This window comes from Oceanicola granulosus HTCC2516 (assembly GCF_000153305.1).
Lineage (GTDB): Bacteria > Pseudomonadota > Alphaproteobacteria > Rhodobacterales > Rhodobacteraceae > Oceanicola > Oceanicola granulosus.
On sequence record NZ_CH724107.1, the window covers coordinates 2243777 to 2300464 of the forward strand.

The 56688-nt window shown below is 70.5% G+C and carries 51 protein-coding genes (2 of these 51 only partly in view); 24 read left to right on the top strand and 27 right to left on the bottom strand.

The window, feature by feature from the left end:
- On the bottom strand, positions 1–1981 hold the 5' portion of the coding sequence (locus OG2516_RS10845) for an ABC transporter substrate-binding protein (RefSeq protein WP_040615132.1). It extends 107 nt beyond the left edge of the window; the window shows 1981 of its 2088 coding nt (coding positions 1–1981); the start codon lies at positions 1979–1981; the stop codon falls past the left edge of the window.
- 176 nt (positions 1982–2157) lie between these two features.
- Here OG2516_RS10845 and OG2516_RS10850 point away from each other — a divergent pair, with 176 nt between their 5' ends.
- Complete coding sequence (locus OG2516_RS10850; RefSeq protein ID WP_007255713.1) at positions 2158–3078, top strand: helix-turn-helix domain-containing protein; 921 nt, start codon at positions 2158–2160, stop codon at positions 3076–3078.
- A 165-nt stretch (positions 3079–3243) separates the two neighbouring features.
- A complete protein-coding gene (locus tag OG2516_RS10855; RefSeq protein ID WP_007255714.1) occupies positions 3244–5319 on the top strand; it encodes an ATP-binding protein in 2076 nt (691 codons plus the stop codon).
- A gap of 12 nt (positions 5320–5331) precedes the next feature.
- Here OG2516_RS10855 and OG2516_RS10860 read toward each other — a convergent pair whose 3' ends face one another.
- From OG2516_RS10860 to OG2516_RS10890, 7 genes are all read right to left on the bottom strand, one after another.
- Entirely contained in the window at positions 5332–5796 is a 465-nt protein-coding gene (locus tag OG2516_RS10860; protein ID WP_007255715.1) for a PTS sugar transporter subunit IIA, read from the bottom strand.
- Between the two features lie 39 nt (positions 5797–5835).
- Positions 5836–6414, bottom strand: a complete 579-nt coding sequence (gene hpf, locus OG2516_RS10865) for a ribosome hibernation-promoting factor, HPF/YfiA family (protein ID WP_007255716.1) — start codon at positions 6412–6414, stop codon at positions 5836–5838.
- A gap of 222 nt (positions 6415–6636) precedes the next feature.
- Positions 6637–7395, bottom strand: a complete 759-nt coding sequence (gene lptB, locus OG2516_RS10870; protein ID WP_007255717.1) for an LPS export ABC transporter ATP-binding protein — start codon at positions 7393–7395, stop codon at positions 6637–6639.
- Positions 7395–7880, bottom strand: coding sequence for an LptA/OstA family protein (locus OG2516_RS10875; protein WP_007255718.1), 486 nt, complete (start codon positions 7878–7880; stop codon positions 7395–7397). Before OG2516_RS10875 ends, lptB begins: the two co-directional genes overlap by 1 nt.
- The gene (locus tag OG2516_RS10880) at positions 7877–8479 is read right to left on the bottom strand and encodes a hypothetical protein (protein WP_007255719.1); all 603 of its coding nucleotides are present in this window, start codon (positions 8477–8479) and stop codon (positions 7877–7879) included. Before OG2516_RS10880 ends, OG2516_RS10875 begins: the two co-directional genes overlap by 4 nt.
- A 1-nt stretch (position 8480) precedes the next feature.
- Positions 8481–9449: a KpsF/GutQ family sugar-phosphate isomerase gene (locus OG2516_RS10885; RefSeq protein ID WP_007255720.1), complete on the bottom strand. Its 969-nt coding sequence runs from the start codon at positions 9447–9449 to the stop codon at positions 8481–8483.
- On the bottom strand, positions 9449–10060 hold the full coding sequence (locus OG2516_RS10890) for a ribonuclease D (protein ID WP_007255721.1): 612 nt from the start codon (positions 10058–10060) through the stop codon (positions 9449–9451). The genes OG2516_RS10885 and OG2516_RS10890 overlap by 1 nt, the downstream gene beginning before the upstream one ends.
- 87 nt (positions 10061–10147) lie before the next feature.
- On the opposite strand from OG2516_RS10890, the gene OG2516_RS10895 reads away from it, so the two are divergent.
- On the top strand, positions 10148–10792 hold the full coding sequence (locus tag OG2516_RS10895) for a 5-formyltetrahydrofolate cyclo-ligase (protein ID WP_040615773.1): 645 nt from the start codon (positions 10148–10150) through the stop codon (positions 10790–10792).
- Here the strand turns inward: OG2516_RS10895 and OG2516_RS10900 are convergent.
- The gene (locus OG2516_RS10900) at positions 10786–11535 is read right to left on the bottom strand and encodes a sulfite exporter TauE/SafE family protein (RefSeq protein WP_007255723.1); all 750 of its coding nucleotides are present in this window, start codon (positions 11533–11535) and stop codon (positions 10786–10788) included. The genes OG2516_RS10895 and OG2516_RS10900 overlap by 7 nt on opposite strands.
- Before the next feature lie 186 nt (positions 11536–11721).
- On the opposite strand from OG2516_RS10900, the gene nadA reads away from it, so the two are divergent.
- The 3 genes from nadA to nadC are packed head-to-tail and all read left to right on the top strand — an operon-like array spanning position 11722 to position 15199.
- Complete coding sequence (gene nadA / locus OG2516_RS10905; protein WP_007255724.1) at positions 11722–12774, top strand: quinolinate synthase NadA; 1053 nt, start codon at positions 11722–11724, stop codon at positions 12772–12774.
- A gap of 5 nt (positions 12775–12779) precedes the next feature.
- Entirely contained in the window at positions 12780–14345 is a 1566-nt protein-coding gene (locus OG2516_RS10910) for an L-aspartate oxidase (RefSeq protein WP_007255725.1), read from the top strand.
- Positions 14342–15199: a carboxylating nicotinate-nucleotide diphosphorylase gene (nadC, locus tag OG2516_RS10915; protein ID WP_007255726.1), complete on the top strand. Its 858-nt coding sequence runs from the start codon at positions 14342–14344 to the stop codon at positions 15197–15199. The genes OG2516_RS10910 and nadC overlap by 4 nt, the downstream gene beginning before the upstream one ends.
- A 100-nt stretch (positions 15200–15299) precedes the next feature.
- On the opposite strand, the gene OG2516_RS10920 is transcribed toward nadC, so the two are convergent.
- The 9 genes from OG2516_RS10920 to cysQ all read right to left on the bottom strand — a co-directional run bounded on the left by OG2516_RS10920 (position 15300) and on the right by cysQ (position 25501).
- On the bottom strand, positions 15300–16715 hold the full coding sequence (locus OG2516_RS10920) for a nodulation protein NodH (RefSeq protein ID WP_040615774.1): 1416 nt from the start codon (positions 16713–16715) through the stop codon (positions 15300–15302).
- A 2-nt stretch (positions 16716–16717) separates the two neighbouring features.
- Positions 16718–18418: a DUF5927 domain-containing protein gene (locus OG2516_RS10925; RefSeq protein ID WP_007255728.1), complete on the bottom strand. Its 1701-nt coding sequence runs from the start codon at positions 18416–18418 to the stop codon at positions 16718–16720.
- Entirely contained in the window at positions 18415–19425 is a 1011-nt protein-coding gene (locus OG2516_RS10930) for a glycosyltransferase family 2 protein (RefSeq protein WP_040615135.1), read from the bottom strand. Before OG2516_RS10930 ends, OG2516_RS10925 begins: the two co-directional genes overlap by 4 nt.
- A 49-nt stretch (positions 19426–19474) precedes the next feature.
- Positions 19475–20605, bottom strand: coding sequence for a glycosyltransferase family 4 protein (locus tag OG2516_RS10935; protein ID WP_007255730.1), 1131 nt, complete (start codon positions 20603–20605; stop codon positions 19475–19477).
- Between the two features lie 34 nt (positions 20606–20639).
- Positions 20640–21629 carry a UDP-glucose 4-epimerase GalE gene (gene galE / locus OG2516_RS10940; protein ID WP_007255731.1) on the bottom strand — a complete coding sequence of 330 codons (990 nt, stop codon included), beginning with the start codon at positions 21627–21629 and terminating at the stop codon, positions 20640–20642.
- 9 nt (positions 21630–21638) lie between these two features.
- Positions 21639–22532 (bottom strand): UTP--glucose-1-phosphate uridylyltransferase GalU, encoded by an 894-nt coding sequence (galU, locus tag OG2516_RS10945; protein WP_007255732.1) that lies wholly within the window; start codon positions 22530–22532, stop codon positions 21639–21641.
- A 121-nt stretch (positions 22533–22653) separates the two neighbouring features.
- Positions 22654–23904: a glycosyltransferase family 2 protein gene (locus OG2516_RS10950; protein ID WP_007255733.1), complete on the bottom strand. Its 1251-nt coding sequence runs from the start codon at positions 23902–23904 to the stop codon at positions 22654–22656.
- Positions 23901–24701: a 3-deoxy-manno-octulosonate cytidylyltransferase gene (locus tag OG2516_RS10955; RefSeq protein WP_007255734.1), complete on the bottom strand. Its 801-nt coding sequence runs from the start codon at positions 24699–24701 to the stop codon at positions 23901–23903. Before OG2516_RS10955 ends, OG2516_RS10950 begins: the two co-directional genes overlap by 4 nt.
- 2 nt (positions 24702–24703) lie before the next feature.
- Positions 24704–25501 carry a 3'(2'),5'-bisphosphate nucleotidase CysQ gene (gene cysQ, locus OG2516_RS10960; protein ID WP_007255735.1) on the bottom strand — a complete coding sequence of 266 codons (798 nt, stop codon included), beginning with the start codon at positions 25499–25501 and terminating at the stop codon, positions 24704–24706.
- 118 nt (positions 25502–25619) lie between these two features.
- Here cysQ and OG2516_RS10965 point away from each other — a divergent pair, with 118 nt between their 5' ends.
- Together OG2516_RS10965 and OG2516_RS10970 are read left to right on the top strand one after the other, a co-directional pair.
- Positions 25620–26441, top strand: coding sequence for an ABC transporter permease (locus OG2516_RS10965; RefSeq protein WP_007255736.1), 822 nt, complete (start codon positions 25620–25622; stop codon positions 26439–26441).
- Complete coding sequence (locus OG2516_RS10970) at positions 26438–27040, top strand: hypothetical protein (protein ID WP_007255737.1); 603 nt, start codon at positions 26438–26440, stop codon at positions 27038–27040. The genes OG2516_RS10965 and OG2516_RS10970 overlap by 4 nt, the downstream gene beginning before the upstream one ends.
- Here the strand turns inward: OG2516_RS10970 and OG2516_RS10975 are convergent.
- Positions 27037–27627 (bottom strand): alpha-ketoglutarate-dependent dioxygenase AlkB family protein, encoded by a 591-nt coding sequence (locus OG2516_RS10975; protein ID WP_007255738.1) that lies wholly within the window; start codon positions 27625–27627, stop codon positions 27037–27039. The two genes, OG2516_RS10970 and OG2516_RS10975, sit on opposite strands and share 4 nt — an antisense overlap.
- 220 nt (positions 27628–27847) lie before the next feature.
- Here OG2516_RS10975 and dnaK point away from each other — a divergent pair, with 220 nt between their 5' ends.
- The 3 genes from dnaK to radC all read left to right on the top strand — a co-directional run bounded on the left by dnaK (position 27848) and on the right by radC (position 31815).
- A complete protein-coding gene (gene dnaK / locus OG2516_RS10980; RefSeq protein ID WP_007255740.1) occupies positions 27848–29770 on the top strand; it encodes a molecular chaperone DnaK in 1923 nt (640 codons plus the stop codon).
- A gap of 74 nt (positions 29771–29844) precedes the next feature.
- A complete protein-coding gene (gene dnaJ / locus OG2516_RS10985; RefSeq protein WP_007255741.1) occupies positions 29845–30999 on the top strand; it encodes a molecular chaperone DnaJ in 1155 nt (384 codons plus the stop codon).
- Positions 31000–31047: 48 nt separating this feature from the next.
- Positions 31048–31815 carry a RadC family protein gene (gene radC, locus OG2516_RS10990; protein ID WP_007255742.1) on the top strand — a complete coding sequence of 256 codons (768 nt, stop codon included), beginning with the start codon at positions 31048–31050 and terminating at the stop codon, positions 31813–31815.
- On the opposite strand, the gene OG2516_RS10995 is transcribed toward radC, so the two are convergent.
- From OG2516_RS10995 to secA, 3 genes are all read right to left on the bottom strand, one after another.
- Positions 31812–33269: a phosphate ABC transporter substrate-binding/OmpA family protein gene (locus tag OG2516_RS10995; RefSeq protein WP_007255743.1), complete on the bottom strand. Its 1458-nt coding sequence runs from the start codon at positions 33267–33269 to the stop codon at positions 31812–31814. The genes radC and OG2516_RS10995 overlap by 4 nt on opposite strands.
- 107 nt (positions 33270–33376) lie before the next feature.
- Positions 33377–34576 (bottom strand): hypothetical protein, encoded by a 1200-nt coding sequence (locus OG2516_RS19000; protein WP_007255744.1) that lies wholly within the window; start codon positions 34574–34576, stop codon positions 33377–33379.
- A 131-nt stretch (positions 34577–34707) separates the two neighbouring features.
- Positions 34708–37452, bottom strand: a complete 2745-nt coding sequence (gene secA / locus OG2516_RS11005) for a preprotein translocase subunit SecA (protein ID WP_007255745.1) — start codon at positions 37450–37452, stop codon at positions 34708–34710.
- A gap of 183 nt (positions 37453–37635) precedes the next feature.
- Here secA and OG2516_RS11010 point away from each other — a divergent pair, with 183 nt between their 5' ends.
- From OG2516_RS11010 to OG2516_RS20885, 4 genes are all read left to right on the top strand, one after another.
- The gene (locus OG2516_RS11010; protein WP_007255746.1) at positions 37636–38478 is read left to right on the top strand and encodes a foldase protein PrsA; all 843 of its coding nucleotides are present in this window, start codon (positions 37636–37638) and stop codon (positions 38476–38478) included.
- A gap of 5 nt (positions 38479–38483) precedes the next feature.
- Positions 38484–39701: a bifunctional glutamate N-acetyltransferase/amino-acid acetyltransferase ArgJ gene (gene argJ / locus OG2516_RS11015; protein WP_007255747.1), complete on the top strand. Its 1218-nt coding sequence runs from the start codon at positions 38484–38486 to the stop codon at positions 39699–39701.
- Between the two features lie 2 nt (positions 39702–39703).
- Entirely contained in the window at positions 39704–40102 is a 399-nt protein-coding gene (locus tag OG2516_RS11020) for a (deoxy)nucleoside triphosphate pyrophosphohydrolase (RefSeq protein WP_007255748.1), read from the top strand.
- Positions 40103–40214: 112 nt separating this feature from the next.
- Positions 40215–40346: a hypothetical protein gene (locus OG2516_RS20885; RefSeq protein WP_007255749.1), complete on the top strand. Its 132-nt coding sequence runs from the start codon at positions 40215–40217 to the stop codon at positions 40344–40346.
- Here the strand turns inward: OG2516_RS20885 and OG2516_RS11030 are convergent.
- Positions 40343–40894, bottom strand: coding sequence for an ActR/PrrA/RegA family redox response regulator transcription factor (locus OG2516_RS11030; protein ID WP_007255750.1), 552 nt, complete (start codon positions 40892–40894; stop codon positions 40343–40345). The two genes, OG2516_RS20885 and OG2516_RS11030, sit on opposite strands and share 4 nt — an antisense overlap.
- A gap of 61 nt (positions 40895–40955) precedes the next feature.
- Positions 40956–41576: an SCO family protein gene (locus tag OG2516_RS11035; protein WP_007255751.1), complete on the bottom strand. Its 621-nt coding sequence runs from the start codon at positions 41574–41576 to the stop codon at positions 40956–40958.
- A 71-nt stretch (positions 41577–41647) separates the two neighbouring features.
- On the opposite strand from OG2516_RS11035, the gene regB reads away from it, so the two are divergent.
- The 8 genes from regB to trxA are packed head-to-tail and all read left to right on the top strand — an operon-like array spanning position 41648 to position 53476.
- Positions 41648–43051: a sensor histidine kinase RegB gene (gene regB, locus OG2516_RS11040; RefSeq protein WP_007255752.1), complete on the top strand. Its 1404-nt coding sequence runs from the start codon at positions 41648–41650 to the stop codon at positions 43049–43051.
- A gap of 53 nt (positions 43052–43104) precedes the next feature.
- Positions 43105–44697 carry a PAS-domain containing protein gene (locus tag OG2516_RS11045; RefSeq protein WP_192808368.1) on the top strand — a complete coding sequence of 531 codons (1593 nt, stop codon included), beginning with the start codon at positions 43105–43107 and terminating at the stop codon, positions 44695–44697.
- Between the two features lie 40 nt (positions 44698–44737).
- Complete coding sequence (gene tsaE / locus OG2516_RS11050) at positions 44738–45205, top strand: tRNA (adenosine(37)-N6)-threonylcarbamoyltransferase complex ATPase subunit type 1 TsaE (RefSeq protein WP_007255754.1); 468 nt, start codon at positions 44738–44740, stop codon at positions 45203–45205.
- A complete protein-coding gene (locus OG2516_RS11055; RefSeq protein ID WP_007255755.1) occupies positions 45198–46139 on the top strand; it encodes an aminoglycoside phosphotransferase family protein in 942 nt (313 codons plus the stop codon). Before tsaE ends, OG2516_RS11055 begins: the two co-directional genes overlap by 8 nt.
- Positions 46133–46804, top strand: a complete 672-nt coding sequence (locus tag OG2516_RS11060; protein WP_007255756.1) for a nucleotidyltransferase family protein — start codon at positions 46133–46135, stop codon at positions 46802–46804. Before OG2516_RS11055 ends, OG2516_RS11060 begins: the two co-directional genes overlap by 7 nt.
- A 1-nt stretch (position 46805) precedes the next feature.
- Positions 46806–49739 (top strand): PD-(D/E)XK nuclease family protein, encoded by a 2934-nt coding sequence (locus OG2516_RS11065; RefSeq protein WP_007255757.1) that lies wholly within the window; start codon positions 46806–46808, stop codon positions 49737–49739.
- A complete protein-coding gene (gene addA / locus OG2516_RS11070) occupies positions 49736–53095 on the top strand; it encodes a double-strand break repair helicase AddA (protein WP_007255758.1) in 3360 nt (1119 codons plus the stop codon). The genes OG2516_RS11065 and addA overlap by 4 nt, the downstream gene beginning before the upstream one ends.
- 60 nt (positions 53096–53155) lie before the next feature.
- Positions 53156–53476 carry a thioredoxin gene (gene trxA, locus OG2516_RS11075; protein WP_007255759.1) on the top strand — a complete coding sequence of 107 codons (321 nt, stop codon included), beginning with the start codon at positions 53156–53158 and terminating at the stop codon, positions 53474–53476.
- Between the two features lie 36 nt (positions 53477–53512).
- Here trxA and OG2516_RS11080 read toward each other — a convergent pair whose 3' ends face one another.
- A complete protein-coding gene (locus OG2516_RS11080; RefSeq protein WP_007255760.1) occupies positions 53513–54421 on the bottom strand; it encodes a hypothetical protein in 909 nt (302 codons plus the stop codon).
- A gap of 80 nt (positions 54422–54501) precedes the next feature.
- Between OG2516_RS11080 and hslV the strand changes: the two genes are divergently transcribed.
- The gene (gene hslV / locus OG2516_RS11085; protein WP_007255761.1) at positions 54502–55062 is read left to right on the top strand and encodes an ATP-dependent protease subunit HslV; all 561 of its coding nucleotides are present in this window, start codon (positions 54502–54504) and stop codon (positions 55060–55062) included.
- Here hslV and OG2516_RS11090 read toward each other — a convergent pair.
- The gene (locus tag OG2516_RS11090) at positions 55059–55850 is read right to left on the bottom strand and encodes a metallophosphoesterase family protein (RefSeq protein ID WP_007255762.1); all 792 of its coding nucleotides are present in this window, start codon (positions 55848–55850) and stop codon (positions 55059–55061) included. The genes hslV and OG2516_RS11090 overlap by 4 nt on opposite strands.
- Positions 55847–56688, bottom strand: partial view of a diacylglycerol/lipid kinase family protein gene (locus OG2516_RS11095; RefSeq protein WP_007255763.1) — the 3' portion only. 97 nt of this gene lie beyond the right edge of the window; only the last 842 of its 939 coding nucleotides appear in the window; the start codon falls outside the window, past its right edge; the stop codon is at positions 55847–55849. Before OG2516_RS11095 ends, OG2516_RS11090 begins: the two co-directional genes overlap by 4 nt.

The window sequence follows — 56688 nt, forward strand, 5'->3', positions numbered from 1 at the left end:
TGATGTTGTCCTCGGCCCAGTTGAACATGAAGATCGGCGCCCCCGACGGGATGTTGGCGAACCGCTTGTTGATGATCAGCGCGCCCGGGTACTGGGTCAGGCCGATGCCGTAGAGGTTCTCCGTGTAGAGCTTCTGGTACTGCTTCATCAGCTCCGCCCGCTCTTCGGGGTCGTTGGTCTCCATGAACGCCGTGACGGTGTCGGCGAGCTCCTGCTCGAAGGGCAGCAGGTCAAGTTCGCCGGCGTCGTTGGCGTAGTGGACGGGGTTGGTGCGCGGCCCCGTCGAGGCGAGTTCCGACGTGTTCTGCACCACGGTGATCAGCTCCGAGGTGTTGCGCTCGACCCGCCAGTCGTAGCGGCCCGAGTCGCGGGTCGCGTCACGGTCGTTGCCGGCCATGAGGTTGAGCGACACCTTGATGCCGGCCTCTTCCATCATCGCCACCACGCCTTCCGCGAGGTTGCGGTCGGTCTGGTAGTCGGTGTTGGCGAGCAGCGTGATCTGCACGTTGCCGTCACCGGCCGGGCTGCCTTCGGGCCAGTTGTAGAACCCGTCGCCGTCGGTGTCCTCGAGCCCCGCGGCCTCGAAATGCGCCTTCGCGGCCTCGATGCTGTGGGGATAGAACACCGTGCTGTCCTTGTCGTAGTAGGACGTGCCGGCATAGAGGCCGCCGGGATATTGCGCGGTGAACGGGCCCTTCACGAGGCTCTCGCCGAGCCGCACCCGGTCGAGCGCGGTGGAGACGGCGATGCGGAAGTCGATGTCGCGGTTGAGCTCGCGCACCGCCTGCGCCCGCTCGTCGGGCTCGCCCCAGCCGTTGCCGGACAGGTTCATGTAGAGCGAGTAGCCGATGATCCGCGGGCCGAATTCGAGCCGCGCGGGGCTATCGTCCTCGGCGGCACGGCGCAGCGACTCGACGTAGTTCTCCGCCTGCTCGAGGTTGGAGAAGTCGCCGGTGCCCGCCACCGCCTGCACGTCACGGTCAGCCCAGGTGGACAGCCGGTAGTGCATCTCGTTGAGGTAGGGCAGCTGATTTCCCTCGGAATCGACCTTCCAGTAATAGGGGTTGCGGCGCAGCACGACGATGTCGTCGGCGCGGTACTCGACCGGCACCCAGGCGCCCATGACCGGGAAGTTCAGGAAATCCGGCGGGAAGGCGTTGCGGTAATCCTCGTAGGAGTTGTCCGGGTTGTTGGCGGGGTGCTCGGGCGCGAGGATGTGGCTCGGGCCGGGGCAGAAGGTGCCGTAGGCCATCGAGTAGAGCACCTGCTCGGGCCGCTCGGTGGTGAAGGTGAAGCGGACGGTGTAGTCGTCCACCATCTCGAGCGTCGTGCCCTGGCCGAAGGTCTCGGGATTGGCGCCGTTGAGCGGCGTGATCTCGGGGTCCATCACGTGGTGGTCCCAGTAGAACATCACGTCCTCGGCGTCGAACGGGTCGCCGTCGGACCACTTGGCGCCCTTGACGAGGTTCACCGTCAGCTGCATCCCGTCGTCGGACCACTCCCACGACTTGGCGAGGTTGGGCAGCGGCTCGAGATCCTCCGGATTCACCATGAACAGCGGGCCCGTGCGGGTCAGGCACTCGTACATGCCGATGTCGATGCCGCCCCAGCCCTGGCTCTGGCCGGCGATGTAGTTCCAGCCCTCGGGCCGGCCGCCGATCACGTGGCGCATGACGTCGCCGTAGGCACCGGCGCCATCGGGCATGTTGTCGGCGCTGTAGACCATCGGCTCTTCGGGGAGGCGCTCCTCGACGGGCGGCAGCATCCCGGCCTCGACGAAGGCGTCCATGAACTCGGGCTGGTCGTAGCTGTCGAGCGCGCGGAACTCGAAGATGTCGGCGCGGTTGACGAAGTTGGGCTCGCCCTGCGCCGCGAACGGCGGCGGGTCGGGCGGCGTCGTCGGCTCGGCCATCTGCGCCATCGCGGGCGCGGACAGGCCGATCAGGAGCGCCGCCGGAGCGGCACGGGTCATCAATGTCATCTGGTTCCTCCCTTCGGACCGGAGTCCGTTTGTCTTGTCGTCTCGCAGACGAGACGGGCCGACTCCTCCGTCGCCCGCGTCCGCCGCGCTCAATCCTGCGCCCGCGACGCTTGCGCCAGCAATGCGCGAATGCGAAATAGTATTCCGGGTTCTTAAGATCGTCGAAGGAGGCGCAGATGGCGGGACGGGGCGATCTCGACGACGCGCCGCTCAAGGGCGTGCCGAGCCACGAGCGGCACTTCTATGCCCTGAGCAGCGCCATCGGACGGTTTGGGATGCGGCTGTTCGTGCCGACGGTGATGGCCTCGCCGCACTGGCACGGCCACGTGGAGGGCAACTTCGTCACCGGCGCGCGGCTGGTCTACGATGTGGACGGCGACCGGGTCGACGTGCCGGAGAACCGACTGATCCTGTTCTGGGCCGGCCTGCCCCACCAGCTGCGCGAGGTCATTCCCACCGGCGACGCGCCGCCGCGGCTGGCCAACATCTACCTGCCCCTCGATTCGTTCCTCTACATGCCCCACATCGCCCGGCTGCAGGTGTCGCTGCTCGGCGGCGCGATGGCCGCTTTGCCCGAGGAGGCCTGCTCGGCCGAACGGATCGAGGGCTGGTACAAGGACTACCGGGCCAACGAGTACGAGCGGCTCGAGATCATGAAGATGGAGTTCAACGCCCTGCTGCGCCGCGCGCTGCTCGACGACGTGCCCTACCTGCGCGACGGTCTGGTCGAGATGGACGAGGGACGGATCCTGTCGTCGGTGCATATCCAGCACGTGGTGGCGATGGTGAAGCACATCCTCGAGCACCTGTCCGAGCCGCTCAGCAACGCCGACGTCGCCGCGGTGACGGGGTTTCACCAGAATTACGCGCTGTCGCTGTTCTCGCGGACGATGCGGATGCCGATGAAACGCTTCATCATCCGGATGCGCCTGCTGCGCGCCCGTGCGCTCTTGATGGGCAGCTCGATGGCCATCTCGCAGGTGGTCGAGCAGTCCGGCTTCACCTCGACGAGCCAGTTCTACCAGCACTTCAAGACCGCCTACGGCCTCAGCCCGCACCAGATGCGGGCCCGGTATACGCAGATGGAGCTGCGCTAGATTGATCCACCCGCGCGTGACGTTACGGAACTGCTTGAATCGTCAACCTGCCCAAAAAACGACAAACAAGAGATCCAAACGAGTCCTGTTTCCCGTGGCAGAACAATCCTGCCGCGGATCGAGCCGAGGCAGGTGCTAAACCACAGGTAGAAGGGCGGGGCAGTGATGAAGCAATCCGGCACCGAAGCGCGGAATGGCGGCTGGAGTCTCGTCTGGCTCTCGAACGCCAACCTCCCGCTCCTGATGTTCCTCGCCTCGCTGGTGGTCGGGCTGGTCGCCGTGCAGTTCTCGCAATTGCAACACAAGCAGAACCTCCAGCACCAGCGGCTGCAGACGACGCAGGCCATGCACGCGGTGCGCGAAGACATCGAAACAGACGTCAACCGCATGGTCCGCACGCTCGCCGAGATGACCGCCGCCCTGCGCGAGAGCCCCGACATGACCCAGGCGGAGTTCACCGCCCACGCCACCCGGCTGCGCCAGGGCGACCCGCGCATCGTCAACTTCGCCGCCGCGCCCGACCTGAAAGTCTCGATGATCCACCCGATCGAGGGCAACGAGGCGGTGCTGGGGCTCGACTACCGGGAGAAGCCGTCGCAGCTGCCCGGCGTGCTCGAGACGATCGCGCTCAACGACATCAACATCCTCGGCCCGATCGACCTCGTGCAGGGCAACGTCGCCTCGATCCTGCGCCAGCCGGTGATGCTCTACGGGCCCGACGGCAGCGGCGAGCTGTGGGGGATCGTGTCGCTGGTGCTCGACCACACGATCGCGTTCCAGCTGGCCGACTACGGCGAGCTGCTCGCCGAGTACGACGTCGCCGTCATCGGCGCCGCCAGCCAGGAGGGCGAGCGGCGACTGCTGTTCGGCAACGCGGCGCCCGAAGAGCTCCGGGACCCGGTGCTGCTGACCTTCGACTTCCCGAACGGCACCTGGGACCTGCTCGCCACGCCCCACGGCGGCTGGACGCCGAACGCCGTGTTCACGCCCGACAACATGCTCATCATCGCCATCTCGGCCGGCATCCTGGGCGCGCTGTGGTACATCCTCTACCTCGACCGGCAGCGCCAGGTCGCGCAGCGCCGCATGGTGAGCGCCATCGAGGCGCTCGACGGCGGCTTCGCCATGTACGACGCCGACGACCGGCTCATCGCCTGCAACAGCGGCTTTCTCGACATGTACGACCGCTGCCGCGACATCATCCGCCCCGGCGTGCGCTTCGAGGACATCGTCCGGTACGGCATCTCGCGGCAGCAATATCCCGACGCCATCGGCCGCGAGCAGGCGTTCCTGCGCGAACGGATGGAGCTGCACCGCACCGGCAATTGCGACCTGGAGCAGAAGCTGAGCAACGGGCGCTGCTACCACGTCTCGGAGCGGTCCTCCGACGACGGCCTGCTGGTCGGTCTGCGGGTCGACATCACCGAGCTGAAGGCCGCGCAGGAGGCCGCCGAAGCGGCGGACCAGGCCAAGACGAACTTCATGAACGTGCTCAGCCACGAGCTGCGCACCCCGCTGACGGTGATCCTCGGCCATTCCCGCCTCGGCGCCAGCTTCTCGAAGATGCCCAAGGCGCAGAAGGTGCTCGCCGCCATCCAGCGCACCGAGGTCGACGGGCTCGCCGAGGAGGTCGCCTCGCTCTATGACGACCTGGGCGAGCGGATGCGCAAGATCGATCAGTCGGGAACGTACCTGCTCAGCCTCATCAACGACATGCTCGACTTCTCCAAGCTCTCCTCCGGCTCGCTCTCCATCGATCCCGACGAGTTCGACGCGGCCAACCTCGTCGAGCTGGTGACGGCGCAGCTGGCGCCGATGGCCGAGCAGAAGGGGCTGGCGCTGACGGCCAGTACGGAGCCGGCCCGGGTGCTGGCCGACAGCCGCCGCTGCCAGCAGATCCTCATCAACCTGATCGGCAACGCGCTGAAGTTCTCCACCTGCGGCACCGTGTCCGTCACCGCCGAGATGCGCGGCCGGATGCTCGACATCGCGGTGAGCGACGAGGGGCCGGGCATCCCCGACGACGAGCTGTCGCGCATCTTCGAGCCGTTCCACCAGGTCGACAGCACTGCGACGCGCCGCGCCGGCGGCACGGGCCTCGGCCTCGCCATCGCGCGGCAGCTCGCGGAGATGCAGGGCGGCGCGCTGTCGGCGACGAGCGTCTACGGGCAAGGCAGCCGCTTCGTGCTGTCCCTGCCCCTCGCGGCGGAGAAGCCGGCGACGCTGCGGCTGGTCAGCTAGAGGCGGGGCCGCTCAGGCGGCCTGGGTCGCGGGGGCCTCGGTGAGGATCGCGTGCAGGGTGGCGGGCTCGGCGTTGGCCCGCAGCTTGGCGCAGATCGCCTGGTCGCGCAGGGTGCGCGAGACGGTCGCGAGCGCCTTCAGGTGCTCGACGCCGGCCGCCTCGGGCGCCAGCAGCGCGAAGACGAGATCGACCGGCTGGCGGTCTATCGCGTCGAAATCGAGAGGCTTCTCGAGCCGCAGGAACAGGCCGCGCACCCGGTCGATCCCGTCGAGCCGGGCGTGGGGGAGCGCGACCCCGTGGCCGACCGCCGTCGGCCCCAGGGCCTCGCGCTCGAGCAGCGCCTCGATGACCTTGCCGGGCTCGAGCCCGAAGGTGCTGTGGGCCATCTCGCCCAGGTCGTGGAACAGCCGCTTGCGGCTGCTGCACGAGGCGAGAACCTTCACGCCGTGAACGTCGAGAATGTCTGCAAGCTGCATGGGTGCTGCGGTTTTCCGTGTCCGGACCGCTTTTCGCGGTCAGTTGCTCGTATTGCGCGGATCGATCCAGCCGATGTTGCCATCCTCACGCCTGTACACGACGTTGATCCCGCTATGCCCCTCGTTGCGGAACACCAGGACGGGGGCGTGGGCGATCTCCATCTGCATGACCGCTTCGCCGACGGAGAGCGAGGGAATGCTCGTCTCCATCTCGGCAATGATCATGGACGAGAGATCCTGCTCCTGCGCGTCATCCTCCGATTCCGATGAGGCGAGGATATACGAAGGCGCCGTCGAGAGTTCAACCGGCTGGACCCGTTCGCGGTGATGATCCTTCAGCCTGCGCTTGTAGCGCCGCAGTTGCTTGTCCATCTTCTCGCTCGCGCTGTCGAACGCGGCGTAGATGTCGTGGGCATGACCCTTGGCCTGCGCGGTGAGGCCGGTGGACAGGTGGATCACCGCCTCGCAATGGAATTCCGGCCCGGACTTGGAGAAGATGACCGTCGCGTCGGTCGGGCGGCCGGCGTACTTGCCGACGGTTTCGTTCAGGTTGGATTCCACGTGGGCCGAAAGGGCCTCGCCAATGTCAATCTGCTTGCCGCTGATCTGGTACCGCATGGGATCTCCTCGCTAAGTCGCACCGCCGCGCGCTCCGCTCGTGCGGAGGGTGTCGCGGCCGGTCCGGGTGGGGGCTGACCTCGGCTCCTGATGGTCGGGAAGCCCGGGCCGCCGATTGGCCCGCATGCCGCCGCCGATGGGAACACGCATAGTCATCCCCGTCATTTGGCGACAGCGGACCGTTGTCTGTCAACGGTGCTGTCGATGGGACGATGCCGGGCATCAGTTCACCCGGAAGCTCTGTCCCAGGTACACGCGCCGCACGTTCTCATCCCTGACGACCTCCTCCGTGGTGCCGCTCATCAGAACCTTGCCATCATGTAAAATATATGCGCGATCAACGATTTCGAGGGTCTCCCGCACATTGTGATCGGTGATGAGCACGCCGATGCCGCGGGTCTTCAGTTCGCCCACGAGGTGGCGGATCTCGCCGACGGCGATCGGGTCGACGCCGGCGAAGGGTTCGTCAAGCAGCACGTATTTCGGCCCCGCCGCGAGGCAGCGCGCGATCTCGCACCGCCGCCGCTCGCCGCCCGACAGCGCCAGTGCGGGAGCGCGGCGCAGGTGGTCGATGGAGAACTCGGTGAGGAGCTGCTCGAGCTTCCGGCGCCGCTTGACGACGCTCGGCTCGGCAATCTCGAGGATGGCGAGGATGTTGTCCTCGACGGTGAGGCCGCGGAAGATCGACATCTCCTGCGGCAGGTAGCCGATGCCGAGCTTCGCGCGGCGGTACATCGGCAGCTGCGTGGCGTCGCGCCCGTCGATGGTGACGGTGCCCGCGTCGGGCTGGATCAGGCCCGCGATGGAGTAAAAGCAGGTGGTCTTGCCCGAGCCGTTGGGGCCGAGCAGCGCCACCGCCTCGCCGCGTCCGAGCGAAAGCGACACGTCGCGGATCACCGGGCGCTTGCGGTAGCTCTTGCGCAGGTGGGCGACATGCAGTCCGGCGTCGCCCTCGGTGACGGCGAGCGCGGGCGCGGGCATCAATTGCCGTCCTGCTGGAACACCGTGCGGACCCTTCCGTCCATCTGCGCCGCGCCGGTGTCGAGGTCGACGACCATGCGCCCCGCCGAGAGCGCGCTCGCGCCCTGGGTCAGAAGCACGTCGCCCTCCATGACGAGCTGGCCGGCGTCGATGTCGTAGTCGGCCGTCTGCGCCTCGGCCTGCTCGGTCTCGGTGACCATGGTGACGCCGCCGCTGGCGAGCAGGCGGGTGATGTCGCCGGTCTCCTCGGAATAGATCACCTGCACCTCGGCGGCGGAGATGCGCAGTTCGCCCTGCCCGATCAGCACGTTGCCGCTGAAGACGGCCGTGCCCTCCTCGCGGTTCACCGACAGCGAATCGGCCGTCACCTCGACGGGCGCGTCCGGGTCGGCGCTGATGCCGCCGAGGTCGACGTTGGACTGCGCCCAGCCGGCGGAGGCGGCGAGGGTGGCGGCGAGGAAGGTGGCGGCGATGGTGCGTGTCACGGTGTCGGATCCTGTTGCTGCCGGCGGTATACCAGCCGGACGCCGTCCTGGAAATTGAGCAGCTGGCTGCCGCCGTCCGGCGTTTCCACAACCAGCCGCCCGGCGGTCAGTTCCCCGTAGGGCGCGTGAGCCTCGAGCGCGCCGTCGGTCTCGATGCGGCCGGCGTCGAGGTCGGCGAAGACGCCGTTGGTCTCGACCTCGTAGCCGTCCGACGTCTCGATCCGGGTCAGCCCCGACAGCCGCGCGGTGCGCCCGGCGGTGTCGACCCGCCCCTCGCCGGCGCGCAGCAGGATCGTCGCGCCGCCGGGCGCATCGAGGGTGCCGCGGATGGCGGCGAGATCGACCACGTCGCCGTCGTCCACGGGGCGCGCGCTCTCGGCCATGAGCGAGAAGATCGAGCCGTCGTCGGTCACGCCCGAGAAGGACGGCGCGGAGATCTGCTGCTCGCGGGCCAGCTCCTCGATGTCGGCGTAGGGGATCTCGACGCTCTCGATGGTGGGGGCGCGGGCGAACAGGAACATCGTCGACAGCAGCGCGAGGGCGAGCAGCGGCAGGATGGTCTTGGCGAGGGCGACGTAGGTGGAGTGGTGGTCCGCCATGTCAGACGATGCCGGCGCGCAGGCAGTCGTGGATGTGGATCAGCCCGACGACGCGGCCGCTGCCGGGCGGATCGACCACGAACAGGCATGTGATCTGCTGCGCGTTCATCACTCGCACCGCCTCCTCCGCCAGCGCGCCGGGGCCGATGGTGCGCGGCTCCGGCGTCATCACGTCGCCGGCGCTGCGCTCGAGCAGCCCGTCCATGTGACGGCGCAGGTCGCCGTCGGTCACGATACCCGCCAGATGGCCATTCGCGCCGGTCACGCCAAGAACCCCGAAGCCCTTTTGCGAGATCGTCAGCAGCGCGTCGCTCATCGGCGTCGCCTGCCCCGCCAGCGGCAGCGCGTCGCCGCTGTGCATCAGGTCGGACACCTTCGACAGCCGCGCCCCGAGCCGGCCGCCCGGGTGGAAGTCGCGGAACATCTCGGGGGTGAAGCGGCGGTGCTCCATGAGCGCGACGGCGATGGCGTCGCCCAGCGCGAGCATCATCGTGGTCGAGGTGGTCGGCACGACCCCGGTGCCGCAGGCCTCGCGCGCCTCGGGCAGCACGAGCCGGACGTCGGCCTGCCGCATCAGCGTGCTCGCGGCTCGGGCGGCGACGCCGATCAGCGGGATGCCGAAGCGGCGGGTGTAGGCGATCAGGTCGGCGAGCTCGGTCGTCTCGCCGGAATTGGACAGGACCAGCACCACGTCGCCGCGCGTCAGCATCCCGAGGTCGCCGTGGCTGGCTTCGGCGGGATGGACGAACTGCGCCGGGGTGCCCGTCGAGGCCAGCGTCGCGGCGACCTTGCGCGCGATGTGGCCCGACTTGCCCATGCCGCTGACCACGACGCGTCCGCGCGCGGCGAGAACCAGCTCCAGCGCCTCCGCCAGCCCGGGCCCGAGGCTCTCGGCGAGGATCGACAGCGCCTCCGCCTCGGTCGCGACGACCCGCCGCGCGGCGGCGAGGAGGGCGTCGCGGTCGGCCATCAGTGCGAGAAGATGTCCTGGTCCGGCCAGCCCGCGAGATCGAGCTGGGCGCGCGTCGGCAGGAAGTCGAAGCAGGCCTGCGCGATCATCGTGCGGCCCTCGCGGGCGAGCATCTCGTCGAGCTTCTCGCGCAGGCGGTGGAGGTGGAGCACGTCGGAGGCGGCGTAGTCGAGCTGCGCGTCCGACAGGGTCTCCGCGCCCCAGTCGCTCTGCTGCTGGTGCTTGGAGACGTCGACGCCGACCAGATCCTGCAGCAGCACCTTGAGGCCGTGGCGGTCGGTGAAGGTGCGCACGAGCTTGGAGGCGATCTTGGTGCAGTAGACCGGCGCGGTGCGGGCGCCGAAGGCGTTCATCAGCGCGGCGATGTCGAAGCGGCCGAAGTGGAACAGCTTGAGCACGTCCGGGTTCTCGAGCATCGCGACGAGGTTGGGCGCGCTGGTCTGGCCCTTGGCGACCTGCACGAGGTGGGCATGCCCGTCGCCGCCCGACATCTGCACCACGCAGAGCCGGTCGCGGTGTGGGTTGAGCCCCATCGTCTCGCAATCGATGGCCACGACGGGGCCCAGATCGAGCCCGTCGGGGAGGTCGTTCTTGTAGAGGTGGTTGGCCATGCGCCCTCGCAGCAATCGTTCGCCCCGCCATAGACAAGCGGCGGGCAGCGCGCAACGATGGCGCGGCGCCGCACGGGGATCATGCCGATGACCGACGACAGCTCGCCCTGCCTTGCCCACCGCCTCGTCGACGGTCACCCCGTCGATCCCGAGACCGCCCGCGACGTCGCCCGCTTCCGCCGCGCCGAGCGGGCGCGCCTGATGGCGCTGCGCCGGGCGATGTCGGTGGCGGAACGGGCCGATGCGAGCGCCGCGCTGGTGGCGGGGCTGCGGCAGCTGGTGCCGCTCGAGCCGGGGCGGCGGGTGGCGCTCTACTGGCCAATCCGGGGCGAGCCGGACCTGCGGGCGTGGATGACCGACGCCGACGCGGCGGGGGTGGAGGTGCTGCTGCCGGTGGTGGTGGAGAAGGGTGCGCCCTTGATATTTCGCCGCTGGAACATGGGCTGCGATATGGTGCGCGGCATCTGGAACATCCCCGTCCCCGCCGAGGACGCCGCGGTGCGGCAGCCGGAGATCGTGATCGCACCGCTGCTCGGAGCCGATGACGCGGGCTACCGGCTCGGCAACGGCGGCGGCTACTACGACCGCACCCTCGCCCGGCTCGATCCGATGCCGCGCCGGATCGGCGTCGGGTTTTCCGACGCGGTGCTGCCGACGATCTACCCGATGCCGTGGGACATCCCGATGGACGAGATCCTGCTCGCCGACGGCAGCCACCGCACCCGTCAGTAGACGAAGAAGATCACCGTCATCACCGCCCCCACCGCGACGATGCCCAGCCGCAGCAGGTCGGTCCGCCTGATCCGCCGCGCCTGGCTCGCGCCGACATAGCCGCCCACCGTCGTCGCCACGGCGAGGACGAGCGCGCTGTCCCAGGCGATCAGGCCGGCGACGGTGTAGGTGGCAACGGAGACGATGGAGAGGATGGCGGAGAGCAGGTTCTTCAGCCCGTTCATGCCGTGCAGGTTGGTGAAGCCGATCAGCCCCAGCATCGCCAGCAGCATGATCCCGAGTCCGCCGTTGAAGTAGCCGCCGTAGACCGACACCGCGAACACCGCCACCGCCGACACGACCGGCCCGGCCACGCCGCTGCCGCGCGTCTTCACCGCCGCGAGCAGGTGCGGCCCGGCGGCGAACAGCACCGTCGCGGCGAGCAGCAGCCACGGCACGATCCCGACGAACGCCTCCCCCGGCGTGACCAGCAGCAGCCCCGCCCCCGCCAGCCCGCCGATGGCGGCGATGGCGATGATGCTCGCGAGCTTCAGGCTCCCCTCGGCGGCGACCTCCGAGCGATAGGCCCAGGCGCTCCCGATGTAGCCGGGCAGCGCCGTCAGGGTCGCCGTGGCGTTGGCCATGATCGGCGGCACCCCGAGCCAGACCAGCGCCGGGAAGCTGAGAAACGTCCCGCCGCCCGCGACGGCGTTGAGCCCCCCGGCGAGCAGCCCAGCGACGATGAGGACGACGTAGGTCAGCATGGGTGTCTCCTGTTGCTGCGCGCCAGTTGCCACCGAAGCGGCGGCAATGGCAAACGGCTTCCCGCCGCGCCGGCACTAGGGCCTTGTCCTTAAGGAAGCGGGCCAATAGATACGGGCCGCTTGCCGGGCGACCTCGCCGGGCCGCAATGGCTGGCTGCCGGTACCGCCAGCCGGAGGGGACAAGACATGCTCGATCAACCGCTCGGCCTGCGCGACCTCGCGCGCCACTACGACCTCGCGCCGTCCGTCGAGACCGCCGAGGCGCTGGGAGGCATCTACCAGCGCATGAGCCGCGTGGTGACGCCGATGGACTGGGCGATCCACGCCCCCTACGTCGCCGCGATCAACCAGCTCAAGAAAGAGCGCAATGCCGTCATCCTCGCGCACAATTACATGACGCCGCAGATCTACCTCGGCATCGCCGACTTCGTGGGCGACAGCCTGCAGCTCGCCGTGAAGGCGACCGAGGTCGAGGCCGACGTGATCGTGCAGTGCGGCGTGCACTTCATGGCCGAGACCTCGAAGATCCTGAACCCGGCCAAGACGGTGCTGATCCCCGACATGGACGCCGGCTGCTCGCTCGCCGAGAGCATCACGCCGGCAGGCGTCGCCGAGATGCGCCGCCGCTACCCCGGCGCGCCGGTGGTGACCTACGTCAACACCTCCGCCGACGTGAAGGCGGTCTCCGACATCTGCTGCACCTCCTCGAACGCCGCCCAGATCGTCGCCGCGCTCGAGGCGGACACGGTGATCATGACCCCCGACCAGTACCTGGCGCAGAACGTCGCCAAGCAGGTGCCGCACAAGCGCATCGTCTGGTGGGAAGGATCGTGCATCGTGCACGAGCAATACACCGCCCAGGATCTGCGCGAGTTCCGCGAGTGGAACCCGGGCACCCGGATCATCGCCCATCCCGAATGCCCGCCCGACGTGGTGGCCGAGGCCGACTTCTCGGGCTCCACCAAAGGCATCATCGACTACGTCCACGCCGAGAAGCCCGAGAAGGCGATGCTGGTGACGGAGTGCTCGATGGCCTCCAACATCGCCGGCGAGCTGCCGACGGTCGATTTCGTCGGGCCCTGCAACATGTGCCCCTACATGAAGAAGATCACCCTCGAGAAGGTGCTCCACTCGCTGCACAACATGACCGGCGCGGTCGAGGTCGATCCCGCCATCGCCGCCGACGCGCGGGTCGCGGTGCAGCGGATGATCGACATGTCGCGCCGCCTGGCGGCCTGACGCCGTTGCAACAGGTCCGCACGTCCCGGGTCATCATCGTCGGCGCCGGGCTCGGCGCGCTCTACGCCGCGCTCGCGCTGGCGCCGCGCCCGGTGCTGCTGATCTCCCCCGACCGGCTCGGCGAGGGCGCGTCGAGCGCCTGGGCGCAAGGCGGCGTGGCCGCGGCGATGGCCGAGGCCGACAGCGCCGAGGCCCACGCGGCCGACACCCTGCGCGCCGGGGCGGGCACCGTCGACCCGGCCGTCGCCGCCTCCGTCACCGCCGAGGCGCGGGCGCATATCCTCGACCTCACCGGCCTCGGCGCCCCCTTCGACCGCGCCGCCGACGGCAGCTACGTGCTGTCGCGCGAGGCGGCGCACAGCTTCGCCCGCGTGGTGCGCGTCAGCGGCGACAGGGCCGGCGCGGAGATCATGCGGGCGCTCATCGCGCGGGTGCGCGAGACGCCCTCGATCCAGGTGCTCGAGGGGCTGATGGCGAGCGGTCTGACGATCGCCGAGGGCCGCGTCGCCGGGATCGAGTGCACCCGCTCCGGCCCCGGCGGCTCGGCCCCCCTGCGCCTCACCGGCACCGCCTACCTGCTCGCCGGGGGCGGCTCGGGCGGGTTGTTCGCGCTGACGACGAACCCCGCGCGCATCTGCGGCCAGGTGATCGGCCTCGCCGCCCGCGCCGGGGCGGTCGTCGCCGATGCGGAGTTCGTCCAGTTCCACCCGACCGCGATCGACGTCGGCCTCGACCCGGCGCCGCTGGCGACGGAGGCGCTGCGCGGTGAGGGGGCGCTGCTGGTGAACCGGCTCGGCGCGCGCTTCATGGACGGCGTCCACCCAGACCGCGAGCTGGCCCCGCGCGACATCGTCGCCCGCGCCGTCTACGCCCAGAGCCAGGCCGGCCTGCGCCCGATGCTCGACGCCCGGCCCCTGGGCCCCCGGCTCGGGCGCGACTTCCCCGTCGTCGCCGGCGCCTGCCACGCCGCCGGGATCGACCCGGAGGTCACGCCCATCCCCGTCGCCGCCGCCGCGCACTACCACATGGGCGGCGTCGAGACCGACGCGGCGGGGCGCACCTCGCTGCCCGGCCTCTGGGCCTGCGGCGAGGTCACCTCGACCGGCCTGCACGGCGCCAACCGCCTCGCCTCCAACGGTCTGCTCGAGGCGCTCGTCTACGCCCGCCGCGCCGCCGCCGACATCGCCGCCGCCTGCGGCCCGGCCACCGCCGCCGATCCCGTCAGCCTGCCCGACCTCGCCCCCGGCGAGCCGCTCGCGCCGGCTCTGCTCGCCCGGCTGCGCGCCGCGATGACCGCCGGCGTCGGGGTGATCCGCACCCGCGACGGCCTCGTGAGCGCGCTGGCGGAGATCGCCGCGGTCGAGGCCGCCCGGCCCGACCACCCGCACCTCGCCAACATGACCGCCACCGCCACCCTGATCGCCGCCGCCGCCCTCGCCCGCGAGGAGAGCCGCGGCGCCCACTTCCGCGCCGACTGCCCCGAGCCGGCCGCCGCGGCGCGCCGCAGCCGACTGCGCCTGTCCGACGCGCTCGCCCTGCGCGCCAGCCAAGACCCGGAGCCCGCCCGATGAGCCACCCAAGCCACCCGCCGCTGCCCGACGTGATCCTCGAGCCGCTCGTGCGCCACGCGCTGATGGAAGACCTCGGCAGCCACGGCGACCTGACCACCCGCACCGTGATCCCCCCGGGCACCCGCTACGGCGCCAGCCTGCGCGCCCGCGAGGCCGGCACGGTCTCGGGGATGCAGATCGCCCGCCTCGCCTTCCGCCTCGTCGACCCGGCGCTCGACGTGCAGGTCCACCGCCCCGACGGCACCACGGTCTCGCCGGGCGACGTGCTGATGGAGATCGCCGGCGACGCCGCCGCGATCCTTTCCGCCGAGCGCGTCGCCCTCAACTTCGCCGGCCGCCTGTCGGGAATTGCCACACTCACCGCCGCCTTCGTCGCCGAAACCGCCGGCACCCGCGCCCGCATCACCTGCACCCGCAAGACGACGCCGGGCCTGCGCCTCGTCGAGAAGCAGGCGGTCCTGCACGGCGGCGGCCACAACCACCGCTTCTCGCTCTCCGACGCGATCCTCATCAAGGACAACCACATCGCCGCCGCCGGCGGCATCCCCGCCGTTCTCGCCGCGGTCCGCACGCAAGCCTCGCACATGGTGCGCGTCGAGATCGAAGTCGACCGGCTCGACCAGCTCGAGGAGGTGCTCGCCGAGGGCGGCGCCGACGTGGTGCTGCTCGACAACATGGACAGCGCCACCCTCGCCGAGGCCGTCGCGCTCAACGCCGGGCGGCTCGTGCTCGAAGCGTCGGGCAACATGGCCCTGCCCCGCGTCGCCGAGGTCGCCGCCACCGGGGTCGACTACATCTCCGTCGGCGCCCTCACCCACTCCGCGACCGTCCTCGACCTCGGCCTCGACTTCTAGCGCCGCCCCTCAGGTCTCTGTTCGAGAAATATCCCGGGGGGTGCGGGGGGCTGGCCCCCCGCCGGGTCGACGCGCCGCAAGGCGCGGCGAAACGAAAAGCCTAGCGCCAGTTCGCGAAGCCGAAGGTCATGTAGTCGCGCTGGTAGACGTCGCGCACCATCGCCTCGATCTCGCCGTCGTAGATGCTCGCCAGCCGCGCCGCCTCGCGGTCGCTGTCGCCCGGCTCCGGCGCCTCGCGGCCGATCTGGGCGGCGAGCTGGGCGAGGCCGGGGGCGAGGCTGTCCTCGCGCAGGATCATGTCGGGCAGGGCGAAGCCGGCCATGCCCTGCAGGATCTCGGCCTGGCTGGCCCAGTGCGCGTCGACGCGCACCGAGGTCTGGCCGCCGAGGTTGGCCTTCAGGAACGTCAGGAAGCCGGTGAACGCCGCGCGGTGGGCGGCGGCATCGTAGTCCGGGCCGGGGTTCTGGCCGGGGAGCGGCACCTTGAAGACCTGCCGCAGGGTCTTGCGGATCTCGGGGAAGCCCTTCGGCCCGGCGGGCAGGATGCGCGCGCAGAAGGCGGCGTGGGCGCGGGCGACGGGGTGGCGCAGGACCGTGAAAGTCCGGTGGCCCGGGTGCGCGCGCTTCCACTGGCGCAGGCTCTTCTGGGTGAAGCCGCCGCGCAGGGCCTGCGGCTCGGCCCCGTCGAGCGCGGCGAGCCAGTGCTTCACCGCCCGCTCGGGGCCGCCCTTGATCGGCAGGAACAGCAGCGGACTCTCGGGCGCGGCGGCGTAGCTCGGCACCGCGGCGCCGCGGCGGGGCTCGAAGTTCGGCGTGCGCGACAGGTCGAACCGGTCGAGCCGCGCGAGCGCGGCCTCCATCTCGTCGAAGTTCGTCACCTTCGCCGACAGCGGCTCCGGGTTCTGCTTCTTGAGCTTCCTGTCCAGCCCCTCGATCCGCGCCGGCACGCCGAGCCAGGCCGCCAGCCCGTTCATCACGTCGACATCCTGCAGGTCTTCGTAGGCGACGTAGAACGCCGTCTGCCCCGAGCGCTGCATCCGGTTGAGCAGCGTCACCTGGAAGCGCTGCAGCGCCTCGAGGTGCGTCTCGAACTCGGCGGCGTCGAAGGGGACCTTGCCGCTGCGGGCATGTTTCACGTTTGTCAGCTTCCACTGCCCCGTGGCCTGGGCGATCTTCCAGCTGACGTAGCTTTCCACGGGGTTCCGGATCAGCACGATCTTGGCGCAGCGCGGATCGGCGAGCACCATGTCAAGCGCGCGCGGGTCGTGGTCGTTGAAGAAGCGGAAGCCGTTCAGCCCCTTGGCGTCGCGGATCGCGGCGAGCAGGCGGGCCGGGTCGGCCTCGCGCTCGGCCTGGGTGATGCCGAGGATCTCGTCGCGGTTGGGGTAGCCGATGAAGTGCGGGTTGAACGCCTCGCCGTGGCAGGCGACGCCATCGAAGGCATTGAGGTTGGCTTCGAGGAAATTCGAGCCGGTGCGCATTTCTGCGAACACCACGAAGCTGTCGAAATCGGGCATGTTCACCTGACCAGGTAGGGCTTGCGGAGGGGCTTGTCCTCGCGGGCGGGCGCGCCGTCGACGGGGAAATCGCCCATGAGGTAGGGGTGCATCCCCTGGTTCTTGAGGTTCTGCAGGAACTGGCCGAAGCCGGTGAGGTCGACCATCTTCGGCGCCTCGGTCAGCCGCTTGAGGCGGCGCGCGCCGGCGATCTCGTCGATGATCGCCTGCAGCCCCTCCATCGGCGCTTCGAGGAACTCGGCCATCGTCCAGATCCGGATCCGCGCCTTGGCGTGGGGCGAGCGGAGGTGCTTCAGGTGCTCGCTTTCGATCTTCTGCAGCCGCGCGGCCTCGGTCCTCAGCGCGCCGAAGTCGCCCCCCGCCTGGAACAGCGGCACCGCCCAGGCGCCGCTGATGACGCTGATCTGGGCGTTGGCGTCCCTGGCGAGGTTCCAGCTGATCATCTGGCTGTCGCGCGGGCCGAATTGGAACATCTGCCGCTCGCCGCGGGTGTTCCAGATCAGGCTCGTGAGAAAGCGGTCGGCGTTGTAGTCGCGGATCGCCGGGTGGCTCGAGAGCGCTCCGGCGTAGGTGGGCTGGCGGCCGACGAACTCGGCGCCCTCGGGGCCGAACAGGTGGCCGTGGACGCGCCCGCCGGTGAGCCGCGCCAGCCAGCCCTCGAAGCCGACGAACAGCTCCTCGAAGCCCTCGAACACCGAGTAGGGCGCGGAGGTGAAGCCGTTGCCCCAGCCGTCGTGGGGGTGGCGCGATTGCATGTACAGGCCGGGGCGGCCGCGGGTGCGGCGTTCGACGGCCTTGGCGAAGATGCGGTCGATCTTGCCGGGGTTCGGCTCGGCCCCCTTCATCGCCTGCTCGGACGGATCGAGGAAGGCGGCATAGAGCCGGTCGGCGTGGGGCCAGATCTTGCGGGCGACGAAGCAGTCGGAGCGGCGCAGCAGCTGCAGGTGGTCGTCGTAGAAGATGTGCGGCTTGCCCTGGAAGTCGAACTTGGAGAGCGTCAGCGAGCGGCTCTCGATGCGGGTGGAGTGATGGCGCGCGAGGGTCTGGAAGTAGCTCTCGTCGGGGATCCAGACGCGGCGGAAGTAGGCGTCGTGCTCGGCGCGGTTCGGGTCGGTCAGGATCGCCTCGAGCGTGCGGCGCGTCAGGCACCACCATTGCGAGCCCATGTGCGGCACGATCCCCTCCGGGATCTTGCGCTTGAGCCGCAGCCGGCGCTGGATCTCGACCCAGCGGTCGAACAGGAACCGGTGCCGCCGCCACGAGAACGGGAAGCGCAGCACGAAGCGTTCGGCGTCGAGCCCGCCGACCGTCCAGGGCACGTCGGCGGTGGTGGCGCTCTCGATGAAGTCGGTCGCGCGCCGCGCGTCGAGATAGGCCGTCAGCTCGCGCACCGGGCGCAGCGGCAGGCAGGAGCCGGAGGCGAGGTAGACGTGGCCGAGGCCCGGGTGCCTCGCGAGCATCGTCTCGGCCGCCGACAGCGATGCCGCGACGATCCCCCAGGTGCCCCACTCGCAGCGGTGCCGCTTGCAGAAGTGGACGTCCGCGAGGTCGGACAGGGCGTCGACGAAACGGTCGTAGGTATCGCGCGCGACGTTGCGGTCGACATGGACGACGACGGGGCAGCCGCCGGCGTTCCAGTGCCGGATCACCTGCTCGGCGCGGTCGAGCGCGGTGTGGACCAGCATCAGGATGCCGACGCTCATGCCCAGTTGCCCTTGGACATCAGCCCGAGGATCTCGAGCTGGCGCCAGTTGATGTACTTCTCCGACCACTTGCACCAGAGGTCCGGGTTGTCGGTCAGGCCCTCGGCGTAGGCGCGGTATTCGCGGCTGGCAGCGTAGTGCTGGCCGCGCTCGATCTCCTCGCGGGCCTTGCTGCCGAAGGTGCTGAGGAACTTGGTGTGCAGCAGCAGCCCGCTCGCCTTTTCGCCGCCCCACTCGTCGTAGACCTGGTTGAGCCCGCGCGGCAGCAGCGTGTGGGTCGAGGAGACGTAGGCGTACTGGCGGTCCCACTTCACCAGCGGGATCTTGTTGAGGGCCGGCGCGCGCCAGGGCTCGTCGGCGAAGAAGGCGCGCATCCGCGGGCCGCCCTGGATCCAGAGGTTGCCGTAGCGGCTGTTGCGGTAGATCGAGTAGTTGCCCGCGTCGAACCAGCTGGCGATCTCGAGCGGGTCCTGGCCCGGCTCGTAGGGGACGTCGTTGATGCCGCCCTTTGGGTACATGTCGAGCAGCATCGCCGAGAACGAGCGGATCGAGGAGGCGTCGAGCCAGTCGGTCAGGGCGCGCACGGGCCGCGTGTCGCAGAACGGGTAGACGAAGAGCTCGTCGGGATCGACGGTGAGCGCCCAGTGGCCGTGGCCGTACTTCAGCAGCAGCCAGTTGAGCCAGTCGACGCCGAAGCGAGCGCGCTTATAGCTGGCACCGGTGGTCCAGAGCGAGACGTCGGGCTGGCTGGCGAGGTACTCGCGGCCGCCGTCGTCGCTGTCGTTGTCGACCATCAGGAAGTGGTCGACGCCGATCTCGCGGTAATAGCCGAGGAAGTGCGGCAGGCGCACGGCCTCGTTGCGGAAGGTGGAGAAGACGAGGATCGCGCCGGGGCGGATGGTATCGGTGCGGCGGGCGACGGGGCGCAGCTCGCGCCGCTTGCGGAACGCGCGGATGCGCCAGCGCTTGCGCTGCAACCTCAGCCGGTATGACTGCCAGGCGCCCAAAACTCGACCTCATCCGCGTGCCAGAGCGCGATGGCTCCGGGCCACGATATCACGTCACGCTTAACACGACCTTGAAATGATCGGCCCAGCTGGGCGGCGTGAAGGGGTCGCGGGGGCCCGGGCCGGGCGGCCCTGACGACAACTGCATTATTGTCTTTTCCCAGACATACGCATCGCCGACATCCAGGTAAATGCCATGCGGGCCGAGCACTTCGCGGCAGATGGCAAGATCGCCACAAACCACCGGCGTCCGCCGCGCCGCCGCCTCGACGAGCGGCAGGCCGAACCCTTCGGCGCGCGAGGGGAACAGCAGCGCCCGCGCGCCCGTCAGCAGAGCGGCGATGGCGGCGTCGGAGAGGCCGGGGCGCTCCTCGACGCCGTCGATGCCCCGGTCGAGCCGGGCGAAGGTGTCCTCGTTGCGCCAGCCGCGCGCGCCGCAAAGCAGCAGCCGGGGGCGCGGGCTCGGCAGGCGCTCCCAGACGTCGAGCAGCAGGGCGATGTTCTTGCGCGGCTCGATGGTGCCCAGCGCGACGAAGTAGGGCTCGTCGGGGCGCGGCGTGGTGGCCTCGGGCTCGGCGAGGTCGGTGCCCAGCGGCATCGCGGTGATCGGCGGCGGGGCGGCAACGTGGCGGCGGATGTCGGCGACGACGGACTGCGAGCTGGTCAGGAGCCGGTCCGCCCTCCCGGCCCGCCGCAGGAAGCCGGCGAAGCGCTCGGGCGCGCCATCGCGCTGCCACTCGGGGTGATCGAGCGGGATCGTATCGTGGACGAAGACGCTCACCCGCGCGCCGGGCAGCGCCCGGACCGCCGTGAGCACCCGGTCGGTGAGGTTGGTATGGCCGAGGTTGAGGTAAGCGGTGCCGCCCGGCAGCCGCCGCGCCAACATGCGCGCCAGCCCGCGCCGGCTGCAGCGCGCGATGGCGAGACGCCGGGTACGGGCCTCGGCGGCGCGCTGCGCGGGGGTCAGCCGCCGCGCGAGGCGGGAGAGGCCGGCGGGCCGGCCCCAATCGCCGCTGTCGACGTGACGGAGGAACGCCGCCGCGCCGGCGCGGTCGAGCAGAAGGTAGCCGAAGGTGCTGCGGGCGAGGGCGAAGAGCGGCTCGCCGCGCCCGATCAGCTCGGCGAGGTAGGCCCGCTCGACCCGGTCGACGCCCGTCAGTACCCGCCCCGCCCGGGACATCAGCCGCGTCACGTCGAGCAGACGCGCGGCGGGCCTATGCGCTGTAGTGGCCAGAGGTATTCTGATGCCAGCGCCAGGCGTCGGCGATCATCGTCTCGAGGGTGGAGCGGGTCGGCCGCCAGCCCAGCTCCGTCATCGCGCGCTGGCTGCCCGAGACCAGGGCCGTGGCGTCGCCCGGACGCCGCGCGCCCTCGAGGATCGGCACCTCGCGGTTGGTCACGCTGCCCGACTTGTCGACCACCTCGCGCACCGAGAAGCCGGTGCCCGTCCCGAGGTTGAACACCCGGCTGCCGCGCCCGTCCTCGAGCCACTTCACGCCAAGCACGTGGGCGTCGACGAGGTCCATCACGTGGACGTAGTCGCGGATGCAGGTGCCGTCGGGGGTGTCGTAGTCGGTGCCGAAGATGGTCAGCGCGTCGCGCTTGCCGTCGATGGCATCGAGCATGAGCGGCACGAGGTGGGTCTCGGGCTGGTGGAACTCGCCGATCTCGCCCTCGGGGTCGGCGCCGGCGACGTTGAAGTAGCGGAAGATCACCGAGCGCAGCCCGTGGCTGGCGCCGAAGTTGTCGAGCATGTCCTCGATGGCGCGCTTGGAGGCGGCGTAGGAGTTGAGCGGCTGCTGGGCGCTGTCCTCGTCGAGCACGACCCCGTCCTGCTCGCCGTAGGTGGCGCAGGTGGACGAGAAGACGACGTCGAGGCAGCCGGCGTGGATCGCCGCCTCGAACAGGCTGAGCGAGCCGCAGACGTTGTTGCGCCAGTACTTGCCCGGCTCGGTCATGCTCTCGCCGACCTGGCTGAGGGCGGCGAAGTGCATCACGGCGGCGGGGCGGTAGGCGGCGAACACCTGGTCGAGCCGGTCGCGGTCGAGCAGGTCGCCCTGCTCGAAGGGGCCGAACTTCACCGAGTCGCGCCAGCCGGTGTCGAGGTTGTCGTAGGTGACGGGCGTGTAGCCCGCCGCCGCGAGCACCTTGCAGGCGTGCGAGCCGATGTAGCCCGCACCGCCCGTGACGAGGATCGTGGTCATCGCCGGTCCTTACTGGGCGGCGGCGCGCGTCGAGGACAGCTCGTCGAGGTACTGGCTCAGCTCGTCGCGCAGGTCGGGACGGGCGAGGCCGAAGGCGACGGTGGCCTGCAGGAAGCCGGCCTTGCTGCCGCAGTCGAAGCGCTCGCCCTGGAAGCGGTAGCCGTAGACGTCGCGCGCGGAGTTGATCTCCATCGCGATGGCGTCGGTGAGCTGGATCTCCCCGCCCGCGCCCCGGTCGACCTCGTTGAGGTTCTTCATGATCTGCGGCGTCAGGATGTAGCGGCCGATCACCGCGAGGTTGGACGGCGCGTCCTCGGCCTTCGGCTTCTCGACCATGCCCTTGACCGACACGAGCGAGCCCATGTCGTCCTTGCAGTCGAGGATGCCGTAGGACGACGTCTTCTCGCGCGGCACTTCCATCGCGGCGACCATGCAGCCGCCGGTCTCCTCGTGCGCCTCGACCATCTGCTGCAGGCAGGGCTTGTCGGCGGCGATGACGTCGTCGGGCAGGATCACCGCGAAGGGCTCGTCGCCCACCAGCCGGCGCGCGCACCAGACGGCGTGGCCGAGGCCGAGCGCCTGGTGCTGGCGGATGTAGGCGATCTGGCCGCTTTCCATGTTGGTCGATTGCAGGACCTCGTAGAGGTCGTCCTTGCCCTTCTCCTTGAGCGCGGTCTCGAGCTCGGGGGCGCAGTCGAAGTAGTCCTCGAGCGCGGACTTGCCGCGCGAGGTGACGAAGATGAACTCGCTGATGCCCGCCGCGCGGGCTTCGTCGATGGCGTACTGGATCAGCGGACGGTCGACGAGGGTCATGATCTCCTTGGGCAGGGCCTTCGTCGCCGGCAGGAACCGGGTTCCGAGGCCCGCGACCGGGAAGACCGCCTTCGTGACACGCTGAGACATACTGAGGATCCTTTATCTGCGGCTCCCACAACACGGGAGCGCGGCTTTTGTTCAATTTAGAAATACTTCAACGAAATGGCCAGCCATCCGGGTCCATTCCCGCGATGCTTGCCACGAAAGTTCAGCGCCTGTCCATTGGCGCGCCGCGCACCGGCGCGACCCGGGCCGTCTCCTGTCCGATTCGGTCGCGGAAGCGCCAGCCGCGGACGCGGGGCTCGTCCGGCCCGGCGGGGCCGAAGAGGCCGCCGCGCTGCACCCAGTAGCCGGCGCCGTCGAAGCGGGCGCGGTGCGGGCGCGCGGTGGGCGACAGCAGCACCACCGTCACCGTCGCACCGCGCTCGACGAGCCGGCGCGCCGCCTCCAGCCGGCCGGCCGCCTGCCAGGCCCGGCCGCCGATCACCACGTGGCCGCTCCGCGCGACGCGGGGGCGGAAGGGCAGGAACGGCGCGCTGGGCGGGCCGATCGCCGCGGTCTCGGAATGGGCGCGCTCGTGGCCCTCGCTCCAGCCCGCGTCGAAGGTCTTGAGCGTGCGCCGCACGTCGCGCGGCTCGATGCGCCCGGCGACCATGTGCGCCACCAGCGCGCGCCAGCGCCGCTGCCGTTCGGCCCGGGCCGGGGTCGAGATATCGGGGTGGCTGCTGTGCTTGCGCAGGAACACCGCGAGGCTCGCGCCGACGTCGTGCAGGTCGGTCGCCACCCGGTCGTCGCGCCGGCGCGGGCTGGGGGCGACGCCGTGGTGGACCTGCGCCAGCGGCACCACCGCCGTGGCGTGGCCGGCATCGGAGAGGCGCAGGTTCACGTCGGCTTCCTCGAGGTAGAAGCGGTAGGCCGCGTCGAACCCGCCGAGCCCCGCCAGCACGTCGCGGCGGAAGGCCATGTTGGTGCCCTCCGTCTTGACGGCCTCGCCGGAGCCGAGCTGCAGCACCTTCGTCCGCAGCCCCTCCATCGGCAGGGCGTATTCCCGCGCCCGCTCGGTGACGGCGCGGATGCGGTGCTGGAAGGCGACGCCGCTCGGGCCGATCACGTAGCCCGTGGCCGCCGCGACGCGCGGATCGGCGAAGCCCGTGACGAGGTGGCGCAGCCAGAGCGGCTCGGGCACCGCGTCGTCGTCGATGTAGGCGACGATCTCGCCCGCCGCGGCGGCCAGCCCGGCATTGCGCGCCGCCGAGATGTTGGGCTCGTCGAAGGCGACGCTCTTCACCCGGCCGAAGAAGTCGGGCAGCGTGTCGACCACCCGCAGCCCGCGCCGGTCGGCGACGACGACGATCTCGAACGAGGGGTAGTCGAGCTGGCCCAGCCCCTTGAGGCAGAGCGCGAGACGGTCCGGGCGGTTCCGGCTGACGACGATGACGCTGACCGCCGGAGCGGTCACGCGAGGCCGGCCTCGGTGAGCATCGCCTCGATGCGGGGGACGTCCTCGGGGTTGTTCAGCTCCCAGAACGGCCGGCCCCGCGCCTCGACCTCGACGCAGGTGAGGTGGATGCCGCGCTCGAGGAAGCGCAGCTGCTCGAGCCCCTCGAGCCGCTCCAGCGGCCCCGGCTCCCAGCGCGGGTAGGCGGCGAGGGCGGAGGGGCGGTAGGCGTAGACGCCGACATGGTGGAACACCGGCGTCGGCTCGGCGGCCCCGTAGTCGCGGCTGGTGTAGGGGATCACTTCCTTGGAGAAGTAGAGCGCGTTGCGGTCGATCCCGAACACCGCCGTCGTGCCGCCGACGCGGCCGGCGCGGCGGTCCTCGAGGAAGCCGTTCAGCGCCCGCCCGTCGCAGCGCAGTACCGGCGTCGCCACTTCGGCGACGGGATGGGCGGAGAGATCGGCCACGAGCGCCTCGACGAACCAGGGCGGGGTCAGCGGCGCGTCGCCCTGCAGGTTGACGACGATGTCGTAGCCGCCGCCCAGCGCGTCGAGCGCCTCGGCGCAGCGCTCGGTCCCGTTGCGGCAGCGGTCGGAGGTCATCACCACCTCGGCGCCGAAGCCGGTGGCGGCGTCGGCGATGCGCCCGTCGTCCGTCGCCACCACGACGCGAGCGTCGCCGCCCACCTCGAGCGCCGCCCGCCACGACCGCTCGATCAGCGTGCGGCTCTCGCCGGTGGCGCCGGTGAGCGGCACCAGCGGCTTGCCGGGGTAGCGCTGCGAGGGGTAGCGCGCGGGGATGACGATCAGGGTGGCCAAGGTCAGGCTTTCTGCAGCTCCACCCCGGGAGCGTAGGCGATGAAGAACGGATTGGCGAAGCCGTCCTTGCCGTAGCGCAGCGGCGTGTGGTCGTCGAAGCGCACCACTTCGCCGCCCGCGCCGGCGAGCACCGCATGGCCGGCGGCGGTGTCCCATTCCATCGTGCGGCCGATCCGGGGGTAGAGGTCGGCCTCGCCGGTGGCGACGAGGCAGAACTTCAGAGAGGAGCCCGCCGAGGTCATGTCGCGGACCGCGTACTTGCCGATGTAGTCGTCCGTCGCCTGGTCGCGGTGCGACTTGGAGGCGACGACCATCAGCGCGTCGTTGTCGGGCTCGGAGACGCGGATCGGTTGCGTGGTGCCCACGCTCTCCTTGTCGAGCGCGCCGCCCTCCTCGACCGAGACGCCGTCGGCGCCGGTGTAGAACAGCCGGCCCCTGGCGGGCGCGTAGACGACGCCGCGGGTCGGCACGCCGTCCTCGACGAGCGCGATGTTGACGGTGAAGTCGCCGCGCCGATCGATGAACTCCTTGGTCCCGTCGAGCGGGTCGACGATCAGGAAGGTCATCGCGGTGACGTCGTGGCTATCGGCCTGCTCCTCGGTGACGAGCGCCATGTCGGGGAACGCGGCGCGCAGCCCGGCGGAGATGTGGGCGTCGGCGGCCTCGTCGGCGGCGGTGACGGGGCTGTCGTCGCTCTTGGTCATCACCTCGAACTCGGGGCCGTCGTAGATCTCCATGATCTTGTCGCCGGCCTCGAGCGCGAGGCGGCGCATCACCACGGTCAGCTTGTCGTAGTCCATAGGTCACCTCTGCCGCAGGGGCCGCAGCCCTTCATTGAATTGAAATGTCGGCCCCCTTATGCTGACGGCTCAGGCGAGGGGCAAGCCGCTCCCCGCGCCCCAGGCAGGACCGTCGCGCATGTTCCAGATCCGCCAGCAGAGGAACCGTGCCCAATCCGCGCTGGGGATGCTCGAGCTGATCTACCACTCGATCGTGCACGAGATCCGCAAGGGCCACCGGCACGCGCTGCTCGGCCTGATCCAGAACATGCTGCAGACGATGATACTGGTGGCGACGTTCTACTTCATGTTCGCCATCCTCGGCCTGCGCGGCAACGCGGTGCGCGGCGATTTCCTGCTCTACGTGATGTCGGGGATCTTCCTGTTCATCTGCCACACCAAGTCGATGGGGGCGGTGCTCGGCTCGGAGGGGCCGACGTCGGCGATGATGAAGCACGCGCCGATGAACACGGTAATCGCCGTGACCGCAGGCGCGCTGTCGGCGCTCTACATCCAGACGATCTCGCTGATCGTGGTGCTGTTCATCTACCACGCCGTCGTCACGCCGCTCTACATCGACCAGCCGATCGCCGCCTACGGGATGATGCTGCTGGCGTGGTTCACCGGCTGCGCCGTCGGCATGGTGTTCCTCGCGATCAAGCCGTGGGCGCCGGGCTTCGCCGCCACGGCGAGCCAGATCTACGCCCGCGCCAACATGATCGCGAGCGGCAAGATGTTCCTCGCCAACACCCTGCCCGCCTACATGGTCGCGATGTTCGACTGGAACCCGCTGTTCCACATCATCGACCAGGCGCGCGGCTTCGTCTTCCTGCACTACAATCCGCACTTCTCCAACATCGCCTACCCCGTCATCGTCGGGATCGTGCTGCTGATGCTGGGGATGATCGGCGAGAGCTACACGCGCAAACATGCCTCAGCCAGCTGGAGTGCCGGCAAATGATCCGACTTCTTCTCCTCCTCGCCCTTCTCCTGCCCGCCGCCGCCTCGGCGCAGCCCCACATGCTTCCCGCGCTCTACGACGTGCTCGGCGTCGCGCCCGACGACACGCTCAACGTCCGCGCCGGGCCGGGGATGGGCCACGAGGTCATCGCCGAGCTGCCCCACGACGCCACCGGCATCGAGGTGATGCGGGGCGATGCCAACGGCAACTGGGGGCTCGTCAACGCCGACGAGCGCGCCGGGTGGGTGTCGTTCAACTTCCTCGCCCGCCAGCCCGGCGAGCCGAAGGTGCGCTCCTGCTTCGGCACGGAGCCGTTCTGGTCGCTCGCCACGGGCAACGGGCAGCTGACAATGGAGCATTTCGGCGAGGAGCTGTTCAGCGCGCCCGTCGATCCGTTCGTGGGCACCGTCTCCGGCCCCGGCCGGGCCGTCGCCGTGGACCTGCCCGAGTACGGCTTCGCCACCCTCGTCGTCACCCCCGGGAGCTGCAACGACGGCATGTCCGACCGCGAGTACGGCCTGTCGGCGCACGTGGTGACGGTGCTGTCGGGGATGGGGACGCAGTACTGGTCGGGCTGCTGCTCCGTCTCGGCCGACTAGGGGTCGACGACTCGCAGCGTCAGGTTGATCCGCCCGCCCTCCGGCAGCAGCGTCGAGCTGTTCGGCTTCACCCGATCGATCCCGTGGTAGACGAGCCGCGCCTCGCCGCCGATCACCACCACGTCGCCCGATTCCAGCCAGACGCTCTCGGTCTTGCCGCCGCGCGTGAGGTTGCCGATGCGGAACAGCGCGCTGTCGCCGAGCGAGACCGAGACGACGGGCTGGCCGAAGTCGCCCTCGTCGCGGTCCTGGTGCATCCCCATCCGCGCGCCCTCGCCGTAGAAGTTGACGAGGCAGCATTGCGGCGCGGCGGCCTCGGACGCGACGGCGCGCCACACCGCCAGCACGCTGTCGGGGATCGGCGGCCACGGGCGGCCCGAGGGGTGGGTCTCGCTGTAGCGGTAGCCGCGCCGGTCGGAGAGCCAGCCGTAGCGGCCGGCCGAGGTCATGCGCACCGACATCGGCTTGCCGTAGGGCGTCATCGGCGAGAACAGCGGCGCGGCGCGCACCACCGCGCGCAGGTCGTCCACCAGCGCCTCCTGCGCCGGCCGCCCGAGCATCCCGGCAAACACCTGCACGCCGCGCACCGTGAGGGTCGGCTCAACAGTCACCCGAAATCCTCGCCCGCCGAATACATTGCATTTTTGCCACGCCCTGCCCCTTCGCGCCCGTTGCAGCCGGATTTTGCGCTCCCTATATAGCCCGTTGACTGGCAGGGGCGACCTGCCCCGCCCCAGCTCACTGCGCCGGGTGCCGAGGAGGGCCCGCGCGGTTCAAACCGCCTGAATGAAGAGGGATTTGAAAACTATGGCCAAAGTCATCGGTATCGACCTTGGGACCACCAACTCCTGCGTCGCCATCATGGATGGGTCGCAGCCGCGAGTGATCGAGAACTCCGAAGGCGCCCGGACGACCCCGTCCATCGTCGCCTTCACCGAGAACGAGCGTCTCGTGGGCCAGCCCGCCAAGCGGCAGGCCGTGACCAACCCCGACAACACCATTTTCGGCGTGAAGCGCCTGATCGGCCGTCGCCTGAACGACTCCGACCTCGCCAAGGACAAGAAGAACCTGCCGTACGACATCGTCGACGGCGGCCAGGGCGATGCCTGGGTCGAGGCCCGGGACGAGAAGTACAGCCCCGCCCAGATTTCCGCCTTCATCCTGCAGAAGATGAAGGAAACCGCAGAATCCTACCTCGGCGAAGACGTCAACCAGGCTGTCATCACCGTCCCGGCCTACTTCAACGACGCCCAGCGCCAGGCCACGAAGGACGCCGGCAAGATCGCCGGCCTCGAGGTGCTGCGCATCATCAACGAGCCCACCGCCGCCGCGCTGGCCTACGGTCTCGACAAGAAGGAAACCCGCACGATCGCGGTCTACGACCTCGGCGGCGGTACCTTCGACGTCACCATCCTCGAGATCGACGACGGCCTGTTCGAGGTGAAGTCGACGAACGGCGACACGTTCCTCGGCGGTGAAGACTTCGACATGCGCATCGTCAACTACCTCGCCGACGAGTTCAAAAAGGAACACGGCGTCGACCTGACGAAGGACAAGATGGCCCTGCAGCGGCTCAAGGAAGCCGCCGAGAAAGCCAAGATCGAGCTGTCGAGCTCCAGCCAGACCGAGATCAACCAGCCGTTCATCTCGATGGACGGGGCCACCGGCCAGCCGCTGCACATGGTCATGAAGCTGACCCGCGCCAAGCTCGAGAGCCTCGTGGGCGACCTGATCAAGGCGTCGATGAAGCCCTGCCAGGCGGCGCTCAAGGATGCCGGCCTGTCGACCACCGACATCGACGAAGTCGTCCTCGTCGGCGGCATGACCCGCATGCCCAAGGTCGTCGAGGAAGTGACCAAGTTCTTCGGCAAGGAGCCGCACAAGGGCGTCAACCCCGATGAGGTCGTCGCGCTCGGCGCCGCCATCCAGGCCGGTGTCCTGCAAGGCGACGTCAAGGACGTGGTCCTGCTCGACGTCACGCCGCTGTCGCTCGGCATCGAGACGCTGGGCGGTGTCTTCACCCGCCTGATCGACCGCAACACGACGATCCCGACGAAGAAGAGCCAGATCTTCTCCACCGCCGAGGACAACCAGAACGCGGTGACGATCCGGGTCTTCCAGGGCGAGCGCGAGATGGCGGCCGACAACAAGATGCTCGGTCAGTTCAACCTCGAGGACATTCCGCCCGCACCCCGCGGCATGCCCCAGATCGAGGTGACCTTCGACATCGACGCCAACGGCATCGTGTCGGTGTCCGCCAAGGACAAGGGCACCAACAAGGAGCAGAAGATCACGATCCAGGCGTCGGGCGGTCTGTCGGACGACGAGATCGAGCAGATGGTCAAGGACGCCGAGTCCAACGCCGAGGCCGACAAGGAGCGCCGCGAGCTGGTCGAGGCGAAGAACCAGGCCGAGAGCCTCATCCACTCGACCGAGAAGTCGATGGAAGAGCACGCCGACAAGGTCGACCCGACGACCATCGAGGCGATCGAGCTGGCCATCGCCGCGCTCAAGGACGATCTCGAGGGCGACAGCGCCGAAAAGATCCGCTCCGGCATCCAGAACGTCACCGAGTCGGCGATGAAGCTGGGCGAGGCGATCTACAAGTCGAGCCAGGCCGAAGGTGGCGACGAGCAGCCCGAGGCTGACGCCGAGCGCCAGTCCGGCGGCGACGACGACGACATCGTCGACGCCGACTTCGAAGACCTCGACGACAACAAGCGCGCCTGATGCGCCGCTAGAGCGACACGACCGGCCCGGCACGGCCCGGGCCGGTCTTTGCGTTCCAGGGGGAACCATACCGAATGTCGAAACGCGATTATTACGAAGTTCTCGGGGTCTCGAAAGGCGCGTCCGCCGACGAGATCAAGAAGGCCTTCCGCCGCAAGGCGAAGGAGCTGCACCCCGACAGCAACGCCGACAACCCCAACGCCGAGGCCCAGTTCAAGGAAGCGAACGAGGCCTACGATTGCCTGAAGGACCCCGAGAAGAAGGCGGCCTACGACCGCTTCGGCCACGCGGCCTTCGAGGGCATGGGCGCGGGCGGCGGCGGGCGGCGGCCCGGCGGTGCCGGCCAGCAGGACTTCGCATCGGCCTTCTCCGACGTCTTCGACGACCTGTTCGGAGACTTCATGGGCGGCCGTCCCGGTGCCGGCGGCGGGCGCCAGCGCGCCACCCGCGGCAGCGACCTGCGCTACAACCTTCGCGTCACGCTCGAAGAGGCCTACAACGGCCTGCAGAAGACGATCACCGTCCCCACCGCCGTCCAGTGCGGCACCTGCCACGGCACCGGCGCCGAGGGCGGCGTCGAGCCGCAGACCTGCCCGACCTGTTCGGGCATGGGCAAGGTGCGCGCGCAGCAGGGCTTCTTCACCGTCGAGCGCACCTGCCCGACGTGCAACGGCGCCGGCCAGACCGTCAAGAACCCGTGCCACACCTGCCACGGCGCGGGCCGCGTCGAGAAGGAGCGCTCGCTCTCGGTCAACATCCCCGCCGGGGTCGAGACCGGCACCCGGATCCGGCTCGCCGGCGAGGGCGAGGCGGGTCTGCGCGGCGGGCCCGCGGGCGATCTCTACATCTTCATCGAGGTCCGCGAGCACGAGCTGTTCCAGCGCGACGGCAGCCACCTGTTCTGCCGCGTCCCCGTCAGCCTCGCCAAGGCGGCGCTCGGCGGCGACATCGAGGTGCCCAGCATCGACGGCGGCCGCAGCCGGGTGAAGATCCCCGAGGGCTCTCAGACCGGGCGGCAGATGCGCCTGCGCGGCAAGGGCATGCCGGCCCTGCGCGGCGGCGGGCACGGCGACATGTTCATCGAGCTCGCGGTCGAGACGCCGGTCAACCTCACCGGGCGCCAGAAGGAGCTGCTGCGCGAGTTCGAGCGACTGTCGGAAGAGAACAACCCGCAGAGCTCGTCGTTCTTCTCCGCCGTGAAGAGCTTCTGGGACGGGATGAAGGGCTGACGCGGCCGCGTTAACCTTCTTTCAATCTTTTGCCGCCAAGGTGGTGGCATGACCGCGACACGGGATTTCCACGAGGCTCCCCACCTCTTCGAGCCCGACGAGGTCGTCACTCCAGCGCCCGCCGGCCCCGCCGGCGGGCGTCTTCCGTCCTACCTCAAGGATCACCGCAAGCGGCTGCGCGCGCGCTTCATGGCGGGCGGCGCGGCGGCGGTGCCGGATTACGAGCTGCTCGAGCTGGTGCTGTTCCGCGCGATCCCGCGGCGCGACGTCAAGCCGCTCGCCCGCGCGATGCTCGAGGAGCTGGGCGACTTCAACGCCGTCCTCTCCGCCCCACCCGCCCGGCTCGCGCGGATCGACGGGGTGAAGGACGCGGTGATCTGCGAGCTCAAGATCGTCGAGGCCGCCGCGCACCGGCTGGCCCGCTCGAGGGTGATCGACCGGAAGGTCGTATCGAGCTGGCAGGCGCTGCTCGACTATTGCCACACCACCATGGCGCACCGCGAGACGGAGCAGTTCCGCATCCTGTTCCTCGACCGCAAGAACGTCCTCGTCGCCGACGAGGAGCAGGCGCGCGGCACGGTCGACCACGTGCCCGTCTACCCCCGCGAGGTGGTGAAACGGGCGCTGGAGCTCAACGCCTCGGCCCTGATCCTCGTCCACAATCACCCCTCGGGCGATCCGACGCCGAGCCAGGCCGACATCGACATGACCGCGCAGATCGCCCGCGCCGCCGACGCGCTCGGCATCCTGCTGCACGACCACATCGTCATCGGCAGGTCGCGCGAGCTGAGCTTCCGCGCCGAGGGCCTGCTCTAGTCGACCCAGAGCTCCACGCGCCGGTTGATCTGCCGCCCCCACTCGGTGTCGTCACAGCCCATCGGGAGCGCCTCGCCGAAACCCTCGGTGCGCACCTCCACGCCCTCGGGCAGCGCCCCGCCCAGCGCGGCGAGCAGCGTCGCGAGCACCTCGTCGGCCCGTTCGGCGCCGAGGCGGCGGTTGGCGCTCGCGGGGCCGATGCCGTCGGTGAAACCGAGCAGCAGCAGGGTCTGGCCGTCGTGGGCGCCGTCGCGGATGTCGGCGGCGAGCTGGAACAGGTTCGTTCGCGACTGCGGATCGAGCTCCGTCGCGCCGCGGCCGAAGCGGAACGTCGTCGACAGACGCACCCGCGGCGCGAGCAGCCGGGTCATGCGCTGCAGCTCGGAGAGGCGGGTCTCGCGGCCGGCGTCGAGGATCGCGCGGGCGAAGCGCTGGCCCTGGTCGCGCACCGGGATGCGCTCGACGCCGAGGTCGACGAAGCCGGCGCGGCGCACGATGAACTGCGCCGGCCCGGTGCGCATCCAGCCGAGGAAGTCGGCCGCGAGCGGCGGCAGGCGGCGCATCGGGAAGTAGAGGAACAGCGGCATCGCCAGCGGGTAGTCCTCGGTCTTCAGCGTCGTCAGCTCGGGCAGGCTCACCAGCCCGCAGGCCCCCGCCAGCCCGAGCGGGTGGGCGTTGCCGTAGGAGAGGTATGGCACGATCCCCAGCGCCTGCGCGTCCACGGCCACCGCCTCGGCAACGCTGGCGGGGTCCGGGTGCCGCACGACCGTGGCGGCGAGCGTGCGGTCCGTCGCGGTCAGCACCCGCTCGACGAACCCCTGCGCCAGCCCCGTCCAGTCGTCGGTCAGGTGCAGCACCAGCGGCATGGCCTCGGCCTCGCCCAGCGCCGCCCAGTCGTCGATCTCGCCGCCGAAGGCGCGGGCGAGGTCGGTCAGCAGGATCGCCTCGCGGGCCTCGCGGGCCGCCGACACGATCGGCACCAGCGCGTCGATGGCGACGATCTGGCTGCGCCCCGTCGCGCCGAGATCGCCCAGCCCCACCTCGCGGCCGCGCTCGCGCTCGATGGGCAGCACCTCGCGCACCGAGAGCGCGATGTCGGCCTCGTTGGCGAGCAGGTCGGCGAAGCCCTCGTCGGAGGTCGACAGCCGGAAGCGGAAGCGCAGCACGCTCGCCTCGCCGGTGCCGAGCAGGTAGGCGAACTGGCTGTCGTCGATCTCGATCCGCTCGGCGATCAGGTCGTTCTCGGCGGCGAACCCGGCGATCAGCGCCGGCAGCAGCACCTCGCCCATGCGCCGCGCGCCCGACAGGCGCACCTCGGGCACGAAGCTCTCCGGATCGGGGCAGGCCGCGCCGGTGCAGGTGGCGGCCTCGTAGTCGAGCGTGACTTCCCCGGCCTCCGTCTCCATCCGCAGGTAGCGGCCGTCGTAGCCCAGGTAGCGGCCTTCGAGCGTCAACCCGCCGGAGGTGATCGAGATGTCCTGGGCGAGCGCGGGCGCGCAAAGAAAAAGTGCGGCGAAAATCGCCGCACTGGTCTGCCGAAAGGATCGGTGTCTGCCGCGCGTCATCTCGCGGCGAGTGTCAGATCCGCCAGCATGTTTTTCAACACCAGAAAGTCGCCGACCGCATCGCAGGCGGGCATCGTCAGCGTGAGGTCGAGCGCCTCGGCGGGCTTGCCCGCGCCGATCTGGATCGTCTGCGCCGAGACCTCGCGGCCGCAATTGGCCTGGGTGATCTCCGCCTCGACGCTGAGCTCGACCTCGCCGGCCCGCGCGGTGGTGGCGCTGGGGAAGGTGTAGACCTCGGCCATCAGCGGGTCGGTGCCGCGCGCGTCGCCGAGCCGGACGAGGAAGCCGCCCTCGCCGGCCACCCCGGCCTCGGGGGCGCGGGCGGCGGCCTGCCAGACGTGGCCGCTGTCGCCGTAGCCCGCGCCGAACTCGAGCGCGTGGATCTGCAGACCTGCCTCGCCCTGCCACTGCAGCACGGCGCGTTCGTAGTTCACGAGCGCCGGCACCTGGGCGGTGGCGACGGCGCCGCTGCCGGCCTCGAAGGAGGCGATGAAGACTGCGTTGTCGGACAGGGCGGGGACGACGGCGAAGGCCTCGCCCGCGCTGTCGGTGAGGACGGTGAAGATCATCCCCTGGTGATGGATGGTCGCCTGCGCGTCGGGCATGCAGGGGGCCGAGAGGCTGAGGCCGACGAGCGCGGCATGGCCGACCTGGGCGTCGATCGAGACACCGCAGTCGGCGGGCGGCGCCGCGATCGGCACGACCGGCGGCGCGGCCTCGGCGGCGGGCGCGCGGATCGCCGGCCTCGGCGGCGGGCGGTGGAAGACGGGCGCGGCAGGCATGGCGGCCGGATCGACGGCCTCCGCCTCGCCCTCGGCCGCCGCCATCTCGCCCTCGGCGTCGGCGGGCATCTCGTCCGGCATCGCGTCGGCGAGGGCGGGATCGTCCGTCAGCGGGTCCGGCACCTCCGCGGGCGGCGCTGCGGCGCTGGCGGTCGGCGGGACGGGCACCATCGGCATGTCGGGCATGGTGAGGTCGTCGGGGACCACGAGCTGCAGCTCGCCCGAGGGCGTGGGGCGCGAGGGCAGGATCGGCCCGCTCATCCCGGCGACGTCGGGCCCGGCGCCGTCGACCACTTCCGGCACGTCGGAGCCGAAGCGGGCGGCCATCGCGTCGCCGTTCTGCATCACGAAGCCAATGGAGAGCGCGACCCCGAAGGTGCCGGCGGCGACGGTGAATTTGCGAATCTTCGACACGAATCGAACCCTTTCCTTGCGGAACCGGGGTTCAACCTCGCGCTTCAGGGTGGCCTGAGCGGGACGCCTGTGCGGAAAGATCCGGACTCAAATGCGGCGGAACCGTGCAGGCTCCGCCGATCCGGAAACAATCAGGCCAGGCGGCCGTGACAGTGCTTGAACTTGTTGCCCGAGCCGCAGGGGCACGGGTCGTTGCGGCCCGGGTTGCCCCAGGTCGTCGGGTCATCTTCCACGAAGCCGGCGCGCCGGGTCCCGGCCTCCGCCTCGGCGACACCGGCGCCAGCACCGGCGGCGACAGGCTCGCGCGCGGCGGGCGCGGGCGAGGCGGCGGCGGGCTGCTGGAGGCGGCGCTGCTGGGCGAGCAGCTGCTCCATCATCTTCTTCTGCTCTTCCTCGGTCATCGGCCGGATCTGCGCGAGCTTCTGCGTCACCTCGGCGCGCAGCGAGTCGAGCAGGCTTTCGAAGAGCTGGAACGACTCCGTCTTGTACTCGTTCAGCGGGTCGCGCTGCGCATAGCCGCGGAAGCCGACGACGGAGCGCAGGTGTTCGAGCGTCAGCAGGTGCTCGCGCCACTTCGTGTCGATGGTCTGCAGAAGCACCTGCTTCTCGATGTTGCGCATCGTCTCGGGGCCGAACGACGCCGTCTTCTCTTCCATGTACTTGTCGGACTCGGACTCGAGCCACTCGCGCATGACCTCGTCGTCGACGCCGTCCTCGTCGGCCTTCGCCATCACCGGCAGGTCGACGCCGAGATACTTGATGACGTCGGCGTAGAGCGCCTCGGTCTCCCACTGGTCGGCGTAGGAGCGTTCGGGCATGTGCTCGGAGACGATGTCCTCGATGACCTGGTGGCGCATGTCGCGGACGATCTCGGAGAGGTCCTGGGCCTCCATGATCTCGCGACGCTGGGAGAAGATCACCTTGCGCTGATCGTTCATCACGTCGTCGAACTTGAGCAGCTGCTTGCGGATGTCGAAGTTGCGGCCCTCGACCTTCGCCTGCGCGCGCTCGAGGCTCTTGTTGACCCACGGGTGGACGATGGCCTCGCCCTCCTTCATGCCGAGGGTCGACAGCACCTTCTCCAGCCGCTCGGAGCCGAAGATGCGCATCAGGTCGTCCTCGAGGCTGAGGAAGAACGACGACCGGCCCGGATCGCCCTGCCGGCCGGAGCGGCCGCGGAGCTGGTTGTCGATGCGGCGGCTCTCGTGGCGCTCGGTGGCGAGGACGTAGAGCCCGCCGGCTTCAAGGACGCGCTGCTTCTCGTCGGCGTGCTCCGCCTCGATCCGCTTGCGGACCTCGTCTGGGTTGGCCTCGGGATCGGCGGCGAGCGCCTCGAGCACCTTCATCTCGACGTTGCCGCCGAGCTGGATGTCGGTGCCGCGGCCGGCCATGTTGGTGGCGATCGTGACGGCGCCCGGCTTGCCGGCGTCGGCGACGATCTGCGCCTCCTGCTCGTGCTGGCGGGCGTTGAGGACGTTGTGGGCGATGCCCTCCTTCTTGAGCAGTTCGGAGAGCAGCTCCGACTTCTCGATGGAGGTGGTGCCGACGAGGATCGGCTGGCCCTTCGCGTGCGCCTCCTGGATCGCCTCGACGATGCCGGCGTACTTCTCGCGCGCGGTGCGGTAGACCTTGTCGTCCTCGTCGGCCCGCGCAATCGGCTTGTTGGTCGGGACCTCGACGACGCCGAGCCCGTAGATCGACATGAACTCCTCCGCCTCGGTCTGGGCGGTGCCGGTCATGCCGGCGAGCTTCTCGTAGAGGCGGAAGTAGTTCTGGAAGGTGACCGAGGCGAGGGTCACGTTCTCGGGCTGGATCTTGGCGCCTTCCTTGGCCTCGATGGCCTGGTGCAGGCCGTCGGAGAGGCGGCGGCCGACCATCATGCGCCCGGTGAACTCGTCGATCAGCACCACGTCGCCGTCGCGGACGATGTAGTCCTTGTCCTTCTGGAACAGCTTGTGCGCGCGCAGGCCCTGGTTGACGTGGTGGACCAGCGTCGTGCTCTCGGGGTCGTAGAGCGTCTGGCCCTCGGGCAGCAGGCCGGCGGCGAGGAGGCGGCGCTCGAGAAACTCGTTGCCCTCGTCGGTGTAGGTGACGTTGCGGGTCTTCTCGTCGAGCTCGTAGTGCTCTTCCCTCAGCTCGGGAATGATCGCGTCGATCTTGACGTAGAGCTCGCTGCGATCCTGCGCGGGGCCGGAGATGATCAGCGGCGTGCGGGCCTCGTCGATCAGGATCGAGTCGACCTCGTCGACGATCGCGAAGTTGTGCCCGCGCTGCGCCATCTGGTCGAGCTCGGACTTCATGTTGTCGCGCAGGTAGTCGAAGCCGAGCTCGTTGTTGGTCGCGTAGGTGATGTCGGCGCGGTAGGCCTCTTTCTTCTCGGCGTCGGGCTGCTGGGGGTAGACCACGCCGGTGGTGAGGCCGAGCGCGCCGTAGACCTTGCTCATCCACTCCGCGTCGCGGCGGGCGAGGTAGTCGTTGACGGTGACGATGTGCACGCCCTTGCCCGTCAGCGCGTTGAGGTAGGCCGGGAAGGTGGCGACGAGGGTCTTGCCCTCGCCCGTCTTCATCTCGGAGATGTTGCCCTGGTGCAGGAAGATGCCGCCCATGAGCTGGACGTCGAACGCGCGCAGGCCGAGTGCCCGGCGGGCCGCCTCGCGGCAGTTGGCGAAGGCTTCGGGGAGCAGCTTGTCGAGGCTCTCGCCGCCCAGCGCGCGCGCCTTGAGCGCCTCGGTGCGCTCCTTGATCTGGGCGTCGGTCAGCTTCTCGAACTCGGGCTCGAGGCTGTTGATCTTCTCCACCAGAGGGCGCGTCGCCTTGACCTTGCGGTCGTTGGCGGTGCCAAAGACCGATTTCGCAATTCGTCCGATACCCAGCATTCTGTCTCCATGCGCGCGCCGTCGCCGCAGTGTCATTCTCGTGAGAGGAGGCTGGTTGCCCCTCGGGGGCGCGGCCCATATTACAAGGCCCAAGAACCGGCCCCTCGGAGCCTTCAGGCGATGTAAGGGGGCCATAACTCACTGTCAACGTCGCGCCCTGTCGCGGCAGATCAAGGATTCAGGATGTCCCGCACTCTCAGGCTGCTCGCTTCCGCCACCCTCGCCGCCGGCCTCTCCACGGCCGCCGTCGCGCAGGAGGCCTCGGACGTGGTGGCGACGGTGAACGGCACCGACATCACGCTCGGCGAGCTGATCATCGCCAAGGCGCAACTTCCGCAGCAATACCAGCAACTTCCCGACGACGTGCTGTTCGACGGCCTCGTCGATCAGCTGATCCAGCAGCAGCTCCTGTCGGACCAGCTCGACGCGAGCCCGGAGCGTGTGCAGCTCGCGCTGAAGAACGAGGAGCGCAGCCTGCGTGCCGGCGAGGCGATCACCCGCATCACCGAGGAAGCGGTGAGCGAGGAGGCGCTGCAGGCGGCATACGAGGCCCGCTTCGCCGACGCCGAGCCGCAGACCGAGTACAATGCCAGCCACATCCTCGTGGAGACCGAGGAAGAGGCCGTGGCGCTGACCGAGCAGGCCCGCGCCGAGGGCGCCGACTTCGCCGAGCTGGCGCGCGAGAACTCGACCGGCCCCTCCGGCCCCGCGGGCGGTGAGCTCGGCTGGTTCGGCGAGGGCATGATGGTGCAGGAATTCTACGACGCCGTCGTGGCGCTGGAGCCGGGCGACGTGTCGGAGCCGGTCCAGACGCAGTTCGGCTGGCACGTCATCAAGCTCAACGAGACCCGCCTGTCGGAAGTGCCGCCGCTCGAGAGCCTGCGCGGCGAGCTGACCTCGGAGCTGCAGCAGCAGGCCGTCGAGGACGCGCTGGCCGAGCTCGAAGCCGGTGCCGACGTCACCCGCCCCGAACAGGGTGCGTTCGATCCGGCGGCGCTGTCGGACTTCTCGATCCTCGAGAACTGATCGCGATGCCCCCGGTCTCGCCGCTGGCGCCCGCCTCGTTCCCGGACCTGCCCGAGATCGCGGGCGTCCGGTTCGCCACCGCGCAGGCGGGGGTGCGCTACAAGGGCCGCACCGACGTGATGCTGGCCGAGATCGCCGAGGGCGCGGCCATCGCCGGGGTGTTCACCACCTCGGCGACCCGCTCCGCCCCGGTGCTCGACTGCCAGGCGAAGCTCGCCGCCGGCGGTGACGGGCGCGCGGCACTCCTCGTCAATTCGGGCAATTCCAACGCCTTCACCGGCCGCGCCGGCGAGGGCTCGGTGGCCGCCCTGTCCACCGCCGTGGCCGAGCGGCTGGGGCTGGATGCGGGCCGCGTCTTCACCTCCTCCACCGGCGTGATCGGCGAGCCGCTGCCGCACGAGCGCATCGTCGCCAAGATCGACGAGCTCGCCGACGGCCTCGCCCCTGGCGGGCTGCCGGCCGCCGCCCGCGCAATCATGACCACCGACACCTTCCCCAAGGGCGCGAGCGCCGAGGTCGAGGTGGACGGCAAGATCGTCAGGATCGCCGGGATCGCCAAGGGTTCGGGCATGATCGCGCCCGACATGGCCACGATGCTGGTCTACCTGTTCACCGACGCCCGGATCGAGCAGCCCGCGCTGCAGGCCCTGCTGAAGGCACAGACCGACCTGACCTTCAACTGCATCACCGTCGACAGCGACACCTCCACCTCCGACACTCTGCTGATGGCCGCCACCGGTGCGTCGGACGCCGACGTCACCGACAGCGTCGCCTTTACCGAGGCGCTGCACAACGTGATGCTCGACCTCGCCCAGCAGGTGGTACGCGATGGCGAAGGCGCGACGAAGTTCGTCGAGGTCCGCGTCACCGGCGCGCGCAGCGATGCCGATGCCCGCAAGGTGGCGCTCGCCATCGCCAACTCGCCGCTGGTCAAGACCGCAATCGTCGGCGAAGACCCGAACTGGGGCCGTGTCGTCATGGCCGTCGGCAAGTCCGGCGCCGAGGCCGACCGCGACCGGCTGTCGATCCGCTTCGGCGACGTGCTGGTGGCGGAGAACGGCTGGCGCGCGCCGGGCTACACCGAGGCCGCCGGCGCGGACTACATGAAGCAGGCCGAGCTGGTCGTATCGGTCGATCTCGGCCTCGCGGGCGGCATGGCGACGGTCTGGACGTGCGATCTGACCCACGGCTACATCTCGATCAACGCCGACTACCGCTCCTGAGCATGGCGGTCGTCCTCGTCTCCGCCGTCGCGCTGATCGATCCGGACGGGCGCGTGCTGCTCGCCCAGCGCCCGGAGGGCAAGGCAATGGCTGGGCTCTGGGAATTCCCCGGCGGCAAGGTCGAGCCTGACGAGACGCCGGAGGCGGCGCTGATCCGCGAGCTGCACGAGGAGCTCGGGATCGACACGTGGCAGAGCTGCCTCGCCCCGCTGACCTTCGCCAGCCACGCCTACGACGGCTTCCACCTGCTGATGCCGCTGTTCGCCTGCCGCAAGTGGCAGGGGACGCCGCATCCGCGCGAGGGGCAGGCGCTGAAGTGGGTCCGCGCGCGGGAGCTGCGCGACTACCCGATGCCGCCCGCCGACCTGCCGCTGATCCCCATCCTGCGCGACTGGCTGTAGCTCACGGCCACCTCACATCTCGCCGAGACCCATGCAACATGACGGTCCGGACAGTGATCCTTAACCTCTTGGTGCTTAAGTATGAGCCATGGTCCTCAGAAGGAGGTGACCCATGCTCAGAACGATCCTCATCGGCACCTGCGTCTCGATCCAGGGTATCCTGGTGCGCACGCTGGCCAACGGCATGCTCGTCGTCCGCGTGGGCGACAGGATCTACACCGGCCGCCCGGTCAGTCCCGCCTAGCGCGGGCTGCGCTTGGCGAGGATACGCTGGAGGGTGCGGCGGTGCATGTTCAGCCGGCGCGCCGTCTCGCTGACATTGCGGTCGCACAGCTCGTAGACCCGCTGGATATGCTCCCAGCGCACCCGGTCGGCGCTCATCGGGTTTTCCGGCGGCGGCGGCAGGGTGTCGGAGCGGGCGAGCAGCGCGTTGGTGACGTCGGTGGCGTCCGCGGGCTTCGACAGGTAGTCCGTCGCCCCCATCTTGACCGCCGCGACGGCGGTGGCGATGGCGCCGTAGCCGGTGAGCACCACGATCCGGCTTTCGGGCCGCCGCGCGCGCAGCAGCTCCACCACGTCGAGCCCGTTGCCGTCCTCGAGCCGCAGGTCGATCACCGCGTAGGCGGGTGGGCGCGTCGTGACGATGGTCTTGCCCTCGGCCACCGAGCCCGCCGTCTCGACGGTGAAGCCGCGCTTCTCCATCGCCTTCGCGAGCCGCTTGAGGAAGGGTTCGTCGTCGTCAACGAGCAGGAGCGACGGATCGCTGCCTAGATCCAGCTTGTCCGCATCCACCTGGCGCCACTCCTCATGCTTCCGGTCTGGGCAGTTTACCTAGTCCGGCCCTCCCGGTGCGTCAATTGACGGCGTCCACCACGCAGGCCGTCCGCTCCGCGACCGCATCGGGCGAGGCATCGGCGCGGAAGAAGTCGACGAAGCCGCGCTCGGGCAGGACGAGGTAGGTGAAGTTGGAGTGGTCGACGAGGTAGTAGTCCGGGTCCTCATCGTCGTGGAGCTGGTAGTAGACCTTGTAGGCCTTCGCCGCCGCGTCGACCTGCTCGGTCGTGCCGGAGAGGCCGCGGATGTCCGGGTGGAAGCTGTCGGTGAAGTCCGCCAGCACCTCGGGCGTGTCGCGCGTCGGATCGACCGTCACGAACACGCCCTGCGCCTCGATCCCCCGCTCGGCGAGCAGGTCGAGCGCGGTGGCGTTGCGCGCGGTGTCGAGCGGGCAGACGTCGGGGCAGAAGGTGTAGCCGAAATAGAGTAGCGTCGGCTCCGTCAGCACCTCCTCGGAGGTCACCGTCGCGCCGGCCTCGTCGACCAGCTCGAACGGCCCGCCGATCGCGCCCCCGGCCACCTGGCCGCCGAGGCAGTCGGCGAGGTCGCCGCCCGAGCGCGCGACAGTCCAGGCGAAGGTGCCGCCGACCAGCGCGAGCACCGCCGCGGCCGATCCGATCGCGAATGTCCTGGCCTTCATGTCGTCACCCTCGCGTTGATCCGTTCGATTGCGAGCCATATCAAGGGGGCCAGCCACCGCAAGCGGAGCAGATGACGCACGCCGACGCCCTTCAAGCGACTCCGAGCCCGGAGAGCGAGCTCGAGATGTTCCGCGAGAGCCACCGGGCCAACTGGGTCCGGCTGCGCACGCTCGTCATCCTGCGCTGGATCGCCATCGCCGGCCAGATCACCGCCATCCTCGCCGCCGTCTACATCTACCGCCTCGAGATCGAGGTCGGCTTCTCCGCCATGACCATCGGCGCCGCCGTCATCGCCAACCTGTTCTCCCACGTGCTCAACCCCGAGACCAAGCGGCTCTCGGAGCGGCAGGCGACGCTGACGATGGTGTTCGACGTGCTCCAACTCGGGCTGCTGCTCTACCTGACGGGGGGGCTGCACAACCCGTTCGCCCTGCTCATGCTCGCCCCGGTGACGATTTCGGCCACCGTCCTGCGCCTGCGCACCACCCTCGGCGTCGGGCTGCTCGCGATCGCCATCGTCAGCCTGCTCGGCATCTACTACCTGCCCCTGCGCGGCCCGACGGAAGAGCCGCTGGTGCTGCCCGATCTGTTTCGCTTCGGCTTCTGGCTGGCGCTGGTGATCGGGGTGATCTTCCTGTCGGTCTACGCCCGGCTCGTCACCGAGGAAATGCACACGATGAGCGAGGCGCTGGTGGCGACGCAGCTGGCCCTCGCGCGCGAGCAGAAGCTGACCGACCTCGGCGGCGTCGTCGCCGCGGCGGCACACGAGCTCGGGACGCCGCTGGCGACAATCAAGCTGGTCTCGGCGGAGCTGATGGAAGACCTCGACGACCGCCCCGACCTGCGCGACGATGCGGCTCTGATCCGCCAGCAGGCGGACCGGTGCCGCGATATCCTGCACTCGATGGGCCGCGCCGGGAAGGACGATCTCCACCTCAAGCGCGCGCCGCTCGAGACGGTGGTGCGCGAGGCCGCCGAGCCGCACGTGGAGCGCGGCAAGCCGATCCACTTCGACGCGCGCGCCGAGGACGGCGACGAGGCGCAGCCGACGATCTTCCGCCGCCCCGAGGTGATCCACGGCCTGCGAAACCTCGTGCAGAACGCCGTCGATTTCGCCGCCGGGGAGGTCCGCGTCGACATCCTCTGGTCGCCGGCCAGCATCACCGTGCGCATCGCCGACGACGGGCCGGGCTTTCCGCCCCACGTGATCGGGCGCATCGGCGATCCGTTCGTTCGCCGCCGCCAGCGCAGCGACGTCCGGCCGGGCTACGAGGGGATGGGGCTCGGGCTGTTCATCGCCAAAACCCTGCTGGAGCGCTCCGGTGCGAGCCTGTCCTTCGCCAACGACACCCGCGGCGGCGGTGCGCGGCCGCGTGGCGCGGTGGTGCAGGTGGTCTGGCCGCGCGCGCGCATCGCGGTGGGTGAAGGAGAGCAGGGGGCGCTCGGGGAGAACCGGCCGTTCCAGCCCGTTTAACGCGCAATTAACTTCTCTGCGCGATGGTGCCCTTGATTTCGAGCGAGGGCACCATGCCGATTCCGGACGTCGCAGAGCTTCTGATCCCCGTGGCGTTGTGCCTCCTGGCGCTGGCGCTCGTGCTGCGCCGCCCGGGCCCGAAGCGCGGCGTCGCCCGCCAGCTCCTGCGCGAGGCCGAGGCGTCGGTGGTGTTCCTGTTCGACGGCGACATGCTGGTTGACGCCACCCCCCGCGCCCGCGACCTGCTGCGCGGGCACGACCGCCGCGCGAACGAGCGAGAGGTCCTGCTCAAGACCCTCGCCCAGCGCTTCCCGACCCTGCGCCAGCGTCTCCAAACCCTGCCCGAGGCGGGCCTTGTCCATCTCTCCGGCGAGGTCGGCGAGGAATGGATCGAGGCGGAGTACTGGGAAGGGCTGGTGCGGCTGTCGCTCCACGGCGCGGCCGGCGGCGCGGCCGGGTTCGCGCCGCTGACCCTCGCGGCGATGGAGGAAGAGCTCGAAACGTTGCGCAGCCTCGGCGAGGATGCGCCGCAGCTGATCTGGCGGCAGGACGCCGACGGCACCGTATCCTGGGCCAACCGTGCCTACCTCGACACCGCGGCCAGGGCCGCCGGCGCGCCAGCGGGCGCCGCCCCCTCCTGGCCGCCGCCCGCGATCTTCGGCGAAATCGATCCGCCGGAGGCGGACGGCGCCGGCGACCAGCAGCGCCGCGCCGTCCGCACCCAGTCGGGCGAGGAGCTCTGGTTCGAGGTCACGAGCGTGCGGCGCGGCGACTCCTTCGTTCATTTCGCGCTCGATGCCGCCCCGGCGGTGCGCGCGGAAATCGCCCAGCGCAACTTCGTCCAGACCCTCTCCAAGACCTTCGCCGACCTCGCCATCGGCCTCGCCATCTTCGACCGCGACCGGCGGCTGGTGATGTTCAACCCGTCGCTGATGGACCTCACCCGCCTGCCGATCGACTTCCTCGCCACCAAGCCGCCGATCCAGTCGTTCCTCGACCGCCTGCGCGAGCTGCGGATGCTGCCCGAGCCGCGCAACTACCGCTCGTGGCGCGAGGAGCTCGCCGCGCTCGTCGCCGAAGCCAGCGAGGGCACCTATTGCGAGACATGGATGCTCCCCGCCGGCCAGACCTTCCGCGTCACCGGCCGCCCGCACCCGGACGGGGCCATCGCCTTCCTGATCGAGGACATCACCGCCGAGATGTCGCTCACCCGCCGCTTCCGCACCCAGATCGACACCGCCAACGCCGTCTTCGACACGCTCGACGAGGCCATCGCCGTCTTCGGCCCCACCGGCACGCTGACCATGGCCAACGCCGCCTACGACGGGCTCTGGGCGCGCCCCGCCCCGCCGCCCGGCGACGGCGAACTGCCGCTGCGCGAGCCGCGCCTCGGCGACGAGATCGACACCTGGCGCGGGGCCTGCGCGCCGACCGACCTCTGGGCCGACATCCGCGACAGCGCCGCCGGCGTCGGCGAGCGCCGCCCCTGGTCCGGCCGCGCCCGCCGCGACGACGGCCGGGTCATGCGCTGCCGCGTCGCGCCGCTCCCCGGCGGGGCGACGCTGGTGGGCTTCTCGCTCACCATGGAAGAGGCCGGCCTGCGCCCCTTGCTTCCGTCGCCGCAACCACGGGCGGAGAACGGCTGATTGGGCTTGCGGCGGAGTCGCCGATGCCTAGTGTGCGGCCATGCCCACGCTCGCCGGCCCGATCCAGCTCGCCGCGCCTCACGAGACCGAGGCGCTGGCCGCGCGGTTCGCCTCCCGTCTCGGGGCCGGCGACTGCCTGCTGCTGTCCGGCCCCATCGGCGCGGGCAAGTCCGCCTTCGCCCGCGCCCTGATCCGCGCCCGCCTCGGCGATCCCGCCGCCGAAGTGCCCTCGCCGACCTTCACCCTCGTGCAGGTCTACGAGACCGACGACACCGAGATCTGGCACACCGATCTCTACCGCCTCACCGGCCCGTCGGAGGCGCTCGAGCTCGGCCTCGCGGAGGCCTTCGAGACGGCGATCTGCCTTGTCGAGTGGCCCGACCGCCTCGCCGACCTCGCCCCGGAAGGTGCCCTCACCCTCGCCCTCGCCGACGCGCCGCCGGGCCGCAGCCTGACGATCAGCGGCCCAGAAAGCTGGCGGCCCCGGCTGGAGACGATCCTTGCCTGACCGCGCCGGCCTCATCTCCCGTTTCCTCGCCGAGACGGACCACGCCGGCTGGACGCGCACCCCCATCGCCGGCGACGCCTCGCGCCGCCGCTACGAGCGGCTGCAGAACGGCGACCGCTCGCGCATCCTCATGGACGCCGCGCCCGAGACCGGCGAAGACACCCGTCCCTTCCTCGCCATCGCCCGGCACCTGCGCGGCCGCGGTCTCGCCGCGCCGGACATCGTTCATGCCGATCCCGAGGCCGGCCTGCTGCTCCTCGAAGACCTCGGCCCGTCCCACTTCGCCGACCACCTGCGCACCCGGCCCGACGACGAGATCAGGCTCTACACCGCGGCAACGGACGTTCTCGCGGAGCTCCAGCGCCACGCGCCGCCGCCCGGTCTCCAGCGGCTCGACCCGACGACGGGCGCCGAGATGCTCGCGCCGCTCTTCGAGTGGCGCGCCGCCGAGGCCGACGCCCCGGCCATCCGCGCCGCGACGGCCGCCGCCCTCGCCCGCTGCCGCGCGCCCGAGGCGCTGTCGCTGCGCGATTTCCACGCGGAGAACCTGGTCTGGCGGCCCGAGCGCGACGGCACCGACCGCGTCGGCCTGCTCGACTTCCAGGACGCGTTCCTCGCGCCCCCCGCCTACGACCTCGCCTCTCTGCTCGACGACGCCCGCCGCGACATCGCCGAGGCGACGCGCGAGGCCGCCACCCGCCGCTTCGCCGAGCTCACCGGCACCGCCCACGCCGAGCTCACCGCCGAGCTCGCCACGCTCTCGGTGCAGCGCAACCTGCGCATCCTCGGCATTTTCGCCCGCCTGATCGCGCGCGACGGCAAGGACCGCTACGCCGCCTTCGTGCCGCGCGTCGAGGCCCGGCTCGCCGCCCGCCTCGTGCACCCGGCGCTGGCCGACCTGCGGCGCCTCGTCGGCCCGTGGCTGCCATGCTGAACGCCGGTCTCTTCTTCGCCGCCGGGCTCGGCACCCGCATGGCGCCGCTGACCGACAATCGCCCCAAGCCGCTCATCGAAGTCGGCGGGACGACCCTGCTCGACCACGCGCTCGACCTCGGCGACGCCGCCGGCATCGCTCCGCAGGTGGTCAACATCCACTACCTCCCCGACATGATCGCCACCCATGTCGCCCACCGCCCCGTGCGCCTCTCCGACGAGCGCGACGCACTGCTCGAGACGGGCGGCGGGCTGCGCAAGGCGCGGCCGCTGCTCGGGCCGGGGCCGGTGTTCACCATGAACACCGACGCGGTCTGGGACGGCCCGAACCCGTTCGACATGCTGCGAGCCGGCTGGGACGGCGGGCGGATGGAGGCGCTGCTGCTCTGCGTGCCGCTCGAGCGCGCGCTCGGGCATCCCGGCCGCGGCGACTTCACCTTCGCCGCCGACGGCCGCATCGACTACGGCCCCGGCCCCATCTACACCGGCGCGCAGATCATCGACCCGGCGGTGCTCGACGAGATCGACGATGACGCCTTCTCCATGCGCCTCGCCTGGGACCGGCTGATCGCGCGCGGGACGTGCTACGGCTTGACCTATGCCGGGCGCTGGTGTGACGTCGGGCGTCCCGAGTGCCTCGACCTCGCCGAGAGCCTGTTGCGTTAACATGTTTGCCCCCGCCAGCCGCCCCCGCGTCTTTGCCCTCCCGCCCGGCGTCGATTTCGGCGCCGAGCTGGTGCGCGGGCTGCGACAGCGCAGCGCCGACCTCGCTCCCGACGCGCTCGCGCGGGTCGAGCTGTTCGTCAACACCCGCCGGATGCAGCGCCGCCTGCGCGAGGTCTACGACGGCGGCCCGCCGACGCTGCTGCCCCGGCTGCGCCTCGTCACCGACCTCGCGCTCGACCCGAAAGCCGGGCTGCCGCCGCCGGTGCCGCCGCTCGAGCGGCGCTTCGAGATCCTCCGCCTCGTGGGCGCGCTGCTGGAGAGCGATCCGTCGCTCGCCCCCCGCGCCGCGCTGTTCGACCTCTCCGACAGCCTCGCCGGGCTGCTCGACGAGATGCAGGGCGAGGGCGTGGACCCGGAGGCGCTGCACGCGCTCGAGGGCACGGACCAGTCGGAGCACTGGCAGCGGACGCTCGCCTTCGTGCGCGTCGTCGAGCGCTATTTCGACGCCGCCGGCGGCACGCCCGACCGCGAGGCCCGGCAGCGCCGCGTCGCCGAGGGGCTGGCCGAGCGCTGGGGCGCGCAGCCGCCCGCGCACCCGCTCATCGTCGCCGGCTCGACGGGCTCGCGGGGCGCGACGGGCCTGTTCATGGAAGCGGTGGCGCGGCTGCCGCAGGGGGCGCTGGTGCTGCCGGGCTTCGACTTCGACATGCCCGCCGCCGTCTGGCGCGGCATGGGCGACGGGCTGACGGCGGAGGACCACCCGCAGTTCCGCTTCAAGCGCCTGCTGGACCGGCTCGAGATCCTGCCCCGCGACGTCGAACCCTGGACCGACACCGGCCCCGCCAGTCCGGCGCGCAACCGGCTCGTGTCGCTGTCGCTGCGGCCCGCGCCGGTGACGGACGCGTGGCTGACGGAGGGCCCCGCGCTTGGCGACATGCGCGCGGCGACGGCGGGGCTGACGCTGGTCGAGGCACCGACGCCGCGCGCCGAGGCGGAGACGATCGCGCTGGCGATGCGGCAGGCGGTGGAGGACGGCCGCACCGTCGCGCTCATCACGCCCGACCGGATGCTGACCCGGCAGGTCTCGGCCGCGCTCGACCGCTGGGACATTACCCCCGACGACAGCGCCGGCCAGCCGCTGCCGCAATCGCCGCCGGGCCGCTTCCTGCGCCACGTGGCGGCGCTGATCAGCGAGCGGGTGACGGGCGAGACGCTGCTGAGCCTGCTCAAGCACCCGCTCTGCCACTCCGGCGGCGACCGCGGCCCGCACCTGCTCGCGACGCGCGAGCTCGAGCTGCACCTGCGCCGGCACGGCCCGCCCTTCCCCACCGCCGAGAGCCTGCGCGGCTGGGGCGGGGGCCACAGGAACCCGGAGCGCACGCCGTGGGCGGAATGGCTTGCGGGCGTGTTGGAGACGATCCCGCAACCCGCCGAGCGCCCGCTGGCCGATCATCTCGGGGCGCACATGGCCATCGCCGAAGCGCTGGCCGCCGGGCCCGATGGCGGCGCGGGCGAGCTGTGGGACGAGGCGGCGGGGCGCAAGGCGCTCGAGATCCGCGCCGCGCTCGAGGCCAGCGCCGGTGCGGCGGGCGTGCTGACGACGCGGAACTACGTCGACTTGTTCACCGGCGTGCTCAACGGCGCCGAGGTGCGCAACCCGACGGCCGGGCATCCGCTCGTGCAGATCCGGGGCACGCTGGAATCGCGCGTGCAGGGGGCCGATATCGTGATCCTCGGCGGCCTCAACGAGGGGACGTGGCCAGAGGTGCCCGCGCCCGATCCGTGGCTCAACCGGACGATGCGGCACCGGGTCGGGCTGCTGCTGCCCGAGCGGCGGATCGGGCTGTCGGCACACGATTACCAGCAGGCGATCGCCGGCCCGGAAGTGTGGCTCACCCGGGCGCGGCGCTCCGACGAGGCGGGCACCGTGCCGTCGCGCTGGCTCAATCGGCTGACCAACCTGCTCGAGGGGCTGACGACGACACACGGGCCGGAGGCGCTCGCCGCGATGCGGGCGCGCGGCGCGGCGGTGGTCGCGCAGGCCGCCGCCATCGTGCGCGCCCCCGACCGGATCGAACCTGCGCCACGCCCGTCGCCTGCGCCCCCCGTCGCGGCGCGGCCGCGCCAGCTGTCGGTCACTCAGATACAGAGACTGATCCGCAACCCGTTCCACATCTACGCGCGCAAGGTGCTGCGGCTGCAGGCGCTCGATCCGCTGGTGCCGGGGCCGGACGCGCTGATGCGCGGCAACATCCTGCACGCGGCGCTCGAGGCGTTCGTCGAGGCCGACGTCGACCCGTCCCTGCCGTGGGCGCGCCGGACGTTGCTGGCCAAGACGGAGGAAGCGCTCGCCGACGCATGCCCGTGGCCGGCGCATCGCAGGCTCTGGTTTGCGCGGATGGAGCGGGTGGCCGACTGGTTTCTCGAGACCGAAGCCGAGCGGCGGCGGCGCGGGCGGCCGGCGCACCTGGAGGTGTCGGGGGAGATCACGCTGCACGACCTCGAGCTGACCCTGCGCGGCAAGGCCGACCGGATCGACCTCACACCCGAGGGCCGCGCGATCCTCTACGATTACAAGACCGGCACGCCGCCGAGCCAGCCGCAGCAGGAGAAGTTCGACAAGCAGCTCCTGCTCGAGGCGGCGATGATCGCGCGCGGCGCGTTCGAAGGGCTCGGGCGGCTGGTCGCGGCGGACGCGCAATTCATCGGGCTGGGCGCCAAGCCCGCCATCGTGTCGGCCCCGCTCGACGCCGCGCCGCCGGACGTGGTCTGGGAGGAGTTCCGCGAGCTGATCCGGGCGTGGCGCACGCCGACGAAGGGCTATTCCTCGTGGGCATTTCCGTTTTCGGAGCGGGATAGAGACGATTACGACCACCTCGCCCGCCGCGGCGAGTGGGATCCGTCGACGCCGTTCACGAAGGAGGTCCTGTCGTGAGGGCCTGGAACGAGGCGACGCGCGCGCAGGTCGAGGCGGCCGATCCGGCCAATTCGACGTGGCTGTCGGCCAATGCCGGCTCGGGCAAGACGCGGGTGTTGACCGAGCGCGTGGCGCGGCTGCTGCTCGGGGGGGTCGATCCGCAGAACATCCTCTGCCTGACCTTCACCAAGGCCGCCGCCGCCGAGATGCAGAACCGGCTGTTCCACCGGCTCGGCAGCTGGGCGATGATGGAGGCCGGCAAGCTGCGCGAGGAGCTGTCGGAGCTCGGCGCGGCGCAGCCCGAGGAGCTCGACGAGGCGCGGCGGCTGTTCGCGCGTGCCATCGAGACGCCGGGCGGGCTGAAGATCCAGACCATCCACGCCTTCTGCGCCGGCGTCCTGCGCCGCTTTCCGCTCGAGGCCGGGATCTCGCCGCGCTTCACCGAGATGGAGGACCGCGCGGCCGCGCTGCTGCGGGCCGAGATCCTCGACGAGCTGGCCGAGGCCGACCCGGCCGCCGTCGATGGCATCGCGCGGCTCTATACCGGCGCCGACATCGCGGATCTCACCGGCGAGATCACCGCCAACCGCGCCGCCTTTCTCGACCCGCCCAACGACGACACCCTCGCCGCCGGCTTCGGCGCGGCCACCGGGCTCACCGCCGCCGGCATTGTACGCAGCCACCTCGGGGCGGATGTGATCACGCTGCTGGGCGAGGTGCACCGGGTCTGTCTCGGCGGCGGCAAGAACGACACCAAGGCCGCCGACAAGCTCGCGCCGCTGCTCGGCAAGCGCGAGATGGACATCCCCGCGTTCCACGTCCTGTGCGATGTCTTCCTCACCGGCGGCAAGGCCAAGGCCCCCTACAGCGCCAAGCTGACCGGCTTTCCCACCAAGGCCGTGCGCGGCAGCTGCGCCGAGCTCATGGGCCGGCTCGACCCGGTTATGCAGACGGTGGAAGACATCCGCCCGGCCGTCATCGCGCAGCTCGCCTACGAGCGCACCCGCGCGCTCTACGCCTTCGCAACGCCGTTTTGCCGTGCGTTCGAGACGAAGAAGCTGTCGCGGGGCCTGCTCGACTTCGACGACCTGATCCTCAAGACCCGCGCCCTGCTCGAGGACCGGGCGCTGGCGCAGTGGGTGCTGTTTCGGCTCGACGGCGGCATCGACCACATCCTCGTCGACGAGGCGCAGGACACCAGCCCCGACCAGTGGCGCGTGATAGAGCGGCTGACCGACGAGCTCGCCGCGGGGCGCGGGGCGGGTGAGGACCGGGAGCGGACGCTGTTCGTGGTGGGCGACAAGAAGCAGTCGATCTACTCGTTCCAGGGCGCCGACGCCGAGATGTTCGAGGCCAAGCGCGAGCTGTTCACCGACCGGCTCGCCACGGGGGGCGGGAAGCTGCACAGCCAGCCGCTGCAATTTTCGTTCCGCTCCGCCGCCGCGATCCTGCAGCTCGTCGACGCCACCTTCCAGGGCGACCTGCGAGAGGGGCTCGACCCGGTCGTCTACCACCGCACCTTCAAGACGGAGCTGCCCGGCCGGGTCGATCTGTGGCCCGTCGAGCCGGAGGCGGAGAAGACCGACACCGACGCACCGTGGTACAAGCCCGTCGACCATGTCAGCGAGCAGCACCACGACGTGAAGCTCGCGCGGCGCGTGGCGGAGCAGATCCAGACACTGATCAACCGGAAAGCGACGATTCCGGTCGAGAAAGGCGGGCGCATCCTGCGGCGGCCGATTCACGAGGGCGACATCCTGATCCTCGTGCAGCGCCGCTCGACGCTGTTCGCCGAGATCATCCGCGCCTGCAAGAAGCTCGGCCTGCGCATCGCCGGGGCCGACCGGCTGCGCGTCGGCGCGGAGCTCGCGGTGCGCGACCTCGCGGCGCTGCTGCGCTTCCTCGCACTGCCCGAGGACGACCTGTCGCTCGCCGCCGCCCTGCGCTCGCCGCTGTTCGGCTGGACGGAGCAGGAGCTGTTCACCCTCGCCCACCATCGCAGGGGCCTGCTCTGGTCGGCCCTGCGCGACAGCGACGACCACCCCGAGACGCTCAAGACCCTGCGCGACCTGCGCGCGCAGACCGACTTCCTGCGGCCCTACGACCTGCTGTCGCGCATCCTGATCCGCCACGGCGGCCGCCAGAAGCTGCTCGACCGGCTCGGCGCCGAGGCGGAGGACGGCATCGACGCGCTGCTGGCGCAGGCGCTGGCCTACGAACGCTCGACGGTCCCGAGCCTCACCGGCTTCCTCAGCTGGATGGAGACCGAGGACGTCGAGGTGAAGCGCCAGATGGACGAGCAGGGCGAGCGCATCCGGGTGATGACGATCCACGGCGCCAAGGGGCTCGAGGCCCCGGTGGTGATCCTGCCCGAGACCGGCGTGCGCCAGACCCAGTCCGACACCCGCTCGGCGATTTGGCCGCTGGAGGACGTCGTCGCATGGCGGCCGTCGACCGACCGCCTGCCCGCGGCGTTGCAGGACGCGCGGGCGAAGCTCGTCGAGGCCGAGGAGCGGGAGCGGCGGCGGCTGCTCTACGTGGCCCTGACGCGGGCCGAGAAGTGGTTGATCGTCTGCGGCGCGGGCAAGATCGGCAAGGAGGTCGGCGACAGCTGGTACGGCATGGTCGAGGCCGGGCTCGAGCGGCTTGGCGCCCTGCCCCACCCCCAGCCCGGCGGCGACGGGCTCCGCTACGAGACCGGAGACTGGTCCGCGCCAGACCTCGCCCCGCCCGAGCCGGACGCCGCCGAGCCCGTCGCTCCGCCGAACTTCGCGCCCGTCGCGCTGCCGCCAGCCGCACTGCAGACGCTGTCGCCGTCCGACCTCGGCGGCGCGAAGGTGCTGCCGGGGGATCCGGCGGGCGGCGACCGCGAGGCGGCGCTGGAGCGGGGGAACCAGGTGCACCTGCTGCTCGAGCACCTGCCCGGCACCCTGCCGCTCGAGCGCGCGAACGTCGCGCTGAGCCTCTTCCCCGACCTGCCCGCCCCCGAGCGGCAGTCACTGCTGACCGACGCCGAGGCCGTCCTCTCCGCGCCTGGGCTGGCCGAATTGTTCGAAAAGGGCCTCGCCGAAGTCCCTGTTACGGCCACTCTCGCCGAGTTGAACGGCGCACGCCTCCACGGCACTATCGACCTGCTGATCCCCGGCGAGCCGCTGCGGGTGATCGATTTCAAGACCAACCGACTCGTCCCGAAGACGCCCGAAGAGGTGCCCGAGGGACTGTTGCGCCAGATGGGCGCCTATGCAGCGGCGCTCGGGCAGATCTATCCGGGCCGGGCGATCGAGACGGCGATCCTGTGGACCAGCACCGCCGAGCTCATGCCCCTGCCCCACTCTCTCGTCATCGCCGCCTTGCTGCGCGCCGGCGCGCCTTGACGATACGGGGGGGCCTCCATAGGTTCCGTCCACAAGATATAGACGCCAAGGAGACCTCTCATGGCAACCGTTGCAGTCACCGACGATACCTTCGACAGCGAAGTCCGTCAGTCCGATATTCCCGTCGTCGTCGACTTCTGGGCCGAATGGTGCGGCCCCTGTAAGCAGATCGGCCCCGCGCTGGAGGAGATCGCCGCCGAGATGGACGGCAAGGTCAAGATCGTGAAGGTCAACGTCGACGAGAACCCGAACTCGCCGGCCCAGATGGGCATTCGCGGCATCCCCGCGCTGTTCATCTTCAAGGACGGCGAAGTGGTGTCGAACCGCGCCGGCGCCGCGCCCAAGGCGGCGCTGCAGGGGTGGATCCAGGACTCCATCTGATCGGTGCGCGAGTGGGGTGCGCAATGAATGCGCACCCTACGGCCAGCCGTGGGTGTCGAGGCGCTTGCGGATGCGACGCTCGGCTTCGGGGCGGCCTGCATTGAGCGACATCCGTTGCCAGAACCACCAGACGTAGCCGGCATAGTCCGGCTCGGCCGATCGCACCGCTTCGAAGGCGGCGGCGACACCGAGGCGTTCGACGCTGGCGGCGATGTGGTGGAAGTCCACCTTCGCGAACAGCACCGCGGGCTTGCCGAAGAAATACCCGTTGAAGGCCGCCGACGAGTTCTGCGTCACCACGTAGTCGCAGCTCGCGAGCGCCTCCTCCATCATCCCCTCCGCCACCGTCACCCGCCCGCCGGCCAGCGCATCCAGCGCGGCGCGCTCCTCGGCGTCATAGCGCTCGCCGGGGTGCAGCGTGACGAGGATGTCGCGCTCGGGCTCCTGCTCCAGGGTGTGGCGGAGCATCTCGATCGGCGACATCGTCTGGAAGGTGCGCCGCTGGAGCAGCTTGCCCTGCAGTGGCACGTAGACGAAGCCGGCCCGCTCGGGCGCTGCCGCGGCCTCGCCGAAGAGGCGCTTGCGCCAGAAGCCGTAGAACCGCTCGGCGTCGGCCCGGTCGATCCTGGCGCCCTCGAAGCGCGCCCGCGCCACGTCCCACTCCCAGCGCGACGCACGCTTCTCGATCCGCCAGAACGGGTAGTGGTAGACCCTGCGGAAGGTCAGCCCGCGCGGCCCCGTCGGCTGTGCCATGTGGAACATCGACCAGCCGCCCCTGGTCAGCGAGCGCGCGATCTCGACGTCGCTGTCGGGCAGGAAGTCGACGCGGTAGCCGGACGCTTCGAGCACGCCGGCGAGCTTGCCGATGAAGTTGTGCCGCCCTGCCCGCGCCGACCGGTGCAGACCATCCTCGAGGTAGAACGTCACGATGCGCGGCTCGGTCATGGCGCGAGGCTACCCGCCGCCGGCGCGCCTTGTCCATCGCCGGCCGGGGCTCCATATGTGGCCCAAACGAAAGGATCTTCATGGCGGACTCTCAGTTTCCCGGCTGGCACGGCACCACGATCATCGGGGTGCGCAAGGGCGGCGAGGTGGTCATCTCCGGCGACGGTCAGGTGAGCCTTGGCGACACGGTCATCAAGGGCACCGCGCGCAAGGTCCGGCGGCTGTCGCCGGGCGGCTACGACGTGATCGCCGGCTTCGCCGGCTCCACGGCCGACGCCTTCACGCTGCTCGAGCGGCTCGAGAAGAAGCTCGAGGCGACGCCGGGCCAGCTGGCGCGGGCGTCGGTCGAGCTGGCGAAGGACTGGCGCACGGACAAGTACCTGCAGAAGCTCGAGGCGATGCTGATCGTGTCGGACGGCAAGGACATGTTCGTCATCACCGGCGCCGGCGACGTGCTCGAGCCCGAGCACGACGTCGCCGCCATCGGGTCGGGCGGGAACTACGCGCTCGCGGCGGGCCGGGCGCTGATGGACACGGAGCACGACGCCGAGGAGATCGCGCGGCGCGCCATGCAGATTGCGGCCGACATCTGCGTCTATACCAACGGCAACACGACGGTGGAGAAGCTCACCGCCTCCTAGGGCTCGAGCTTGCTCCAGCCGGACTCGCCCCGGGCGTAGGTGACGCCGGCGTCCGGGGTGAACTCGGCGTCGTCGCCGGCGCTGTAGGAGGTAATCGCCACCTCGCCGTGGGCGACGTCGAGCAGGTTGAAGGTGTTCGGCTCGCCGCGCAGCCGGTCAGAGAGCGAGGTGCCGGCCTGCACGAACAGCAGGCCCGGCGCGGCGCGGAACGGGCGCACGATGGTGTTGTGCAGGTGCCCCGACAGCACGATGTCGGCGCCGCATTCCTCGAGCCGCGCCAGCGCCTCGTTCGCGCCGCGCATCAGCCGCTTGTCCACCTCCGGCCCGTGCTGGAGCGGATGGTGCAGCATCACGATGCGGACCCGGCGCTCGATGTTGGCGAAGGCGGCGCAGACCCGGTTGACCGTGCGCCGCGAGATGTGGCCGCGCTGCCAGGAGAACGGGTTGACGGTGTTGACCCCGGCGACGACGACGTTCTCGTTCTCGAAGTTCGGCTCGAGGTCGTCGGAGATCGCCTCCCGGTAGCGCTTCCAGGGCGCGAAGGCCCGGACCAGCAGGTTGTCGAGCGGCGTGTCGTGGTTGCCCGGCACGGCAAGCCAGGGCTGACCGATCTTCTCGAGAAACCGGCGCGCGCGCTCGAACTGGCCGACGCGGGCGCGCTGGGTGAAGTCGCCGGAGATCGCGACGAGGTCGGGCGCGAGCTTGTCGACGCTGCGCAGAAGCGGGGCCTCCAGTTCGGCTCTGTCCCGGCCGAAATGCAGGTCGGAGAGGTGCAGGATCCGGCTCATGTCGCCTCGTGCGCCTGGGGCAGGACGATCCGCAGCGGCGCGCGCGACATCTCGAAGGAGATCGGCCCCTCCTCCCACCGCTTCTCGCCGTCATAGGCGATCAGCACGCGGCGGCGCTTGTGGACCTCGAGGGTCATCCTCGGCACCTGGTAGAAATCGTAATCCCGCCCCTCCTCGATCCGGCGCAAGGTCAGGCGGGCGGTGAGCTTGAACAGGTCCCACCGCGTTTCGGCCTTGGCGACGAGCACGGCGAACTTGTCGTCGGAGATCGCCTTCACCCCCTTCAGCCCGAACCGTTCGAGCTGGTAGGCGGAGCGGCCGACGAAAATCAGCGCCGTGCGCCGCTTGCGGGGTCCGTCGCCGAGGTCGATGGTCACTTCCCACGGCCTCTTGAACTTCAGGAACGTCCGCAGCACCGACCAGTGCGCGGCGATCCGGCGGCGGCCCCAGCGCTTGTAGACGGATTCGCGCTCGCGCAGGATCGTTGGGTAGATGCCGAGGCTGGCGTTGTTGAGGAACGGCTGGCCATTGACCGTCCCGATGCGGATGTCGCGCGCCTGCCCCTCGAGGATCTGGCGAGCGGCCTCTTCCGGCTCTTCCGAGTAGCCGAGACCGCGGGCGAAGAAGTTGAACGTGCCGAGCGGCAGCACGGCCATCGGGATGCCGGTGCCGAGCATCTCGGAGGCGACGGCGCAGGTCGTCCCGTCGCCGCCGGCCGAGACGACGAGGCTGGCGTCGGAGCGGATCGACTCGCGCAGCGGCCGGTCGGGCTTCCACTCGCAGATGTGCGCCTGCGCGCCGAGCACCTCCCCCGCCGCCTCGATGGCGGCCCGGTCGC

Excerpts from the sequence above, each read along its gene's own strand:
- galE (WP_007255731.1), bottom strand. The coding sequence starts at position 21,629 with ATGACCACGATCCTCGTCACGGGCGGTGCGGGCTACATCGGCTCGCAC.
- argJ (WP_007255747.1), top strand. The coding sequence starts at position 38,484 with ATGCCCCCGGTCTCGCCGCTGGCGCCCGCCTCGTTCCCGGACCTGCCC.
- OG2516_RS20885 (WP_007255749.1), top strand. The coding sequence starts at position 40,215 with ATGCTCAGAACGATCCTCATCGGCACCTGCGTCTCGATCCAGGGTATC.
- OG2516_RS10925 (WP_007255728.1), bottom strand. The coding sequence starts at position 18,418 with ATGAGCGTCGGCATCCTGATGCTGGTCCACACCGCGCTCGACCGCGCC.
- tsaE (WP_007255754.1), top strand. The coding sequence starts at position 44,738 with ATGCCCACGCTCGCCGGCCCGATCCAGCTCGCCGCGCCTCACGAGACC.
- OG2516_RS11020 (WP_007255748.1), top strand. The coding sequence starts at position 39,704 with ATGGCGGTCGTCCTCGTCTCCGCCGTCGCGCTGATCGATCCGGACGGG.
- OG2516_RS10920 (WP_040615774.1), bottom strand. The coding sequence starts at position 16,715 with ATGCCCGATTTCGACAGCTTCGTGGTGTTCGCAGAAATGCGCACCGGC.
- cysQ (WP_007255735.1), bottom strand. The coding sequence starts at position 25,501 with ATGGACTACGACAAGCTGACCGTGGTGATGCGCCGCCTCGCGCTCGAG.
- OG2516_RS10935 (WP_007255730.1), bottom strand. The coding sequence starts at position 20,605 with ATGTCCCGGGCGGGGCGGGTACTGACGGGCGTCGACCGGGTCGAGCGG.
- hslV (WP_007255761.1), top strand. The coding sequence starts at position 54,502 with ATGGCGGACTCTCAGTTTCCCGGCTGGCACGGCACCACGATCATCGGG.
- OG2516_RS11060 (WP_007255756.1), top strand. The coding sequence starts at position 46,133 with ATGCTGAACGCCGGTCTCTTCTTCGCCGCCGGGCTCGGCACCCGCATG.
- OG2516_RS11045 (WP_192808368.1), top strand. The coding sequence starts at position 43,105 with ATGCCGATTCCGGACGTCGCAGAGCTTCTGATCCCCGTGGCGTTGTGC.
- radC (WP_007255742.1), top strand. The coding sequence starts at position 31,048 with ATGACCGCGACACGGGATTTCCACGAGGCTCCCCACCTCTTCGAGCCC.
- OG2516_RS10860 (WP_007255715.1), bottom strand. The coding sequence starts at position 5,796 with ATGCAGCTTGCAGACATTCTCGACGTTCACGGCGTGAAGGTTCTCGCC.
- OG2516_RS10850 (WP_007255713.1), top strand. The coding sequence starts at position 2,158 with ATGGCGGGACGGGGCGATCTCGACGACGCGCCGCTCAAGGGCGTGCCG.
- OG2516_RS11035 (WP_007255751.1), bottom strand. The coding sequence starts at position 41,576 with ATGAAGGCCAGGACATTCGCGATCGGATCGGCCGCGGCGGTGCTCGCG.
- secA (WP_007255745.1), bottom strand. The coding sequence starts at position 37,452 with ATGCTGGGTATCGGACGAATTGCGAAATCGGTCTTTGGCACCGCCAAC.
- galU (WP_007255732.1), bottom strand. The coding sequence starts at position 22,532 with ATGTCTCAGCGTGTCACGAAGGCGGTCTTCCCGGTCGCGGGCCTCGGA.
- nadC (WP_007255726.1), top strand. The coding sequence starts at position 14,342 with ATGAGCCACCCAAGCCACCCGCCGCTGCCCGACGTGATCCTCGAGCCG.
- trxA (WP_007255759.1), top strand. The coding sequence starts at position 53,156 with ATGGCAACCGTTGCAGTCACCGACGATACCTTCGACAGCGAAGTCCGT.
- nadA (WP_007255724.1), top strand. The coding sequence starts at position 11,722 with ATGCTCGATCAACCGCTCGGCCTGCGCGACCTCGCGCGCCACTACGAC.
- dnaJ (WP_007255741.1), top strand. The coding sequence starts at position 29,845 with ATGTCGAAACGCGATTATTACGAAGTTCTCGGGGTCTCGAAAGGCGCG.
- OG2516_RS10895 (WP_040615773.1), top strand. The coding sequence starts at position 10,148 with ATGACCGACGACAGCTCGCCCTGCCTTGCCCACCGCCTCGTCGACGGT.
- OG2516_RS11065 (WP_007255757.1), top strand. The coding sequence starts at position 46,806 with ATGTTTGCCCCCGCCAGCCGCCCCCGCGTCTTTGCCCTCCCGCCCGGC.
- regB (WP_007255752.1), top strand. The coding sequence starts at position 41,648 with ATGACGCACGCCGACGCCCTTCAAGCGACTCCGAGCCCGGAGAGCGAG.
- hpf (WP_007255716.1), bottom strand. The coding sequence starts at position 6,414 with ATGCGGTACCAGATCAGCGGCAAGCAGATTGACATTGGCGAGGCCCTT.
- OG2516_RS10900 (WP_007255723.1), bottom strand. The coding sequence starts at position 11,535 with ATGCTGACCTACGTCGTCCTCATCGTCGCTGGGCTGCTCGCCGGGGGG.
- OG2516_RS11090 (WP_007255762.1), bottom strand. The coding sequence starts at position 55,850 with ATGAGCCGGATCCTGCACCTCTCCGACCTGCATTTCGGCCGGGACAGA.
- OG2516_RS10965 (WP_007255736.1), top strand. The coding sequence starts at position 25,620 with ATGTTCCAGATCCGCCAGCAGAGGAACCGTGCCCAATCCGCGCTGGGG.
- OG2516_RS10970 (WP_007255737.1), top strand. The coding sequence starts at position 26,438 with ATGATCCGACTTCTTCTCCTCCTCGCCCTTCTCCTGCCCGCCGCCGCC.
- OG2516_RS11080 (WP_007255760.1), bottom strand. The coding sequence starts at position 54,421 with ATGACCGAGCCGCGCATCGTGACGTTCTACCTCGAGGATGGTCTGCAC.
- OG2516_RS11010 (WP_007255746.1), top strand. The coding sequence starts at position 37,636 with ATGTCCCGCACTCTCAGGCTGCTCGCTTCCGCCACCCTCGCCGCCGGC.
- lptB (WP_007255717.1), bottom strand. The coding sequence starts at position 7,395 with ATGCCCGCGCCCGCGCTCGCCGTCACCGAGGGCGACGCCGGACTGCAT.
- OG2516_RS10890 (WP_007255721.1), bottom strand. The coding sequence starts at position 10,060 with ATGGCCAACCACCTCTACAAGAACGACCTCCCCGACGGGCTCGATCTG.
- dnaK (WP_007255740.1), top strand. The coding sequence starts at position 27,848 with ATGGCCAAAGTCATCGGTATCGACCTTGGGACCACCAACTCCTGCGTC.
- OG2516_RS10855 (WP_007255714.1), top strand. The coding sequence starts at position 3,244 with ATGAAGCAATCCGGCACCGAAGCGCGGAATGGCGGCTGGAGTCTCGTC.
- OG2516_RS10880 (WP_007255719.1), bottom strand. The coding sequence starts at position 8,479 with ATGGCGGACCACCACTCCACCTACGTCGCCCTCGCCAAGACCATCCTG.
- OG2516_RS10885 (WP_007255720.1), bottom strand. The coding sequence starts at position 9,449 with ATGGCCGACCGCGACGCCCTCCTCGCCGCCGCGCGGCGGGTCGTCGCG.